The 55,686-nt window shown below is 71.7% G+C and carries 54 protein-coding genes, 1 rRNA gene, 1 pseudogene and 1 riboswitch; of the genes and pseudogenes, 34 read left to right on the forward strand and 22 right to left on the reverse strand.

Annotated elements, in window-relative coordinates; genetic code table 11:
- The 11 genes from rrf to ACZ69I_RS10985 all read left to right on the forward strand — a co-directional run.
- Positions 1-94, forward strand: a 5S ribosomal RNA gene (gene rrf, locus ACZ69I_RS10935); the annotation flags it as partial.
- Positions 95-248: 154 nt separating this feature from the next.
- Positions 249-857 carry a CDP-alcohol phosphatidyltransferase family protein gene (locus ACZ69I_RS10940; RefSeq protein WP_470831605.1) on the forward strand — a complete coding sequence of 203 codons (609 nt, stop codon included), beginning with the start codon at positions 249-251 and terminating at the stop codon, positions 855-857.
- A 112-nt stretch (positions 858-969) separates the two neighbouring features.
- A complete protein-coding gene (locus ACZ69I_RS10945) occupies positions 970-3,465 on the forward strand; it encodes a sugar phosphate nucleotidyltransferase (protein WP_470831606.1) in 2,496 nt (831 codons plus the stop codon).
- An 88-nt stretch (positions 3,466-3,553) separates the two neighbouring features.
- The gene (locus tag ACZ69I_RS10950; RefSeq protein ID WP_470831607.1) at positions 3,554-4,453 is read left to right on the forward strand and encodes a DUF881 domain-containing protein; all 900 of its coding nucleotides are present in this window, start codon (positions 3,554-3,556) and stop codon (positions 4,451-4,453) included.
- Positions 4,450-4,782: a small basic family protein gene (locus ACZ69I_RS10955; RefSeq protein WP_003988855.1), complete on the forward strand. Its 333-nt coding sequence runs from the start codon at positions 4,450-4,452 to the stop codon at positions 4,780-4,782. Before ACZ69I_RS10950 ends, ACZ69I_RS10955 begins: the two co-directional genes overlap by 4 nt.
- Positions 4,783-4,787: 5 nt before the next feature.
- Entirely contained in the window at positions 4,788-5,618 is an 831-nt protein-coding gene (locus ACZ69I_RS10960) for a DUF881 domain-containing protein (RefSeq protein ID WP_470831609.1), read from the forward strand.
- Positions 5,619-5,700: 82 nt separating this feature from the next.
- Positions 5,701-6,669 (forward strand): FHA domain-containing protein, encoded by a 969-nt coding sequence (locus tag ACZ69I_RS10965; RefSeq protein WP_389722348.1) that lies wholly within the window; start codon positions 5,701-5,703, stop codon positions 6,667-6,669.
- A gap of 47 nt (positions 6,670-6,716) precedes the next feature.
- Positions 6,717-7,460 carry a transcriptional regulator FtsR gene (gene ftsR, locus ACZ69I_RS10970; RefSeq protein ID WP_470831611.1) on the forward strand — a complete coding sequence of 248 codons (744 nt, stop codon included), beginning with the start codon at positions 6,717-6,719 and terminating at the stop codon, positions 7,458-7,460.
- 75 nt (positions 7,461-7,535) lie between these two features.
- A complete protein-coding gene (locus tag ACZ69I_RS10975; RefSeq protein WP_063795355.1) occupies positions 7,536-8,009 on the forward strand; it encodes a bifunctional nuclease family protein in 474 nt (157 codons plus the stop codon).
- 168 nt (positions 8,010-8,177) lie between these two features.
- Positions 8,178-8,792 (forward strand): MerR family transcriptional regulator, encoded by a 615-nt coding sequence (locus ACZ69I_RS10980; protein WP_467676417.1) that lies wholly within the window; start codon positions 8,178-8,180, stop codon positions 8,790-8,792.
- A gap of 69 nt (positions 8,793-8,861) precedes the next feature.
- Positions 8,862-10,373 carry a DNA polymerase IV gene (locus tag ACZ69I_RS10985; protein WP_470831612.1) on the forward strand — a complete coding sequence of 504 codons (1,512 nt, stop codon included), beginning with the start codon at positions 8,862-8,864 and terminating at the stop codon, positions 10,371-10,373.
- A gap of 31 nt (positions 10,374-10,404) precedes the next feature.
- Here ACZ69I_RS10985 and ACZ69I_RS10990 read toward each other — a convergent pair whose 3' ends face one another.
- Positions 10,405-10,782, reverse strand: a complete 378-nt coding sequence (locus ACZ69I_RS10990; RefSeq protein WP_467676412.1) for a PRC-barrel domain-containing protein — start codon at positions 10,780-10,782, stop codon at positions 10,405-10,407.
- Positions 10,783-10,926: 144 nt separating this feature from the next.
- Positions 10,927-11,026, forward strand: a riboswitch (glycine riboswitch).
- A 187-nt stretch (positions 11,027-11,213) separates the two neighbouring features.
- Here ACZ69I_RS10990 and gcvP point away from each other — a divergent pair.
- Positions 11,214-14,102 (forward strand): aminomethyl-transferring glycine dehydrogenase, encoded by a 2,889-nt coding sequence (gcvP, locus tag ACZ69I_RS10995; RefSeq protein ID WP_470831613.1) that lies wholly within the window; start codon positions 11,214-11,216, stop codon positions 14,100-14,102.
- Between the two features lie 110 nt (positions 14,103-14,212).
- Here gcvP and ACZ69I_RS11000 read toward each other — a convergent pair whose 3' ends face one another.
- Positions 14,213-14,419 (reverse strand): DUF5999 family protein, encoded by a 207-nt coding sequence (locus ACZ69I_RS11000; protein WP_361733549.1) that lies wholly within the window; start codon positions 14,417-14,419, stop codon positions 14,213-14,215.
- A 305-nt stretch (positions 14,420-14,724) separates the two neighbouring features.
- Positions 14,725-15,309 (reverse strand): hypothetical protein, encoded by a 585-nt coding sequence (locus ACZ69I_RS11005; protein ID WP_467676408.1) that lies wholly within the window; start codon positions 15,307-15,309, stop codon positions 14,725-14,727.
- A 483-nt stretch (positions 15,310-15,792) separates the two neighbouring features.
- Here ACZ69I_RS11005 and ACZ69I_RS11010 point away from each other — a divergent pair, with 483 nt between their 5' ends.
- Positions 15,793-17,313, forward strand: a complete 1,521-nt coding sequence (locus ACZ69I_RS11010) for a glutamate-cysteine ligase family protein (RefSeq protein ID WP_470831614.1) — start codon at positions 15,793-15,795, stop codon at positions 17,311-17,313.
- 23 nt (positions 17,314-17,336) lie between these two features.
- Here ACZ69I_RS11010 and ACZ69I_RS11015 read toward each other — a convergent pair whose 3' ends face one another.
- A complete protein-coding gene (locus tag ACZ69I_RS11015) occupies positions 17,337-19,112 on the reverse strand; it encodes a substrate-binding and VWA domain-containing protein (RefSeq protein ID WP_470831616.1) in 1,776 nt (591 codons plus the stop codon).
- 168 nt (positions 19,113-19,280) lie between these two features.
- Here ACZ69I_RS11015 and ACZ69I_RS11020 point away from each other — a divergent pair, with 168 nt between their 5' ends.
- Complete coding sequence (locus ACZ69I_RS11020) at positions 19,281-20,084, forward strand: CPBP family intramembrane glutamic endopeptidase (RefSeq protein WP_470831618.1); 804 nt, start codon at positions 19,281-19,283, stop codon at positions 20,082-20,084.
- A 115-nt stretch (positions 20,085-20,199) separates the two neighbouring features.
- Here the strand turns inward: ACZ69I_RS11020 and ACZ69I_RS11025 are convergent, their stop codons facing one another.
- Entirely contained in the window at positions 20,200-21,021 is an 822-nt protein-coding gene (locus tag ACZ69I_RS11025) for a PhzF family phenazine biosynthesis protein (protein WP_470831619.1), read from the reverse strand.
- Between the two features lie 296 nt (positions 21,022-21,317).
- Here ACZ69I_RS11025 and ACZ69I_RS11030 point away from each other — a divergent pair, with 296 nt between their 5' ends.
- Positions 21,318-21,992 carry a PadR family transcriptional regulator gene (locus ACZ69I_RS11030; protein ID WP_470831620.1) on the forward strand — a complete coding sequence of 225 codons (675 nt, stop codon included), beginning with the start codon at positions 21,318-21,320 and terminating at the stop codon, positions 21,990-21,992.
- A gap of 135 nt (positions 21,993-22,127) precedes the next feature.
- Here ACZ69I_RS11030 and ACZ69I_RS11035 read toward each other — a convergent pair whose 3' ends face one another.
- Positions 22,128-22,559, reverse strand: a complete 432-nt coding sequence (locus ACZ69I_RS11035) for a type II toxin-antitoxin system Rv0910 family toxin (RefSeq protein ID WP_470831622.1) — start codon at positions 22,557-22,559, stop codon at positions 22,128-22,130.
- Positions 22,560-22,711: 152 nt separating this feature from the next.
- A complete protein-coding gene (locus ACZ69I_RS11040; RefSeq protein ID WP_467676393.1) occupies positions 22,712-22,882 on the reverse strand; it encodes a hypothetical protein in 171 nt (56 codons plus the stop codon).
- Positions 22,883-23,095: 213 nt separating this feature from the next.
- On the opposite strand from ACZ69I_RS11040, the gene ACZ69I_RS11045 reads away from it, so the two are divergent.
- The 4 genes from ACZ69I_RS11045 to ACZ69I_RS11060 all read left to right on the forward strand — a co-directional run bounded on the left by ACZ69I_RS11045 (position 23,096) and on the right by ACZ69I_RS11060 (position 27,366).
- Entirely contained in the window at positions 23,096-23,692 is a 597-nt protein-coding gene (locus tag ACZ69I_RS11045) for a peptidase (RefSeq protein WP_467676391.1), read from the forward strand.
- 266 nt (positions 23,693-23,958) lie between these two features.
- A complete protein-coding gene (locus ACZ69I_RS11050; RefSeq protein ID WP_470832032.1) occupies positions 23,959-24,921 on the forward strand; it encodes an EamA family transporter in 963 nt (320 codons plus the stop codon).
- Between the two features lie 180 nt (positions 24,922-25,101).
- Complete coding sequence (locus ACZ69I_RS11055) at positions 25,102-26,157, forward strand: DMT family transporter (RefSeq protein ID WP_470831623.1); 1,056 nt, start codon at positions 25,102-25,104, stop codon at positions 26,155-26,157.
- Between the two features lie 252 nt (positions 26,158-26,409).
- Positions 26,410-27,366, forward strand: coding sequence for an SDR family NAD(P)-dependent oxidoreductase (locus ACZ69I_RS11060; protein ID WP_470832033.1), 957 nt, complete (start codon positions 26,410-26,412; stop codon positions 27,364-27,366).
- 53 nt (positions 27,367-27,419) lie between these two features.
- Here the strand turns inward: ACZ69I_RS11060 and ACZ69I_RS11065 are convergent, their stop codons facing one another.
- Positions 27,420-28,148 (reverse strand): pyridoxamine 5'-phosphate oxidase family protein, encoded by a 729-nt coding sequence (locus ACZ69I_RS11065; RefSeq protein WP_470831625.1) that lies wholly within the window; start codon positions 28,146-28,148, stop codon positions 27,420-27,422.
- A 61-nt stretch (positions 28,149-28,209) separates the two neighbouring features.
- On the opposite strand from ACZ69I_RS11065, the gene ACZ69I_RS11070 reads away from it, so the two are divergent.
- Entirely contained in the window at positions 28,210-29,541 is a 1,332-nt protein-coding gene (locus ACZ69I_RS11070) for an aminotransferase class I/II-fold pyridoxal phosphate-dependent enzyme (RefSeq protein WP_470831626.1), read from the forward strand.
- Here ACZ69I_RS11070 and ACZ69I_RS11075 read toward each other — a convergent pair.
- Positions 29,532-30,590 carry a DMT family transporter gene (locus tag ACZ69I_RS11075; RefSeq protein ID WP_470831627.1) on the reverse strand — a complete coding sequence of 353 codons (1,059 nt, stop codon included), beginning with the start codon at positions 30,588-30,590 and terminating at the stop codon, positions 29,532-29,534. The two genes, ACZ69I_RS11070 and ACZ69I_RS11075, sit on opposite strands and share 10 nt — an antisense overlap.
- A 75-nt stretch (positions 30,591-30,665) precedes the next feature.
- On the opposite strand from ACZ69I_RS11075, the gene ACZ69I_RS11080 reads away from it, so the two are divergent.
- Positions 30,666-31,568 (forward strand): LysR family transcriptional regulator, encoded by a 903-nt coding sequence (locus ACZ69I_RS11080; protein WP_470831629.1) that lies wholly within the window; start codon positions 30,666-30,668, stop codon positions 31,566-31,568.
- A gap of 132 nt (positions 31,569-31,700) precedes the next feature.
- On the opposite strand, the pseudogene ACZ69I_RS11085 reads toward ACZ69I_RS11080, so the two are convergent.
- Positions 31,701-32,162, reverse strand: a pseudogene (locus ACZ69I_RS11085) (pyridoxamine 5'-phosphate oxidase family protein); the annotation flags it as partial.
- A 232-nt stretch (positions 32,163-32,394) separates the two neighbouring features.
- Between ACZ69I_RS11085 and ACZ69I_RS11090 the strand changes: the two are divergent.
- Positions 32,395-33,039 (forward strand): cysteine hydrolase family protein, encoded by a 645-nt coding sequence (locus tag ACZ69I_RS11090; protein ID WP_470831630.1) that lies wholly within the window; start codon positions 32,395-32,397, stop codon positions 33,037-33,039.
- A 20-nt stretch (positions 33,040-33,059) separates the two neighbouring features.
- On the opposite strand, the gene ACZ69I_RS11095 is transcribed toward ACZ69I_RS11090, so the two are convergent.
- Complete coding sequence (locus ACZ69I_RS11095) at positions 33,060-33,500, reverse strand: Rieske (2Fe-2S) protein (RefSeq protein WP_467676377.1); 441 nt, start codon at positions 33,498-33,500, stop codon at positions 33,060-33,062.
- A gap of 58 nt (positions 33,501-33,558) precedes the next feature.
- Entirely contained in the window at positions 33,559-35,736 is a 2,178-nt protein-coding gene (locus ACZ69I_RS11100; RefSeq protein WP_470831633.1) for a S9 family peptidase, read from the reverse strand.
- A 64-nt stretch (positions 35,737-35,800) separates the two neighbouring features.
- Between ACZ69I_RS11100 and ACZ69I_RS11105 the strand changes: the two genes are divergently transcribed.
- The 7 genes from ACZ69I_RS11105 to ACZ69I_RS11135 all read left to right on the forward strand — a co-directional run bounded on the left by ACZ69I_RS11105 (position 35,801) and on the right by ACZ69I_RS11135 (position 41,882).
- Positions 35,801-36,589 (forward strand): HipA family kinase, encoded by a 789-nt coding sequence (locus tag ACZ69I_RS11105; protein ID WP_467676373.1) that lies wholly within the window; start codon positions 35,801-35,803, stop codon positions 36,587-36,589.
- Positions 36,586-36,969 carry a DUF3037 domain-containing protein gene (locus tag ACZ69I_RS11110; protein ID WP_470831635.1) on the forward strand — a complete coding sequence of 128 codons (384 nt, stop codon included), beginning with the start codon at positions 36,586-36,588 and terminating at the stop codon, positions 36,967-36,969. Before ACZ69I_RS11105 ends, ACZ69I_RS11110 begins: the two co-directional genes overlap by 4 nt.
- Positions 36,970-37,141: 172 nt before the next feature.
- Positions 37,142-37,903, forward strand: a complete 762-nt coding sequence (gene fabG, locus ACZ69I_RS11115) for a 3-oxoacyl-ACP reductase FabG (RefSeq protein WP_467676369.1) — start codon at positions 37,142-37,144, stop codon at positions 37,901-37,903.
- A 26-nt stretch (positions 37,904-37,929) separates the two neighbouring features.
- Positions 37,930-38,685 (forward strand): SDR family oxidoreductase, encoded by a 756-nt coding sequence (locus ACZ69I_RS11120; protein WP_467676367.1) that lies wholly within the window; start codon positions 37,930-37,932, stop codon positions 38,683-38,685.
- Positions 38,686-38,822: 137 nt separating this feature from the next.
- Positions 38,823-40,430: an ABC transporter substrate-binding protein gene (locus tag ACZ69I_RS11125; RefSeq protein ID WP_470831637.1), complete on the forward strand. Its 1,608-nt coding sequence runs from the start codon at positions 38,823-38,825 to the stop codon at positions 40,428-40,430.
- An 82-nt stretch (positions 40,431-40,512) separates the two neighbouring features.
- Positions 40,513-41,196 carry a uracil-DNA glycosylase gene (ung, locus tag ACZ69I_RS11130; RefSeq protein ID WP_470831638.1) on the forward strand — a complete coding sequence of 228 codons (684 nt, stop codon included), beginning with the start codon at positions 40,513-40,515 and terminating at the stop codon, positions 41,194-41,196.
- Positions 41,197-41,393: 197 nt separating this feature from the next.
- Positions 41,394-41,882, forward strand: a complete 489-nt coding sequence (locus ACZ69I_RS11135) for a hypothetical protein (RefSeq protein WP_467676360.1) — start codon at positions 41,394-41,396, stop codon at positions 41,880-41,882.
- A gap of 29 nt (positions 41,883-41,911) precedes the next feature.
- Here the strand turns inward: ACZ69I_RS11135 and ACZ69I_RS11140 are convergent, their stop codons facing one another.
- Positions 41,912-42,403: a hypothetical protein gene (locus ACZ69I_RS11140; RefSeq protein WP_470831640.1), complete on the reverse strand. Its 492-nt coding sequence runs from the start codon at positions 42,401-42,403 to the stop codon at positions 41,912-41,914.
- 135 nt (positions 42,404-42,538) lie between these two features.
- Positions 42,539-43,132 carry a TetR/AcrR family transcriptional regulator gene (locus ACZ69I_RS11145; protein ID WP_470831641.1) on the reverse strand — a complete coding sequence of 198 codons (594 nt, stop codon included), beginning with the start codon at positions 43,130-43,132 and terminating at the stop codon, positions 42,539-42,541.
- 122 nt (positions 43,133-43,254) lie between these two features.
- Between ACZ69I_RS11145 and ACZ69I_RS11150 the strand changes: the two genes are divergently transcribed.
- Both ACZ69I_RS11150 and ACZ69I_RS11155 read left to right on the forward strand, forming a co-directional pair.
- Positions 43,255-44,448 (forward strand): FAD-dependent monooxygenase, encoded by a 1,194-nt coding sequence (locus ACZ69I_RS11150; RefSeq protein WP_470831643.1) that lies wholly within the window; start codon positions 43,255-43,257, stop codon positions 44,446-44,448.
- Positions 44,449-44,588: 140 nt separating this feature from the next.
- Positions 44,589-45,986, forward strand: a complete 1,398-nt coding sequence (locus ACZ69I_RS11155) for a hydrolase (protein ID WP_470831644.1) — start codon at positions 44,589-44,591, stop codon at positions 45,984-45,986.
- Between the two features lie 27 nt (positions 45,987-46,013).
- Here the strand turns inward: ACZ69I_RS11155 and ACZ69I_RS11160 are convergent, their stop codons facing one another.
- The 3 genes from ACZ69I_RS11160 to ACZ69I_RS11170 all read right to left on the reverse strand — a co-directional run bounded on the left by ACZ69I_RS11160 (position 46,014) and on the right by ACZ69I_RS11170 (position 48,539).
- Positions 46,014-46,664: a Pvc16 family protein gene (locus tag ACZ69I_RS11160; RefSeq protein WP_470831646.1), complete on the reverse strand. Its 651-nt coding sequence runs from the start codon at positions 46,662-46,664 to the stop codon at positions 46,014-46,016.
- A 151-nt stretch (positions 46,665-46,815) separates the two neighbouring features.
- Positions 46,816-47,439: a helix-turn-helix transcriptional regulator gene (locus ACZ69I_RS11165; protein WP_470832034.1), complete on the reverse strand. Its 624-nt coding sequence runs from the start codon at positions 47,437-47,439 to the stop codon at positions 46,816-46,818.
- A 362-nt stretch (positions 47,440-47,801) separates the two neighbouring features.
- Positions 47,802-48,539, reverse strand: a complete 738-nt coding sequence (locus ACZ69I_RS11170; RefSeq protein ID WP_470831648.1) for an FG-GAP repeat domain-containing protein — start codon at positions 48,537-48,539, stop codon at positions 47,802-47,804.
- A 379-nt stretch (positions 48,540-48,918) separates the two neighbouring features.
- Between ACZ69I_RS11170 and ACZ69I_RS11175 the strand changes: the two genes are divergently transcribed.
- Positions 48,919-49,824 (forward strand): Gfo/Idh/MocA family protein, encoded by a 906-nt coding sequence (locus tag ACZ69I_RS11175; RefSeq protein WP_470832035.1) that lies wholly within the window; start codon positions 48,919-48,921, stop codon positions 49,822-49,824.
- Here the strand turns inward: ACZ69I_RS11175 and lnt are convergent.
- The 3 genes from lnt to ACZ69I_RS11190 form a co-directional block, all read right to left on the reverse strand.
- Positions 49,748-51,523, reverse strand: a complete 1,776-nt coding sequence (gene lnt / locus ACZ69I_RS11180) for an apolipoprotein N-acyltransferase (RefSeq protein ID WP_470831649.1) — start codon at positions 51,521-51,523, stop codon at positions 49,748-49,750. The two genes, ACZ69I_RS11175 and lnt, sit on opposite strands and share 77 nt — an antisense overlap.
- A gap of 134 nt (positions 51,524-51,657) precedes the next feature.
- Entirely contained in the window at positions 51,658-52,164 is a 507-nt protein-coding gene (locus tag ACZ69I_RS11185) for a nuclear transport factor 2 family protein (protein ID WP_467676346.1), read from the reverse strand.
- Between the two features lie 44 nt (positions 52,165-52,208).
- Positions 52,209-52,358 (reverse strand): hypothetical protein, encoded by a 150-nt coding sequence (locus ACZ69I_RS11190; RefSeq protein WP_389722311.1) that lies wholly within the window; start codon positions 52,356-52,358, stop codon positions 52,209-52,211.
- Between the two features lie 186 nt (positions 52,359-52,544).
- Between ACZ69I_RS11190 and ACZ69I_RS11195 the strand changes: the two genes are divergently transcribed.
- Positions 52,545-52,622, forward strand: a complete 78-nt coding sequence (locus ACZ69I_RS11195; protein WP_466231358.1) for a 50S ribosomal protein bL37 — start codon at positions 52,545-52,547, stop codon at positions 52,620-52,622.
- Between the two features lie 55 nt (positions 52,623-52,677).
- On the opposite strand, the gene ACZ69I_RS11200 is transcribed toward ACZ69I_RS11195, so the two are convergent.
- Both ACZ69I_RS11200 and ACZ69I_RS11205 read right to left on the reverse strand, forming a co-directional pair.
- Positions 52,678-53,550 carry an undecaprenyl-diphosphate phosphatase gene (locus tag ACZ69I_RS11200; protein WP_470831650.1) on the reverse strand — a complete coding sequence of 291 codons (873 nt, stop codon included), beginning with the start codon at positions 53,548-53,550 and terminating at the stop codon, positions 52,678-52,680.
- Positions 53,551-53,859: 309 nt separating this feature from the next.
- The gene (locus ACZ69I_RS11205) at positions 53,860-54,618 is read right to left on the reverse strand and encodes a TVP38/TMEM64 family protein (protein WP_470831651.1); all 759 of its coding nucleotides are present in this window, start codon (positions 54,616-54,618) and stop codon (positions 53,860-53,862) included.
- Between the two features lie 49 nt (positions 54,619-54,667).
- On the opposite strand from ACZ69I_RS11205, the gene ACZ69I_RS11210 reads away from it, so the two are divergent.
- Positions 54,668-55,378, forward strand: a complete 711-nt coding sequence (locus ACZ69I_RS11210; protein ID WP_470831653.1) for a DNA alkylation repair protein — start codon at positions 54,668-54,670, stop codon at positions 55,376-55,378.
- Positions 55,379-55,686: the final 308 nt, after the last annotated feature.

The following is a 55,686-nucleotide window of genomic DNA, read 5'->3' on the forward strand; positions in this document are numbered from 1 at the left end:
AACGCCCGGTTACATTCCGAACCCGGAAGCTAAGCCTCACAGCGCCGATGGTACTGCAGGGGGGACCCTGTGGGAGAGTAGGACGCCGCCGAACTTCTTTTAAAGCCGCGGCCCCTGGATTCAATTCCAGGGGCCGCGGCTTTTTTGTTTTGTGCCTGCTGCCCGGCTACCCCTCTGCATGGACGTACGGCAACTGAGGGTAAGGTCAGGGGGCATCATTGACTCTTTCCCTCACAGGAGGCCCCCGGGTGGAGGTCCAGGAGACTCGCGTCCAGACGGACCGGGTCCTCACCATCCCGAACATCCTCAGCATGGCGCGCCTCGCCGGCGTGCCCCTCTTCCTGTGGTTGATCCTCAGGCCGGAGTTCGGGGGGCCCAACAGCGACGGCTGGGCGCTGCTCGTCCTGGCGTTCAGCGGGGTCAGTGACTACCTCGACGGCAAGCTCGCGCGTCGTTGGAACCAGATCAGCAAGCTGGGCCGGCTGCTCGACCCCGCGGCCGACCGGCTCTATATCCTCTCGACGCTGGTCGGTCTGACCTGGCGGGAGATTCTTCCGCTTTGGGTGACCGGGGCGCTGCTGCTGCGTGAACTGGTCCTGCTGGTGATGGTCGGGATCCTCAGGCGTCACGGCTATCCGCCGCCGCAGGTGAACTTTCTGGGCAAGGCCGCGACCTTCAACCTGATGTACGCCTTTCCACTACTGCTCCTCAGTGATGGAAGTGGCTGGATCGCCACACCCGCTGCTATTTTCGGATGGGCGTTCGCCGGATGGGGTACAACCCTGTACTGGTGGGCAGGGATCCTCTATGTGGTCCAGGTCCGCAGACTTGTCAATGCGGACAGTACGGCCGATTGAGCTTGCCGATTCGGCGGTTGTAGAGGCTGAAGGCCCGCGCCGGACATATGCGGGTCATCCTCGGTGAGCTGAGTCGGCCGGTCCGTCGTCTATTGAGGAGGACGTTTCCGACATGAAGGCCGTCGTGATGGCCGGTGGTGAGGGCACGCGCCTTCGCCCCATGACCTCGAGCATGCCCAAGCCGCTCCTTCCTGTGGCCAATCGGCCGATCATGGAGCATGTGCTGCGCCTGCTGAAGAGGCACGGGCTCACCGAGACCGTAGTGACAGTGCAGTTCTTGGCGTCACTCGTCAAGAACTACTTCGGCGACGGCGAAGAGCTTGGGATGGAGCTCACCTATGCCAATGAGGAGAAACCGCTCGGCACTGCCGGCAGCGTGAAGAACGCCGAGGAAGCGCTGAAGGACGATGCCTTTCTCGTGATCTCCGGTGACGCGCTGACGGACTTCGACCTCAGCGATCTGATTGCCTTCCACAAGGAAAAGGGCGCGCTTGTCACCGTCTGCCTGACGCGCGTACCCAACCCGCTGGAATTCGGCATCACCATCGTCGACGAAGAAGGAAAGGTCGAGCGCTTCCTCGAGAAGCCGACCTGGGGGCAGGTCTTCTCCGACACGGTGAACACGGGCATCTACGTGATGGAGCCGGAGGTCTTCGACTACGTCGACGCCGACGTGCCGGTGGACTGGTCCGGGGACGTTTTCCCGCAGCTCATGAAGGAGGGCAAGCCCGTCTACGGCTATGTCGCCGAGGGCTACTGGGAGGACGTCGGCACGCACGAGAGCTACGTCAAGGCGCAGGCCGACGTGCTGGAGGGCAAGGTCGATGTCGAGCTCGACGGCTTCGAGATCTCGCCCGGCGTGTGGGTCGCCGAGGGGGCCGAGGTGCACCCCGACGCCGTCCTGCGCGGACCGCTGTACATCGGTGACTACGCCAAGATCGAGGCGAACGTCGAGATCCGTGAGCACACCGTCATCGGGTCGAACGTCGTGGTGAAGGACGGCGCGTTCCTGCACAAGGCCGTCGTACACGACAACGTGTACATCGGGCAGCACAGCAATCTGCGTGGCTGTGTCGTCGGCAAGAACACCGACATCATGCGCGCCGCGCGGATCGAGGACGGCGCGGTCATCGGTGACGAGTGCCTCGTCGGTGAAGAATCGATCGTGCAGGGCAACGTACGGGTCTACCCGTTCAAGACGGTCGAGGCAGGTGCCTTCGTCAACACGTCGGTCATCTGGGAGTCCCGTGGCCAGGCGCACCTCTTCGGGGCGCGTGGGGTGTCCGGGATCCTGAACGTGGAGATCACACCGGAGCTCGCCGTGCGCCTGGCGGGTGCGTATGCGACGACCCTGAAGAAGGGTTCCACCGTGACCACCGCGCGTGACCACTCGCGTGGTGCGCGTGCGCTGAAGAGAGCGGTCATCTCGGCGCTGCAGGCCAGTGCCATGGACGTACGGGACCTGGAGAACGTACCGCTGCCCGTCGCGCGGCAGCAGACCGCGCGAGGCAGCGCCGGCGGGATCATGATCCGGACGACGCCCGGGGTGCCGGACTCCGTCGACATCATGTTCTTCGACGGGCAGGGCGCGGACCTCTCGCAGGGGAGCCAGCGCAAGCTGGACCGGGTCTACGCGCGCCAGGAGTACCGGCGAGCCTTCCCCGGGGAGATCGGTGATCTGCACTTCCCGTCCAGCGTCTTCGACTCCTACACGGGCTCCCTGCTGCGGAACGTGGACACCACGGGCGTCGCCGAGGCGGGCCTCAAGGTCGTCGTCGACGCGTCCAACGGAAGCGCCGGCCTCGTACTCCCGAGCCTCCTCGGGAAGCTCGGAGTGGACGCGCTGACCATCAACCCCGGGCTCGACGAGTCGCGGCCCACGGAGACCGCGGACGGCCGCCGGTCCGGGCTCGTGCGGCTCGGGGAGATCGTGGCGTCGGCACGGGCCGCCTTCGGGGTGCGGTTCGACCCCGTCGGTGAACGGCTGTCACTCGTGGACGAGAAGGGGCGGATCGTCGAGGACGACCGCGCCCTGCTCGTGATGCTCGATCTCGTCGCCGCCGAGCGGCGGAGCGGGCGGGTGGCGCTGCCGGTGACGACGACGCGCATCGCCGAGCAGGTCGCGGCGTACCACGGCACTCAGGTGGACTGGACGACCACGTCGCCGGACGATCTGACGAGGGTGGGCCGCGAGGACTCGACCATCTTCGGCGGTGACGGGCGGGGCGGGTTCATCATTCCCGAGTTCAGCGGCGTCTTCGACGGAACGGCCGCATTCGTACGGCTGATCGGTCTGGTCGCGCGTACCCAGCTCACCCTGAGCCAGATCGACGCGCGCATTCCGCGCGCGCACGTACTGCGGCGTGATCTCGCGACTCCGTGGGCCGTCAAGGGCCTGGTGATGCGGCGTGTGGTGGAAGCGGCCGGGGAGCGGTCCGTGGACACGACCGACGGAGTGCGGGTCGTGGAGTCGGACGGGCGCTGGGTGCTCGTGCTGCCCGACCCCGCCGAGGCCGTCACTCATCTGTGGGCCGAAGGACCCGACGACGCGTCCGCGCAGGCGCTGCTCGACGAGTGGTCCACGGTGGTGGACAGCGCAGGTCGCTGACCTGTTCCGGCGCCGGACAGCACCCGTAACAGGTGCTGTCCGGCGCGCCGGTGGGGCCATTCGGAGGTAGCGCCCGCGACGTGCGACGATGTGCGGCATGCCGCAGCAGCCCCCCGTTCGGAGCACCCTCTCGCGCCCTCGGCGTCCGGACGCGTCCATGTCGCTGCTCACCACCGTCATGGACCACAGCCTGGACGAGGGATACGCGGAGGCGGCGGCCCGGAAGAAGGCCAGCGGGGGCAGTGGTGTCCCGCGTCCGCTGCGGGCCAAACTGGGGCTCGCGGCCGGTCTCGTACTCGCCGCCCTCGTGGTCACCGTGGGTGCCGCGCAGGCGCGGATAGAAGCTCCGGTGGTGGCCAAGGAGCGCGAGGAGCTCATCGACCGCGTCGAGGACGCGACCGCCGGGGCCGACAAGCTCGAGGACGACGTGGACGAGCTCCGCGACGACGTGGGCGACCGGCAGCAGGCCGCGCTGAAGGAGCACGGCGGCAGCCAGGGCGAGTTGATGGGGCTCCTGTCCGGGGCGACGGAAGTGCACGGGCCCGGCGTCAAGCTCGTGGTGGACGACAAGAAGCAAGCCGAGCAGGGCGGCGGCGGGCCGCGCGAGAGCGCCGGTTTCTCCGACACCGGGCGGGTGCGCGACCGCGACATGCAGCGCGTCGTCAACGGCCTGTGGCAGTCGGGCGCCGAAGCGATCTCCATCAACGACCAGCGACTCACCGCACTGTCGGCGATCAGGGCCGCGGGTGACGCGATACTGGTCGACAACAGACCGCTGGTGCCGCCGTATACGGTGCTCGCGGTCGGGGACGCGAAGCGCTTGAGCACCCGGTTCCAGAACAGCCGCGACGGTCAGTACCTGCACGCTCTGCAGGAGAATTTCGGCATCAGGACCAGCATCTCCGTGTCGGACGAGCTCAGGCTGCCGGCAGCGCCGAGCGTGACCGTACGTACAGCAGAGCCGAAGGCAGGAAAGGGCACATCGTGATCGCCGTACTGGGCCTCGTCGTGGGAGTCGTGGCCGGATTGTTGGTTCGGCCCGAGGTTCCGGCGGTGGTCGAGCCGTACCTTCCGATTGCCGTCGTGGCGGCTCTCGACGCCGTGTTCGGCGGGCTGCGGGCCATGCTCGACGGCATCTTCGACGACAAGGTGTTCGTCGTGTCGTTCCTGTCGAACGTGGTGGTGGCCGCACTGATCGTGTTCCTGGGCGACAAGCTGGGCGTGGGAGCGCAGTTGTCCACCGGCGTCGTCGTGGTCCTCGGTATCCGGATCTTCTCCAACGCCGCCGCGATCCGTCGGCATGTCTTCAGGGCGTGACGCCGATGAGTTCCGACGAGAGGCCCGAGTACGACCGGCACAGGGAGCTCCCGCCGGAGGCCCCCAGAGTGCCCGAGACGCCCGCGCCGACGGAGCCCGGAAAGAAGCCGCAGCTCACCGGACGCCAGCGGCTGGCGAAGGGGTTGTGGCCGCCGCGGGTGACCCGCCCCCAACTCATCGTCGCCCTGCTGCTGTTCGTGCTCGGCCTCGGCCTGGCCATTCAGGTGCGGTCCAACAACGACAGCAGCGCACTGCGCGGAGCGAGACAAGAAGATCTCGTACGCATCCTCGATGAACTGGATGACCGAACTCAGCGTCTGGAAGAAGAGAAGCGACGCCTCGAGGACCAGAGGACCGGGCTGGAGAACAGCTCGGACCAGGCCGAAGAGGCTCGCAAGCAGACGGTCGAGCGGGAGAGGCAACTCGGCATCCTGGCAGGCACGGTGGCGGCCCAGGGGCCCGGCATCACCCTGACCATCGAGGACAAGAAGGGGGCGGTCGAGGCGGACATGCTGCTCGACGCCATTCAGGAGCTGCGCGCCGCCGGCGCCGAGGCGATCCAGATCAATGACGTACGCGTCGTGGCCAACACCTACCTGGCGGACGCCGGTGGCGGTGGCGTGCGGGTGGACGGCCACAAGGTCGGTGAGCCGTACCTCTTCAAGGTGATCGGCAAGCCGCAGGATCTCGAACCTGCGCTGAACATCCCGGGAGGTGTGGTGCAGACTCTGGAGAAGGAGCAGGCCACGGTGACCGTGGAACGCTCGGAGAAGATCATTGTGAACGCCTTGCGACCTGCGAAGCGGCCTGACTACGCTCGGTCGTCCTCCGAGTGAGGGGCGGACGCATGGGGGCCGCGAGGCGAGGGCATGAGGTTGCGGGGGGTCGGCGCACCGGAAGCGTGGTGCGTGGTGGAAACTGTTTGGTGGCCACGGACGTTGTGAGGATGTCTGGCTCACCGATGAATGCCGGTGTGTGCAATCAGGGTTCGTCCTGCCCCACGGGCGGGTCTGTTTCGGTCAAGGGGAATCGCCCGTGAAGTTGTTTGCGAAGTTGTTCGGCAAGAGCGCACGAGAGGACAGCGGCAATCCAGCCACTGCCCGTCACCGTGCCCCACGCCATGGAGATGCCGAGGAGCAGGGCGCGGGGCGCCCGATGTTCCGCGATCAGGTCGCTGGTCCAGGTGGTGACATTTCGGGCGGACAGGGCGCGTCATCTGTTGACCCTGCCGGTCCCGGCCGCATAGGTTTCGGGGAACCTTCAACCTCAGGTACGGGTGGAGGGTTCACCTCCGGCCCGTACGCATCGAATGCCCCCGCGGGGCAGCCACGGCAGGAGGACCCGTCCATGGCCCTGGTGTGTACGAGGTGCGGGAACCGCAACGCCGAGGCGAGCCGGTTCTGCTCCAACTGCGGTGCGCCGCTGCGGGCCGGAGCCGCGCCGGAGCGTCCGTCCGAGACCACCTCGACGATCTCCATCTCGGGCCTGGAGGCCTACGACGCCGAGACGACGGGGCAGACCCAGTCTCCCGCGCTGTCTCCGGAGGCCCAGGCGGCGGTGGACGCGCTGCCGCTCGGTTCCGCGCTGCTCGTCGTGCGCCGGGGTCCGAACTCGGGCAGTCGTTTCCTGCTCGACGGCGAGCTGACCACGGCGGGGCGGCACCCGCAGAGCGACATCTTCCTGGACGACGTGACGGTGTCGCGTCGTCACGTGGAGTTCCGTCGGGTCCAGGACGGTTCCTTCACCGTCGCGGACGTGGGCAGCCTCAACGGCACGTACGTCAACCGTGAGCGCATCGATTCGGTCGCGCTTTCGAACGGCGACGAGGTGCAGATCGGCAAGTACCGCCTGGTCTTCTACGCGAGCCAGCGGGCCGTCGGCCTCTGAGCCCTCCCCCAGGCGCCGTCCGGGGGGACAACCCCCAGGGAAGGTCCATGCTTCAAACACCGAGGGGCGGTGCCGACATCGGCACCGCCGTCGCGGACCGTCGGCTGATGAGCATCGGCACGGTGCTGAACGAGCTGCGTGACGAATTTCCCGAGGTCACGATCTCCAAGATCCGCTTTCTGGAGTCCGAGGGGCTCATCGAGCCGCAGCGGACCCCGTCCGGGTACCGGAAGTTCAGCCCGCCGGACGTCGAGCGGCTCGCTCAGGTCCTGCGGATGCAGCGGGACCACTATCTGCCGCTCAAGGTCATCCGGGAGCACCTCGACGCGCTGGAGCGCGGTGAGCGGCCCCCGATGCCGTCTCTGGGGCGTCAGCGGGACGGTGGGGACGCGCAGGGCCAGGACGAGGCCGAGGGGCCGACGGCGGCCCGCGTGGGCCGTGCCGAGCTCCTGGCCGCCGCGGAGATCGACGAGGTGCAGCTCGGCGAGTGGGAATCGTACGGGCTGGTCGCGCCGCTGCCGGACGGCGGATACGACGCGGAGGCCGTCACGGTCGCCACGCTCGTCGTCGAACTCGGTCGATTCGGTATCGAGCCACGCCATCTGCGGGCCATGAAGGCCGCCGCCGAGCGGGAGGCCGGGCTCGTCGACCAGGTGGTCGCACCACTGCGACGGCACCGCAATCCGCAGACCAGGGCCCATGCCGAGGCCCGGACCAAGGAGCTCGCCGGGCTCACCGGCAGGCTCCATTCGGCGCTCGTGCAGACGGCGCTCGGCGTCAGACTGCCCTGACTCGGAGCATGCCCGACCGCTACTCGGCGGGTGCCCGACTACCCAAACCTGCCAGCCACGTCCTAGGGTTGCTGTGTGAACGAGCTCGACGTCGTAGGTGTCCGGGTCGAAATGCCCTCCAACCAGCCGATCGTGCTCCTGCGTGAAGTGGGAGGCGACCGGTACCTCCCCATCTGGATCGGACCAGGTGAGGCAACAGCCATCGCCTTCGCGCAGCAGGGCATGGCACCCGCACGGCCGCTGACCCACGACCTGTTCAAGGACGTGCTGGAAGCGGTGGGCCAGGAGCTCTCCGAAGTGCGCATCACCGACCTGCGGGAAGGGGTCTTCTACGCGGAGCTGGTGTTCGCCAGTGGTGTCGAGGTGAGCGCGCGGCCGTCCGACGCCATAGCGCTGGCGCTGCGCACCGGGACGCCGATCTTCGGCAGCGACGGTGTCCTCGACGACGCCGGCATCGCGATCCCGGACGAGCAGGAGGACGAGGTGGAGAAGTTCCGCGAGTTCCTCGATCAGATCTCGCCCGAGGACTTCGGTACCAACAGCCAGTGAGCCGCTTCCAGCGGCCCGCGTCGGACCATTCGGCTAGCCTTTCCCCGCGGTGCGATACGGGAAACCACTCTCAGGGTGATATCACTCGGCGTGCCGAGTGTGGCGATCGTTGACGAGCCCCTGGCGACTGCCTACCGTCGAGAAGGCAGGTCAAGGAGGGAGGTCGGCGTGAGAAGCAGCGGCGACGGTACGGCGGTGGACGGTGGTTACCCGCTCCACGGCGGTGCCTCCGATCACTCTCCGAATCGACCGATGGCGGTCCAGGGGAGCGGGGACGCGACGTCCGGACACGAGCAGATCGGCTACCGCGGTCCCACCGCGTGCGCGGCCGCGGGCATCACCTACCGACAGCTCGACTACTGGGCCCGTACCGGTCTGGTCGAGCCCAGTGTGCGCGCCGCGGGCGGCTCGGGGACACAGCGGCTGTACAGCTTCCGCGACGTGGTCGTCCTGAAGATCGTGAAGCGGTTCCTCGACACCGGTGTGTCGCTGCAGAACATCCGGACGACGGTCCAGCACCTGCGGGAGCGCGGGTTCCGGGACCTGGAGCGGATGACGCTGATGAGCGACGGGGCGACCGTCTACGAATGCACGTCGTCCAGCGAGGTCCACGACCTGCTCCAGGGCGGTCAGGGGGTCTTCGGGATCGCCGTGGGCGTCGTCTGGCGCGATGTCGAGGCCGCGCTGTCCCAGCTGCACGGGGAGCGTGTCGACACCGGCGAGACCCTCATCGGGCACAACCCGGCCGACGAACTGGCCAGGCGCCGCAACAAGGCCGTCTGAGCACGTCCCGCACCGGCTCCAGGGCCCTGCGACGCCGCGTTGTCAGTGGCATAGGGCAGCATCAGAGCTGTGAGAAGCGCGCCGACGATCCTGCATCTGGACATGGATGCCTTCTACGCGTCCGCGGAGCAGGCCGCGAAGCCGAGTCTGCGCGGAAAAGCCGTGGTGGTGGGCGGTCTGGGGCCGCGGGGTGTGGTCGCCACCGCTTCGTATGAGGCGCGTCGTTTCGGCGTGCACTCGGCGATGCCCATGGGGCAGGCGCGGCGGCTCGCGCCGAACGCCGCCTATCTCGTGCCGCGCTTCGGGCTGTATCGCGAGGTCAGCGAGCAGGTGATGGGGCTGCTGCGGCAGCTGTCGCCGCTCGTGGAGCCGCTCAGCCTGGATGAGGCCTTCGTGGATCTGGAGGCCGGCGGCGTCGCCGACGACGCGGAGACGGCGCGTGCGGTGGGGGAGCGGCTGCGGGCGGACATCAGGGCGGTGACCGGTCTTACCGGGTCGGTGGGGCTCGCCGTCTCCAAGATGCTGGCCAAGATCGCCTCCGAGGAGGCCAAGCCGGACGGACTCAGGCTGATAGCACCGGGGTCGGAGCGGGCGCTGCTCGGGCCCATGTCGGTGCGCATCCTGCCCGGGGTGGGGCCGGCCACGGGTGATCATCTGCGGCGGGCCGGCATCACCACGGTGGAGGAACTCGCCGAGGCGGGCGAGGACGAGCTCGTACGGCTCCTCGGGAAGGCGCACGGGGGCTCGCTGTACGGGATGGCGCTCGCGCACGACGAGCGGCCCGTGGTCGCCGAGCGGGACACGAAGTCGGTCAGTGTCGAGGACACGTACGACGTGGACATCCACGACCGGGTACGGGTGCGGGGCGAGGTCGCGCGGCTCGCCGAGCGGTGTGTGCAGCGGTTGCGGGCGGCGGGGCACTCGGGGCGGACCATCGTGCTGAAGGTGCGGCGGTTCGACTTCTCGACGCTGACGCGGTCCGAGACGCTGCGCGGACCCACGGACGACCCCGGGGTGGTGCGGGAGGCCGCCGCGCGGCTGCTTGAGTCGGTGGACACCACGGGCGGGGTACGGCTCCTCGGCGTGGGCGTATCGGGCCTCACGGACTACACGCAGGAGGACCTCTTCGCGCAGGCGCAGGCCCAGGCCGCCGAGGTCGAGGCGGAGGCGGCGTCGGCGGCGGCCGGGAGCGTCACGGAGGCGGAGCCCGAGGGCGCCGGGAGCGGGGACGGCGTGCCGGGGGAGCCGGTGCCGGGCGAGCAGGCGGGGGAGAGCGCCGAGGAGCCGGTGGCGCCGGCCGAGCGGCGGTGGTCGGCCGGTCACGACGTGCGCCATGCCGAGTACGGGCACGGGTGGGTGCAGGGGAGCGGTCTCGGGCGGGTGACGGTGCGCTTCGAGACGCCGTACTCGCCGCCTGGGCGGGTGCGGACGTTCCGGACGGAGGACCCGGACCTGGTGCCCGCCGAGCCGTTGCCGCTGGTCGCCGCGGAGGCACCGGAGGAGGCCGGGGAGGCGGGAACTGAGGCGGGGCTCGAGGAGGTGTCCAGAACGGCTCGCGCGCAGGTGGGGAATCAGGGCTGAGACGGGCCGGCCCGAAAGGGGCGGCGCCGGGTCAGGGGGAGTCCGTGCCAGCGATGCGGCCGAAGTCCTGGTCGGGTGGTGGGGACTGTGGTGGTGTCGTGTCCAGGCCGTAGTGGTGGTAGAGCTGGAGTTCCTGCTCGGGCGAGAGGTGGCGGCCGACTCCGAAGTCGGGGGCGTCCCTGATGAGGGCGCGGTCGAAGGGAATGCGCAGGGTGCCGTCCCCGACCAGCTCGCTCGGCTCCAGGGGCACGAAGGCGTCGCGGCTGAACAGGCCGGTGCGTATGGCCGCCCATTCCGGGGCGCCGGTGGCGTCGTCGAGGTACACCTCGTCGATGGTGCCGATCTTGGTCCCGTTTCGGTCGAACGCCTTGCGGCCGATCAGGTTGCGCGGATCGATGTCGGTCTGCACGGGCCCTCCAGCTGGTCGCGGCCTGACGAAATCGGGTGCAACTCATCCTTATTCGTTCGTAGTCACTACGAAAGAGCACTTCGGGGCAGGTGGCCACTCGAGGGATCGGCCATGGTCCTCGCTGGTAGGCTGGCTTCTGGCCGCTGACCCCGTGCGGGAGAGCTCTCCGGAACACACTTTCCGGGGGCGCCGAAGGAGCAAATCCTCCCCGGAATCTCTCAGGCACCCGTACCGCACGGACGAGGTCACTCTGGAAAGCAGGGCGGGCGTCGGGCGGGCACGTTCCGAACCCTTCCTCACCGACGGTGAAAGCAGCTCTGTCGAGAGACGGGACTGTGAAGCTCTCAGGTTGAGATGACAGAGGGGGAGGCCGTCCGGGTACCCGCGCCGTGGTACCCCTCGCAGGTCGTGCTGACCAGGAGGCCTCCGCAATGACTGCCACCAATCGCATCCCGCTCTCCGAGCTCGAGCAGGGCATCCCCTTCGAGCAGCGGCACATAGGGCCCGATGCGGAAGCGCGGGCCAAAATGCTCGCCCAGGTCGGGTACGGCTCGCTCGACGAGCTGACGGCCGCCGCGGTGCCGGATGTGATCAAGAACGCCGAGGCGCTGAACCTGCCCGGCGCCCGTTCCGAGGCCGAGGTGCTCGCCGAGCTGCGCTCGCTGGCCGACCGGAACCAGGTCCTCGACTCCATGATCGGGCTCGGGTACTACGGGACCTTCACCCCGCCGGTCATCCTGCGGAACGTGATGGAGAACCCCTCCTGGTACACCGCCTACACGCCGTACCAGCCCGAGATCTCGCAGGGGCGGCTCGAGGCGCTGCTCAACTTCCAGACCATGGTCGCCGAGCTGACGGGCCTGCCCACCTCCGGGGCCTCGCTCCTGGACGAGGGCACCGCCGCCGCTGAGGCCATGGCCCTCTCGCGCCGCATGGGCAAGGTCAAGAACGGCGCCTTCGTCGTCGACGCCGACACGCTGCCGCAGACCATCGCCGTGATCCGAACCCGTGCCGAGCCCACCGGCGTGGAGGTGGTCGTCGCCGATCTGAGCGAGGGCATTCCCGCCGAGGTGGCCGAGCGCGGCGTCGTCGGCGTCCTGGTGCAGTACCCGGGCGCCTCCGGTGCCGTACGCGACATCAAGCCGCTCATCGACCAGGCGCACGAGATCGGCGCCGTCGTCACCGTCGCCGCCGACCTGCTCGCCCTGACGCTGCTCACCTCGCCCGGCGAGCTCGGCGCCGACATCGCCGTCGGCACGACCCAGCGCTTCGGCGTGCCGATGGGCTTCGGCGGCCCGCACGCCGGTTACATGGCGGTCCGCGAGAAGTTCGCCCGCAGCCTGCCCGGACGGCTCGTCGGCGTCTCCGTCGACGCCGACGGCAACAAGGCCTACCGCCTCGCGCTGCAGACCCGTGAGCAGCACATCCGCCGCGAGAAGGCCACCAGCAACATCTGTACCGCTCAGGTGCTGCTCGCGGTCATGGCCGGAATGTACGCCGTCTACCACGGGCCCGACGGCCTGAAGTCGATCGCGCGGCGCACCCACCGGTACGCGACGCTGCTCGCGGCGGGCCTGACGGCCGGTGGCGTCGAGGTCGTCCACGGCGCGTACTTCGACACCCTGACCGTGCGCGTCGAGGGCAGGGCCGAGGAGCTCGTCCGTGCCGCCCGCGAGGGTGGCGTGAACATCCACCTGGTCGACGCCGACCACGTCTCCCTCGCCTGCGACGAGACCACCACGCGGGCACAACTGGCCGCCGTGTGGGGAGCGTTCGGGGTCGAGGCCGATGTCGAGGTGCTCGACGCCGACGTCGCGGACACGCTGCCCGCGGGCCTGCTGCGCCAGGACGACTACCTCGCCCACCCGGTCTTCCACCAGCACCGCTCGGAGACGGCGATGCTGCGCTACCTGCGCAAGCTCGCCGACCGTGACTACGCGCTCGACCGCGGCATGATCCCGCTGGGCTCCTGCACCATGAAGCTCAACGCGACCACCGAGATGGAGCCGGTCACCTGGCCCGAGTTCGGCTCGCTGCACCCCTTCGCCCCCGCCCAGCAGGCGCAGGGCTACCTCACGCTCATCCGTGAGCTCGAGGAGCGGCTCGCCGAGGTCACCGGGTACGACAAGGTCTCCCTGCAGCCCAACGCGGGTTCGCAGGGCGAGCTGGCCGGCCTGCTCGCCGTGCGCGGGTACCACCGCGCCAACGGCGACGAGCAGCGCACCGTCTGCCTCATCCCGTCGTCCGCGCACGGCACGAACGCCGCGAGCGCCGTCATGGCGGGCATGAAGGTCGTGGTCGTCAAGACCGCCGACGACGGCGAGATCGACGTCGAGGACCTGCGCGCCAAGATCGAGAAGCACCGTGACGAGCTGGCGGTGCTGATGATCACCTACCCCTCGACGCACGGCGTCTTCGAGGAGCACGTCGCCGACATCTGTGCCCAGGTGCACGAGGCGGGCGGCCAGGTGTACGTCGACGGCGCCAACCTCAACGCCCTGGTGGGCCTGGCCAAGCCGGGCCACTTCGGCGGCGACGTCTCGCACCTCAACCTGCACAAGACCTTCTGCATCCCGCACGGCGGCGGTGGCCCCGGCGTCGGTCCGGTCGGTGTGCGCGAGCACCTCGCGCCGTACCTGCCCAACCACCCGCTGCAGCCCGCCGCGGGGCCCGAGACCGGGGTCGGCCCGATCTCCGCGGCGCCCTGGGGCTCCGCCGGCATCCTGCCGATCTCCTGGTCGTACGTGCGCCTCATGGGCGGCGAGGGCCTCAAGCGGGCCACCCAGGTCGCGGTGCTCTCCGCCAACTACATCGCCAAGCGCCTCGAGCCGCACTTCCCGGTGCTCTACACCGGTCCCGGCGACCTCGTCGCGCACGAGTGCATCATCGATCTGCGGCCGCTCTCCAAGGAGACCGGCGTCAGCGTCGACGACATCGCCAAGCGGCTCATCGACTACGGCTTCCACGCGCCGACCATGTCCTTCCCGGTCGCCGGGACGCTGATGATCGAGCCGACGGAGAGTGAGGACCTGGGCGAGATCGACCGGTTCTGCGAGGCGATGACCGCCATCCGCCGGGAGATCGAGAAGGTCGGCTCCGGCGAGTGGGCCGCCGACGACAACCCGCTGCGGAACGCCCCGCACACCGCCGCCGCGCTGAGCGGTGAGTGGGAGCACGGGTACAGCCGCGAGGAGGCCGTCTTCCCGGCCGGTGTGGTGGCGTCGGACAAGTACTGGCCGCCGGTGCGCCGCATCGACCAGGCGTACGGCGACCGGAACCTGGTCTGCTCCTGCCCGCCGCTGGATGCGTACGAGGACTGATCACCGCGCTCGCACGGCGCGGGCATGCGGCGGGGCCGGTTCGGAGAGTTCTCTCCGGGCCGGCCCCTCGTCTTCTCCGTGGTGCGCTCGTGCGGCTGTGCCAGCGGTGCTCAGGCGGCCGTCATGACGTGATCGGTGCCCAGCGGTCGATGTGGGGCGATGATCTGGCCGTCCGGCAGCAGCTCACCGGTGTCCTCGAAGAGCAGGACGCCGTTGCACAGCAGGCTCCAGCCCTGTTCCGGGTGGCTCGCCATGAGGAGCGCGGCTTCCCGGTCGGCGGAGTCGGCTGTCGGGCACGGTGGTTGGTGCTGGCACATGGAAGGGTTCTTTCGCTGCGATGAGATGGCTGTGACGTCGGTCCTGTGGCTCGATGCGGTGTTCATAACCGCCCCCCGTTGTAGTCGGTCCGATCCCAGTGTTGCCCTCCGCGCGTCAATCCGCAGGGAATTTGCCGCAGCGGCTCCTACTGCTTAATGACGTATCACCCGCGCGGACGGTTCAGCCCAACTTGGCGCACTCTTCGGGTGGTTCGGGGTGGCCTGAGTGGGCTAGTCCACTCGGGTGGGCAGCGCTGTGCCCCGCTGCCGGGGGCGGCGGGGCACGGGAAGCGGACGGGGCGCTGTCAGGCGCGTGAGGTCAGCAGGGGTGCCGGTGTCAGGCGGTGGTTGAGCATCGGAAGGAGTTCGGCGACGCGGTGCGGGCGGTGGGCCGCGATGCCGGGTGGGGCGGGCGCCAGCGGAACGAGCAGGTCGGTGGCGGCCAGCGCGCCCTCGGCGCCGTCGTCCGTGCAGTCGCGGTGCAGCCAGAGAGTGAGCATGTAGAGCTCGGGCACGGAGAGCAGCCGGGGCTGGTACGGCATCGGCATCGCCTCGGCGTGCCGCAGGGCGCGTTCCGTGGAGGCGATGTACGGGCCCTCGAAGAAGTGCGAGAACGCCCACCCGTCCGGAGTCAGCATCGTCTCGGCCGCGGCGACGGCGCGCTCGCCGCAGCGGATGAGGAAGCGCCAGCCGGCGAGGCGGGTGGGCGAGGTGCCCTCGGGAGTGATGCGGTCCAACACGTGGACCGGCAGCGGGAGTTCCGGGCTCGCGGGCCCTTGTGCCGCACGGAGGGACGGGGTGCGGGCCTCGCGTACGGCGGTGGGGGAACCGAGTGCCGCGAGGACGCTGCGCAGGGCGGGCGCGGGAGCCGGGGGGACATGCAGCGGCATGGTGGGTCGCCTCTCTCATTCGACAGGCACGGTGGAACGGGGGCAGGTGCGTGACGGCGCTGTCAGCTCTGGGTCAGAGGGGCGGGGGCTGGGAACCGCGAGCGCCAACTCTCTGCCTAGATTGCGGAGTTTATACGAGGTGTGTTCGAGCGGTGTTTCAGCTAGAGGCACCGGATATTATTGGCAAGGCGTTAACGCGCCGTCCTTGTGAGACGTTTATCCCGATTTTTCGCGGGGCCTGCCTTCATGACCTCGGATTTCCCGCGGTACGCGGTCGGCCGATTCCTGTCGGTGCTTTTGACCAGGTGGTTCGGAACGGAATCTTCACTGTGCCGCATGCCTGGTGAATGTGCCGGACAGCAACCCCGCCGAGCCTAGCGGTCGGTGGCCCCGCGCGGGACGTTATCGATCACATTGCCTGGGCATCATCCCCCGTACACAGCGGCCGGACCCTTGGCTGCCCGTTCTAGGAGGGACGCTTCGATGGGGGAGAAGGTCGTGGCGGGCACGTTCGACCTGGCCGATCGGAACCACTACCGAGGCAAGCTCCGAGAGTGTCTCGCGGGACTGGAGCGATTGTTGGAGGAGGGGCGATTCGACCGGCCCAAGAATCTGATGGGCATGGAGATCGAGTTGAATCTCGCCGGCCCTGACGGGCTGCCGAGGATGTTGAATGCGCAGGTTCTCGAGCGCATCGCGAGCCGGGATTTCCAGACGGAACTCGGAATGTTCAACCTCGAAGTGAACATTGCTCCGCACCGGCTCGGCGGACGCGTACTCGACCGGCTCGCCGAAGAGCTGCGCACGGGTCTCAACTACGCCCACAGGAAAGCGAACGAGCTCGCCGCCGGCATTGTCATGATCGGAATTCTGCCGACGCTGAACCGTGCCGACCTGGTGTCCGCGAACCTCTCCGACGTCGACCGCTACACCCTCCTCAACGACCAGATCGTGGCGGCGCGCGGCGAGGACTTCGCCCTTGACATCCAGGGCGTGGAGCGGCTGACCTGCACCTCGGCGTCGATCGCGCCGGAAGCGGCGTGCACCTCCGTGCAGTTGCACCTGCAGGTCACGCCGGGCCGTTTCGCCGATGTGTGGAACGCGGCGCAGGCCGTCGCCGCGGCGCAGGTGGCCGTGGGGGCCAACGCGCCGTTCCTGTTCGGCCGTGAACTGTGGCGCGAGTCGCGGCCGCCGCTGTTCCTGCAGTCCACCGACACGCGCTCGCCCGAGCTGCAGGCGCAGGGCGTGCGGCCGCGCACCTGGTTCGGGGAGCGGTGGATCACCGGGCCGCTTGAGCTCTTCGAGGAGAACCTCCGGTACTTCCCCGCGCTGCTGCCGCTGATGGAGGAGGAGGACCCGCTCGGCGTCCTCGACGCGGGCGGCGTGCCGCGCCTCGGGGAACTCGTCCTGCACAACGGCACCGTGTACCGCTGGAACCGCCCGGTGTACGGCATCGCCGACGGCGTCCCGCACCTGCGGGTGGAGAACCGCGTACTGCCCGCGGGGCCCACCGTCACCGACGTCATCGCCAATGCGGCCTTCTACTACGGCCTGGTGCGGGCGCTCGCCGAGGAGTCGCGGCCGGTGTGGTCCCGGCTCCCCTTCGAGGCCGCCGCGCGCAACTTCGACGTCGCGTGCCGCCAGGGCATCGACGCCACGCTGCAGTGGCCGCGGCGCGGCAGGCTCGGCGGTGTCGCCGAGGTGCCGGCCGTCCAGCTCGTACGCGAGGAGCTGCTGCCGCTCGCGGCCGCGGGCCTGGACGCGTGGGGTGTGGAGGCCGCCGACCGGGACCTGTACCTCGGGGTGATCGAGGAGCGGTGCCGGCGGCGGGTCAACGGGGCTTCGTGGCAGGCGTCGACGTACCACCGGGCCCGCGAGAGCGGCCTTGCGAGGGAAGAGGCGCTGGCCGCGACCACCCGGCGGTACTGCGAGCTGATGCATGCCGGGGAGCCCGTCCACACCTGGCCCGTGGAGCTGCCGGAACCCGCGGTGCCGACGGGCTGAGGCTCCCGGCCGGGCGCCTCGGCTCAGCCCTGGTTGCTGCCCGCCTGCATGATGGCCTTGAGGATGACCGCGTGGATCTGCGCCGGGTCGTCGACCTGGTGGCCGGAGCCGCCGGTCGCCTCGGCGATCTGCTGGACCTCGTCCTTGTCCGCGTCCGGGCCGACGGCGATGGCGATGATCGGCACCGGCTTCTCGGGGTCGGAGAGGTCCTCCAGCTGCGAGATGAGGGAGCCGCGGGAGATGCTGTCCGGGTCCTGGTTGGCGCCGTCGGTCAGGATCACGAGGGCGTTGAACTTGCCGCGCGCGTACGTCGACCGCGCCTCCTTGTAGGCGGCGAGCGTGGTGTCGTACAGGCCGGTGGCGCCGCCCGGCACGGGCTGCAGATCGCCGAAGGCGCCCGCCATCTCGTCGCGGTGGGTGCCGTCGCCCTTGCGGTCGCCGAGGCGCTCGGTCGGCTCCAGCACGCGGTAGTCGCGGGCGCCGTCCAGCCGGGTGGCGAACTCCCAGAGGCCGATCTCGTCCTCGTCCGTGAAGCCCGCGAGGGCTTGGAGCAGCGAGGACCTGGTGACCTCCATACGGGACTGGCCGCGGCCGGGGACCAACTGCCGCATGGACTCGGAGGCGTCGACGACGGTGCTGAGCCGCGCGCTCTGCACGGTGATCGTCCACATGCCCAGGGTCTCCTGGAGCTGTTTGTCGGAGGGCGGATCGGTGGCCTCGGCCGCGTAGGGCTGCGGGGTGCGGCCTCCCGCGGCGGTGACCAGTTTGTCGGAGGGCTGGTCGGGGTCGGTACGGAAACCGTGCTCCGTCAGGATCCGCTGCCCCTCCTCGTCGCTGAACATCGTCATGAAGCGCAGCGCCGCGCGGCTCATGTCGGTGGACATCTCGTCGTCCTCGACGAGGGTGTACGGGTAGTCGAGCCGGGGCGAGCCGTCCTTGGGATAGAACAGGTCGAGGCGGTTCTCCTCGTCCGCCGACGCGTTGTGGGCGTACGCGGCCTGTTCGGAGAGGATCAGGGCCTGGTTGCGGCGGGGGTTGTCCCGCTCGGTGCCGGAGTCGTCGCGGGCGAGGGTGTCCAGGAGCTGGCCGTCGCTGTCCGAGGTGCGGGACGACAGGGCTTTCGCCAGGGCGGCGGCCCGGGTGTCGCCGTCCTTGCCGCCCCGCTTCTTCGCCGACGCGCCCAGCTGGGCGAGGGCGAGCAGGCCGGTCGCGCTGCGCGCCGGATCGGCGGCGCCCAGGCGGAGTGTGTCGCCCTTCATGGCGGCCGAGGTCAGCGTCGGCCAGTCGTACGTCTTCTTCGGCCAGCCCAGCGACTCGGCGGCGGACGGGACCATCCCGATGCCGACCGGCGACGAGGCGATGTTGCCCGCGGGCGAGATCTTGGTCTGCTTGGAGCCGAGTCCCACCTGCCGGACCCAGGAACCGGAGTCCGGCACCCACACGTCGTACTCCGGATCGCGCTTGCCCGCGCGGAGTTCGGCGGCGACCTTGTACGAGTCGCGGGCGCTCACCCGTACGTCGATGCAGTGTCCGTCCGAGGTGACCTCCTCCTCGCGGGCGTTGTCGGCCGCCTCGCGCAGGGCGGGGGCCACCGCGGGGGCGGCGACGACGTCGAGGCGTACCGCCTCGTCGCCGCAGGAGCCGCCGAAGGAGAGCAGACCGCTGCGGACCGCCGCCGCGGTGGAGCCCGCGATCACGAGGACGAGCGCCGTGGCGATGGCGACCGCACGGCCGCGCGCGCGGGGCCGGGGGCCGGGCGCTGCCGTCCCGCGCTCATCGGGCAAGCTGTGACGTCCCATGCCGGTGGTGCCCCTCCCTTGAGTGATGGAGCAAGGAATGAGGGGGCCGTACGCCCGGAACCGGTGTCCGTCCCCCTCGGCCTGTCGCGCACGATCTTCGTAACTTCATTCGAGACCCTAGTGGGGCGGGGATGGGGATGAGGCGGGATTATTCAACTGGAGGCGTAAGTGCAAGCGGAGCCGGGGCCGATGGCCGGTTCTTTTCGAGAGGACGGGTCATCACGACGGATCCTCCGGGACGAGACATTGCTCGTCCTGGCTCTCTCGCTCGGGGCGAGCGGTGTGTCCGCGCTGATCAGCTTTGTCGGGTCGGTCACCAGGCCGGGCGGTCTGAAGGACCAGGCCGCGACGATGAACACATCGGCGGCGCCGGGGCGGCCATGGCTTGATCTCGCGTGGCAGTTGTTCGGTATCGCCACGGCGTTGGTGCCGGTCGCGCTGGTCGCGCACTTCCTGCTGCGGGAGCGCGCGGGGCTGCGGACGCTCGGGTTCGACCGGACGCGGCCGTGGCCGGACCTGGGACGCGGCACCGCGATCGCGGCGGTGATCGGCAGTACCGGCATCGCCTTCTACCTGGCGGCCCGCGGCCTGGGCTTCAACCTCACCGTGGTGCCCGAGGCGTTGCCCGAGGTGTGGTGGAAGTATCCCGTCCTCGTGCTGTCCGCGGTGCAGAACGCGGTCCTGGAGGAAGTGATCGTCGTCGGTTATCTGCTGCGCAGGCTCGGGCAGTTGGGGTGGACGCCGATGGCCGCGCTGGTGGGCAGCTCGGTGCTGCGGGGCTCGTACCACCTGTACCAGGGCATCGGCGGGTTCCTCGGGAACGTCGCGATGGGCGTGGTCTTCGTGCTGCTCTACCGCAGGTGGGGCCGGGTCGGGCCGCTGGTCGTGGCCCATTCCCTGCTGGATGTCGGGGCGTTCGTCGGCTACGCCCTGCTCGCCGGGAAGGTGGGGTGGCTGCCGACGCCAGCGTGAGGCGGGTGCCGGTCGGGGGCGCGGCGGTGGGGACGTACGAGTGGTTCGTACGTCCCCACAGTGCTGTACGGGCCGCTGCTCTCCGTGCCGTACGCGCGCTGCGCGCGGGCCGCCGTCAGGCGAGGAGCTCGCCCTCGATGACCGTGACCGCCCGGCCCGTCAGGACGGTGCGGTCGCCGTCCAGCCGGGTGTGGACCAGGCCCGTGCGGGGTGAGGCCTGCAGGCCGGTGAGTTCGGTGCGGCCGAGGCGCTCGGACCAGAAGGGGGCGAGGGCGGTGTGCGCGCTGCCGGTCACCGGGTCCTCGTCGATGCCGAGGCGTGGGAAGAAGGAGCGCGAGACGAAGTCGTAGCCGCCGGACGGGTCCTCGGCGCGGGCCGTGGCGATGATGCCGCGCTCGGAGTGCCGCACGAGCGCCTTGTGGTCGGGGGAGAGCGACCTGACCGTCTTCTCGTCGGCGAGCTCGACCAGCAGGTCGCCGACCTGCGGGCCCGTGTCGTACGCGGTGAGCGGCTCGGCGCCGAGGGCCTCGGCGATGCCGTCCGGGACGTCGGCGGCGGTGAGCGGTGCGGTCGGGAAGTCGAGGGTGAGGGCGCCGTCGTCGTGCGCGGTCGCCGTGAGGACGCCGCTGCGGGTGGCGAACCGGACGGGGCCCGCCGCGGCGCCCGTGGTGTGCAGGACGTGCGCCGTGGCCAAAGTGGCATGGCCGCAGAGGTCGACCTCGGCGGCGGGCGTGAACCAGCGCAGTGCCCAGTCGGCGTCGCCGCCCGCGGGGAGCCGGTGGGCGAAGGCGGTTTCCGCGTGGTTGACCTCCTTGGCCACGTCCTGCAGCCAGGTGTCGTCGGGAAAGGCGTCGAGGAGCAGGACCCCGGCCGGGTTGCCGGCGAAGGGGCGGTCCGTGAAGGCGTCGACGACGCGGATGCGGTGGGAAGTCGGCATGCGATGACGGTAGAGGGCCGCGGAGCGCCAGGGGTAAGGCCAATTCTGGGTTACTGGACTGAGTTCGGGAGGCGATTGGCTTGTGGGGGCGGGTCAGGGGAGTGGATGTCGCTGCGCGTTAGGGCATCCGCCCAGGTCGGACGCGGGGTTGTCGTACGAGCTGTTCCGATATATCGTTGACGCATCGCGACAGGGTTGCGACTGATCAAAGATCGGAGTTCCCGATCGATCCACGACGCGGAGTCCGCGACGCGAGTCGTCGACGCCGCCTCGATGAACATCAAGGAGTGATCGCTATGCGTTCCCACGGTTTTGAACACGAGCACGGACGCGGCCATGGACGCGGCCGCCGCGGCGGCCCCGAGGGCCGGGAAGGCCTCGGCCGCGAAGGATTCGGCGGATTCGGCGGCTTCGAGGGGCGGCGCGGCGCGTTCGGTCCCTTCGGCCCCGGCTTCGGCGGACCGGGCGGCCCCGGTGGACCGGGTGGTGGTCCCTGGGGTGGCCGCGGCGGGCGCGGCGGACCGCGCGGCAGGGCGCGGCGCGGCGACGTGCGCGCGTCGATCCTGGCCCTTCTGAAGGACCGGCCCATGCACGGCTACGAGATGATCCAGGAGATCGCCGAGCGCAGCGGCGGGGCGTGGAAGCCCAGCCCCGGCTCGGTCTACCCGACCCTCCAGCTCCTGGAGGACGAGGGCCTGATCAGCAGTGCGAGCGAGGGCGGCAAGAAGCTCTTCTCGCTCACCGAGGCCGGGCGCACGTCGGCCGGGGAAGGCCCCGAGGCGCCCTGGGAAGAGGCCGGGCGCGGGGTCGACTGGGACACGCTGAACGAGATCCGGCAGGCCGGTTTCGGTCTGATGGAGGCGTTCGGCCAGGTCTGGAAGACCGGCAGCAAGGAGCAGCGCGAGAAGGCGGTCACCGTCATCAACGACGCCCGCAAGAAGCTGTACCTGATCCTCGCCGATGAGGACTGAGCTGGTGGAGGCCGACGGCTCCCCGCCACGGACGAGGCGCCCCGCACGCATGGTGTGGGGCGCCTCGTTCTCTCTGTGGCGGCCGTTCTTCTACGGGGGCGGGGCGGGGCGGTTCCTCTCCGGGGGCCGGGCGGGTCAGACCGTCACCAGTCCGTCCAGCTTGCGCAGCGACTCGTTGAGGGCGGCGGTCGCCGAGTCCTTGAGCTTGCCCGCCATGAGGGAGACGGCGGCGCCGGTGAACTCCCCCTCGATGCGGACCAGCGTGCCGGAGCCCTCGGGGGAGAGGGAGTAGCGCGTGCCGACGTTCACGCCCATGGGCCCCTTGCCCGCGATGGCCAGGACGCGGGCGGGCTCCAGCTCCTGGATCGTCCAGTTGACCTCGGCGGGGAAGCCCATCAGCTTCATGTTCTCCACGAAGGTGCCGCCCGGCTCCAGGGCGGCGGGGCCGCCCTGGGGGAAGCTCGTGTGCGTGGAGTTCCACTCGCCGTACGAGGGGAAGTCGGTGAGCCGGGCCCAGACCTTCTCGGCGGGCGCCTCGATGCGTGCTTCCGCGCTGACTTCGGCCATGCGGCCACCCCTTCCCGTCGGACGCTGCGACGGCCGCAGCTACGGTGTCGCGGAACGTAGCCGGAGGGCCTGGAACATTCAATACTGATGAACTGTCAGATTCGGTGCCGGTGCGGGCTCGAGCCGCCGGACCGGACCGCTGCGGGCGACGCTCAACCGACCCGCCGTATCACCGCCGCGTCGAAGAGGTCCGACGCTCTCGGGAACGGGCCCTCGTCGTGACAGTGCCACGCCTCCCAGAACAGGTCGGCGGGCCGCGCGTCGTCGGGTGCGTACACGCGGTAGACGTACTGCCTGCCGTCGAGCGCCGGCAGGGTGACCATCCAGCACCTTTCCCTCATGCATGTCTCAGACGTGTGCTGCCGCGGCGCGGTTGCGTGCCCGCTCGCGACGCGATGGCACACCCGGAGGAGGCGCTCCGGTGGATCTCATCCGTAAGGAGGACAACCAACGCACCCGTGCCCAACCTGTGTCGGACGCGAAAATGCTTCCCGCCGCCGATGCATATGCCCCCAGGGGTTGATGTGGTGGGAGATGTGCAAAGCCGTACCCCGCCCGGAGCCGAACCCGGCCCGACCCGAGCAGAACTCGACTCCCGAGCAGAACTCGACCCCAGGCTCAGCCCCGAGCTGGCGTCCGTGGTGGCCGGCGCGCGCCGTCGCGCCCTGCGGGACGGGGACCGGCAGATCGACACCGCGCACCTGCTGCACGCGCTCCTCGAGACCGACCCCGAGGTGCGCGCCGTCTTCGAGAACGGCGCGCAGGCGGTCCGCGTCCTCGGCTACCTCGTGCAGCGCAGCATCGGCTACGGCCTGCGCTGGCAGGGCACCGTCGAGGACTCCGGTGCCGTGCCGGTGGTGACGGCCGCCCCCGAGACGGGCTGGTCACCGGCCGCCTCCGCCGCGATGGACGCGGCGCTCGAACGCGCCGAGCTGCGCGGAGAACCGCGCGCCCTCGGCATGGACCTGCTCGCCGGACTCGTCACCGACCCGGACTGCCGCGCCGTCGAGGTCCTCGCGCGGGCCCGGGTCGAGGTGCCGGCGCTGCTGCGGCGCATAGAGGCGGGCTGCCGGCGGTACGCGTCCGGGGGCGGCGGCCACGGGTACAGCGGAGGCACTGGCTCCGGCTGTTGATCGCGGCGTGGGAGACCCGCTGGTGAACGGCGTGGGAGACGCGCTGGTGAACGGCGTGGGGCACCCGCCGGTGAGCGACGGGGCGTCCGCCGATTGAGACAGGGGTCAAAAGGAGTGAAGCTCCTGACGTCGCCTGCCATGATGTGCCGGTGCGAGCGTCGGACGAGGTGCAGGGGAGCCGGGCGAGCCGGGGAAATCCGGCCGACCCGGGAGGTCGGGGCGGCCAGGGCGGCCGGGGCGAGGGCGGCAGGGGAGTCGGCCTCGGCCTGGCCCTCGTGTCGGCGGTCGCCTTCGGCGGCTCGGGGGTCGCGGCGAAGCCACTGATCGAAGCGGGACTCGACCCGCTGCACGTGGTGTGGCTGCGAGTGGCGGGCGCCGCCCTGGTGATGCTGCCCGTGGCCTGGCGCCACCGAGGCCTGCTGCGCAGCAGGCCCGCGCTGCTCGCCGGGTTCGGTCTCCTCGCCGTCGCGGGCGTCCAGGCCTGCTACTTCGCCGCGCTCTCGCGCATCCCCGTCGGGGTCGCGCTGCTGATCGAGTACCTCGCGCCCGCGCTCGTCCTCGGCTGGGTGCGCTTCGTGCAGCGGCGGCCCGTCACGCGGGCGGCCGCGCTCGGGGTGGTGCTCGCCGTCGGCGGGCTCGCCTGCGTCGTCGAGGTGTGGGCCGGGCTGAGCTTCGACGCCGTGGGACTGCTGCTCGCGCTCGGTGCCGCCTGCTGCCAGGTCGGCTACTTCGTCCTGTCCGACCAGGGCAGCGACGCGGGCGACGACGCCCCGGACCCGCTCGGCGTCATCGCGTACGGCCTGCTGGTCGGAACCGCCGTGCTGACCGTCGTCGCGCGCCCGTGGGGCATGGACTGGTCGGTGCTCGCGGGCGACGCGGACCTGGACGGCTCGGCCGTACCGGCCTGGGCCCTGCTGGCCTGGATCGTGCTCATCGCCACGGTCGTCGCGTACGTCACCGGCGTCCTGTCCGTGCGCAGGCTCTCGCCCCAGGTCGCCGGTGTCGTGGCCTGCCTCGAAGCCGTCATCGCGACCGCCCTGGCCTGGGTCGTCCTGGGCGAACACCTCTCGGCGCCGCAGGTCGTCGGGGGCGCGGTGGTGCTCGTGGGGGCGTTCATCGCCCAGTCGTCGGCGCCTGCCGCCGGGCCCGCGGGAGAGGGCGGTGACGGCGTCGACGGCGGTGTCCCGGCATCCGAAACGGGATTGTCGCGCGTCGGCGGCGCGCCCTAGTGTGCTGATCATGCACGCACGAGCGCTCGTTCTTCCGCCCCCCGCCGCCTAGCGCGGGGCGCCCACGGATCTTGCCCGGCCCGATGGCCGGGCGGAACGGTGCTGCCCGCAGACGGAGCCAGACGTCCCTCTCTGCTGCGGAGAACTCACGTGTCACACCTGTCCAGCACGTCGTCCGACGTGTCCCCTTCCTCTTACGAGGCGTCCCTTTCCTCTCGTGCGGCTGCCGCGCACGGCGCTGCCCCGAACGCCGCCGCCCTCGGGCTTCCCGTCGGGCGGGGCCTCCTCTATCTGATCGTCGCCGGAACCGCGTGGGGCACCGCCGGAGCCGCGGCCGCGCTGGTCTTCGAGACCGGTGACATGGGTCCGGTCAGCCTCTCCTTCTGGCGGTGCGCGGGCGGGTTCGTCCTGCTGCTCGCCGCTCGCGCGACCACGTGGCTGACGCGTCGACGCCGGGCCGCCCCGCACGTCGCCCCCCGCGTCGCGTCCGCCGGGCCGCTGGACCGCAGGGTGCGCCGGGTCGTCGCGACGGGCGTGGCCCTCGCGGTGTTCCAGACCGCGTACTTCGCGTCCGTGGAGGCGACCGGCCTCGCGGTCGGCACCGTCGTCACCATGGGTTCGGGTCCCGTCCTCATCGCACTCGGCGCACGCCCGACGCTGGGGGAGCGGCTCGGACGCGGCGGTGCCGTCGCCGTCGCGGGCGCCCTCACCGGCCTCGTCGTACTCGTCCTCGGGGACGGTGAGGGCGCTGCCGCGACCGTGCGGCCGACCGGGGTGGTCTGGGGGCTCGTCTCGGCGGCCGCGTACGCCGCCATGACACTGCTCACGCGGCGGTGGGGACGGGACGGCGGAGCCGACTCGTCCGGAACGACCGTCTGGGCGTTCGCCGTCGTCTCGGTCTTCCTGCTGCCGTTCGCCCTGGCCGAGGGGCTGCTGCCGCACACCGCCGAACCCGTGCGGATGGGCCTCTACTTGCTGTACATCGCCGCCGTGCCGACGGCGGTCGCGTACGCGCTGTACTTCGCCGGGGCCGCCGTCGTGCGCTCCGCGACCGTCTCCGTGATCATGCTTCTGGAGCCGGTGGGCGCGGCGGTCATCGCGGTGGCGCTGCTCGGCGAGACGCTGACGGCGGCGACCGTCGCGGGCACGGCCCTGATGCTGGCCGCGGTGACAGGGCTCGCCGTCGCGGAGGCGCGGGGCGTCGCGGCGGGGCGGCGGGGAGCGGTGTCGGGGTAGGGCGGGTGGTCGCGGAGGGTGGCTGCGGAGCCGGGGGGGGGAGGGGAGCAGCCGGGATCTGTCGGAAGTGGGCGTGATCTGTCGGCGGTATGTCGGTGGGGGGTGGGAGCTTGAGCGGGTGGTCGGGGCGCGGGGCTCGGGAGCTCATCCCGTGAGCCCGTCCCGCGAGTCCGCCCCATGCGCCTGCCTCGTGTGCCCCCCGCATGAATCCGTCGCATGAGCCATCCGCCCGAGTACGAGGAGCCCGTCACCATGTCTTCCCCGCCCAAGCCCGCGCCCCGGCCGTGGGACGTTCACCGGCTGCCGTCCGCCGAAGGCAGGGTCTTCCTGGTCACCGGGGGCAACGCCGGGATCGGCTACTTCGCCGCGGAGCAACTCGCCGCCACCGGTGCCGAGGTCGTCCTCGGCAGCCGGGACGCGGCGAAGGCCGACACGGCCATGGCCTCGATCCGCTCGCGCGTCCCCGGCGCCCGCCTGGCGCACCTGCAACTGGACCTCGCCGACCTGTCGTCCCTCAAGACCGCCGTGGACAGGCTGGACCTCGGCCATCTCGACGCCGTGGTCCACAACGCGGGGGTCGCGCTCGACGATCCGCCGCGCCGGGAGACCCGGGACGGCCACGAGTTGATGTTCGGCACCAACCACCTCGGCCACTTCGTGCTCACGCGGTGGCTGGCGTCTCTGCTGTCCGCCGCTCCCGCGGGCCGCGTCGTGACGGTGGGCAGTTTCGCGGCGCGGTCCGAGCGACTGGATGTGGACGACCTGCAGTCGGCGCGTGACTACCGGCCCAAGCGCACCTACGGCCGGTCGAAGCTGGCGCAGATGTACTTCGGCCTCGAACTCGACCGCCGTCTGCGGGCCACCGGCAGCACGGTGCTCAGTGTGGTGGCCCACCCGGGTGGCGCACTGGACTCGCTGACGCCCTCCCGTGCCCCCGTGCACGTGACCACCCCCGGCGAGCGGCTGCGCGCCCTGCCCGCCGGGCTGTTGGTGCAGGGCAAGGAGGCCGGAGCGTGGCCCGTCGTCCGTGCCGTCCTCGACCCGGAGGTCCGGGGCGGGCAGGTGTGGGGGCCGAGGGTCTTCGGTCTGCGGGGCGCGCCGCGGCGGGAGCCCGTCCCCGCGCACCTGGCGGACCGGGCCGCCGCCGCCCGGCTGTGGGCCACCAGCAGTGAGCTGACCGGCACCGATCCGGAGCTCGGCTTCCGATAGGCGCGGACTCCTCGCCCGGCCCTCTGCGGGCCGCCTTCCGCGCGGTTACCGGATCACAGCGCGGACAAGTAGCCGGGCACCTCGATGCCCGGCGCGAGGTCCGCCGCGGGGATCAGGTCGTCGTAGGTCCTGCGCAGCGGGACCACGCCCGTCCAGTAGGGCAGGTCCATGTCCTCGGCGTCGTCGTTCGGACCGCCGGTGCGCGCCTTCGCCGACACCTCGTCGAGGTCGAGCCGGAGGACGGCGGTCGCGGCGAGTTCCTTGGCGTTGGCGGGGCGCGAGTCGGCGGCGCGGCCGGGTACGACGTGGTCGACCAGTGCGTCCAGCGCGGTCCGCTTCTCCTCGGGGTCCGTGACCGGGTGGGCGGTGCCGTGGACCACCACGGAGCGGTAGTTGATGGAGTGGTGGAACGCCGAGCGGGCCAGGACCAGTCCATCGACGTGGGTGACGGTCAGGCACACCTGAAGGCCCGGGTCCTGTTCCTGTCCCTCGTCCTGCCCCCGCGAGGCGGCGGCGTCCGCCATGCGCAGCGGCCTGGACCCCGTCGAGCCGTGCACGTACAGGCGGTCGCCCACCCGGCCGTACAGCGTAGGCAGCACCACGGGGGCGCCGTCGCGCACGAAGCCGAGATGGCAGACGTAGGCCTCGTCGAGTATCGCGTGCACCGTTTCGCGGTCGTACGAAGCGCGCTCCCGCGAGCGGGTGGGGATCGTCCGGTCGGTCGGTGTGTAGGCGGCGCTCTCCGGCGAGGCGGTGTCGGTGCTGCTCGGCGTCGTCTGCATGGCTCTCCCTGTACTGCTGACCCAGTTGCGACAGATATTGCACTAGTGCATAATCTGCTTTGTGCTAGGAGAGTATCGGATCGAAGGCCGGCGCGCAGCCGAGATCGCCGCCAGCGTGGAGCGGGCGGTGGGTGACGGCTGCCTCGAGCCGGGTCAAGTGCTGCCACCCATGCGGGAGTTGGCGACGCGTCTCGGCGTGAATCCCAATACCGTGGCGGCCGCCTACCGCACCCTGCGCGAACGCGGGGTCATCGAGACGGCCGGGCGGCGCGGCAGTCGCGTCCGGGCGAAGCCCGCCACCACCACGCGGGAGCTCATCCGGGTGGACGCGCCGCCCGGGGTGTGCGACGTCTCCCAGGGCAACCCGGACCCGAAGCTGCTGCCCCTGCTCGGCGCGGCCTTCGCGGCGGCCGCGGCGGAGAGCGACCGGCGACCCGTCCTCTACGGAGAGGGCGCCGTGGACCCGGAGCTCGAACACCAGGCGCGGCTGGCCTTCGACGCGGACGGCGTCCCGCACGCCCCCCTGGCCGTCACCTCCGGATCGCTCGACGCCATCGAGCGGGTGCTCGCCGCCCACCTCAGGCCCGGCGACGGGGTGGCCCTGGAGGATCCGGGCTGGGGAAGCCTGCTCGACCTCGTCTCCGCCCTGGGGCTTCGCGCGGTTCCGGTGGGCGTGGACGACGACGGACCGCTGCCCGCCGACGTGGAGCGGGCGCTGGCGTCAGGTGCCCGCGCCGCCGTCGTGACGGACCGCGCGCAGAACCCCACGGGCGCCGCCGTCACCGCCGCACGCGCGCGTGCCCTGCGGAAGGTCTTCGCCGCGCACGAGGACGTGCTGCTCATCGAGGACGACCACGGTCACGGGATCGTCGACCTGCCGCTGCACCCGCTGGCGGGGGCGACCCGCGCCTGGGCCCTCACCCGCTCGACCGCCAAGGCGTACGGCCCCGATCTGCGGCTCGCGGTGCTCACGGGCGACGCCGTCACCATCGACCGGGTGCGCGGGCGCCAGAGGCTCGGGCCCGGCTGGGTGAGCCGGCTGCAGCAGCGCGCCGTCGCCCGGCTCTGGGCCGACGGCGCGGTCGACGCACGCGTGGTGGCCGCGTCCTACGGGCGGCGGCGGGAGGCGCTGATCTCGGCGCTCGCCGAGCGCGGCGTCCTCGCGTACGGGCGCAGTGGCATGAACGTCTGGGTGCCGGTGCCCGACGAGACCGGGGCGGTCGCGCGGCTGCTGCACGCGGGCTGGGCGGTGGCTCCGGGGGCGCGGTTCCGGCTGGGGACGCCGCCCGGGGTGCGGATCACCGTGGCGGCGCTCGGCGACGGGGACATCGTGGCGGTGGCGGACGCCGTCGCCGCGGCCACGGGGCCCGCGCCCGCGCGCCGTTACGACTGACGGGGCGGCCGTCCCCCGGTGGCCGTGGTGGCGCGTGGCCCCGACCCGGCGACGACCCTCGTCCCGCGCGGCCTGGACTGGGTGAGGGCGGCGCCCGCCAGGACGATGACCGCGCCGACCGGTGTCGACCAGCTCAGGGACTCGCCGAGCACCGCGACGCCCGCGGCGGTGGCGATGACCGGGACGAAGTACGTGACCATCTGTGCGGTGGTCGGGCCGACTTCGGAGACCAGCGCGTACTGCAGCAGGAAGGCGACGCCGGTGCCGAGGGCGCCGAGCGCCACGACCGCCAGCAGCGGCACGACGGGGAAGTGCGTCGGCATGGAGGTGAACAGCGGCGTCACCACGGCCAGTTCGACGGACGCGATCAGCAGCTGGCCGCCGGACAGGGAGAGGTTCGAGTGCCCGGATCCGGCCAGCGTGCGGCGCACGTAGATCCAGCCGACCGGGTAGCTGAGCGAGGCGAGCAGCGCCATGGTCATGCCGCCGAGGTCCAGTCCGCTGAAGCCCTGCCACGCGCCGAGCACCGTGAGCACCCCGAAGAAACCGAGGCCGAGGCCCGCGACGCGACGGCGGGTCGGCCGGTCCTCGGAGAGCGCGACGAGGGAGAGTGCCATGCCCCACAGGGGCGACATCGCGTTGCATATCCCGGCGAGCGTCGATGGGATGGTCAGCTCCGCATACGCGAAGAGCGAGAACGGCAGGGCGTTGAGCAGGAACGCCGCCACCGTCAGATGCAGCCAGGTCCGCACCCCGCGCGGCAGCCGCTCCCGCTTCACCACGAGCACGGCGGCGATCACGAGGGTGCCGAACACCAGCCTGCCCAGGGTGACCTGGAACGGCGCGTACCCCTCGGTGCCCACCTTGATCAGCAGGAAGCTGAAGCCCCAGATCAGGGAGAGCACACCGAATCGGATGCGCCAGTCGAGGGCGGGGCGGCCGGACGCGTCGCCCTCGGTCCGCGCGCTGGTGGGGGTGGGGGACGCGGGCGCGGGGGAGCCGGTGGCCGGTGTGGCGGCTGACCGGGGTGGCGGGGTCACGGTGCTCATGCGTCTCACGATGGACCCTGGCGATCTCGTAGCACAAGCGAGTTTTCGTGCGGGGTATCGCGTAGCATCACTTACATGTTGAACCTGGAGCGCCTGCGTACCCTCGACGCCCTGGCCCGGCACGGCTCGGTCAGCGGCGCGGCCGCCGGCCTGCACGTCACGACGTCGGCGGTCTCGCAGCAGATGACGAAGCTGGAGCGCGAGGTGGGCCAGCAGCTCCTGGCCAAGAACGGCCGGGGCGTGCGCCTGACCGACGCGGGGCGGCTGCTCGCCGAGCACGCCGCGCGGATCCTCTCGCAGGTCGAGCTCGCCCAGGCGGACCTGGAGGAGCAGCGCGGCAAGGCGGTCGGTGAGCTGCGGATCTCCGCCTTCCCCACGGCCGCGCGGGGCCTGATGCCCGCCACGCTGTCCGCGCTGCGCGCCGACCACCCCGGACTGCGGGTGAGCTGCCAGGAGATGGAGCCGGTGCCTGCGGTCGCGGCCGTGGTGCGCGGCGACCTCGACATGGCAATCGTCCTGGACTGGTACAACAAGCCGATGCCCATCCCGGAGGGCCTGGTCAAGGCGCCGCTGCTCGACGACCCCGCGGACGTCGCGATGCCCGCGGCGCACCCCCTCGCCGACCGTGCCGAAGTGGACCTGGAGGAGTTCGCGGACGACGAGTGGATCACCTGGGCGGAGGGCGAGTTCTGCCACGAGTGGCTGATGTTCACGCTGCGCGGCAAGGGCATCGAGCCGCGCATCGCGCACCGCGCGGAGGAACACCACACCCAACTGGCGCTGGTCGCCGCCGGTCTGGGCGTGTGCGTGGCACCGCAGCTGGGCCGCGACCCGATGCCCGCGGGCGTGCGCACGGTGCCGGTCCGCCACCGGGTGCGGCGGCACGTGTACGTGGTGTGGCGCGTGGACGCGGACCGCCGCCCCTCGATCAGGGCGGCGGCGGAGGCGCTCAGGGCGGCGGGGGCAGGGCTGCGGTAGGCCTCAGCCGGTTTCGCGCGGGCCCGTGCCGGTTTCCTGCGGGCCCGCGCCAGGTTCCCGCGGACTCGTGCCGGTCTCCCGCGGGCTCGCGCCGGTTTCCCGCGGGCTCGCGCCGGTTTCCCGACCGCCGATGGTGGCCAGTTTCCGGAAGTCCCACGACGCGACCGCGTCCGGTGTCAGACGGGCCCAGGCGTGGCGGCCGTCGTGCGGCATCTCGTCCAGACCGAAGATCTTGCGGGCGAACAGCCGCTCCGGGGCGTCGAGTTCGGGGCATGGCTCGCCGGTGCGCGGCACCTCGCCGACGAAGGTGACCGAACCCGAGAGCTCCACGCCGCGCAGCTCGCCGTACTCCTCACCGGCGTCGACCACCACCGCGACCCGCGGGTCCTTGCGCAGGTCGGCCCAGCGCTTGCTGCGGGTGATCGAGTACAGCCACATCGAGGTGCCGTCCCAGGCGAACCAGAGCGTGCTGACGTGCGGGGCCCCGTCCGGGGACACGGTCGCCACCCGGCACGTGCGTTCCGCGGTGAGGAATGCGTCGAGCTCGTCCGGCGTCATCATGATCCTGCGGCCCCGGCGCTGGGTGACGGCCATGGGTGTCCCTTCCGAATGTCCGAATGTCCGAATGCCCGAATGGCGATCCGGCCGTACGGTCCGTCGTACGTCCGGTCCGACAGTCCTGACTGTGCGTCAGGAACCGTGTGCCTGGAAAGGATGAGGGCTCTTCCTTCGTGGCGCAATGGCCGTTAGCCTCGCGCGGACTCCGGGCCAGGGAGGGCGCCCGCCCGCCGACCGGCGTCCCGGACGCCCGCGACAAGGGGGAGCCATGCCTTCGTACGAACAGCTCAGGGAACTCCTCGACCCGGCCACCACCGCCCTGTTGACCGTCGAGTGCCAGCAGGGCGTCGTCGGCACGGAGAGCGCCCTGCCCGAACTCGCGGCGGCGGCACGGACGTCGGGCGCGCTCGGCAATGTCGCCCGGCTGGTCGACGCGGCCCACCGGAGCGGTGTCCAGGTCCTGCACGCGGTCGCCGAGCGGCGGCCCGACGGCCGCGGGGCCAACCGCAACGCCCGGCTCTTCCGCGCCGCCGAGCGGCTGCCCGTACAGCAGCTCCCGGGCACCGCGGCCGTGCGGATCGCGCCGCCGATCGAGGTCCGCGACGAGGACTTCGTCGTACGCCGCCTGCACGGCCTCTCGCCCGTGGCGGGCACCGACGTCGACCCGCTGCTGCGCAACCTCGGCTGCCGCACCCTGCTGATCACCGGCGTCTCGGCCAACGTCGCGATCCCGAATGCCGTGTTCGACGCCGTGAACCTCGGCTACACCGCCGTCGTACCCGCCGACGCCATCGCGGGAGTCCCCGCCGACTACACGCCCGAGATGGTCCGCAACACCCTCGCCCTCGTCGCCACCGTCACCACCACGGACGAGGTGCTCGGGGCCTGGAAGCGGCCGGGCCGCGCCGGTTGACCGGGCTGTTCGGCCAGGTCTCAGGCCAGCTCGATGGAGTCGCCCGTCACGGTGATCTCGGCCGTCGGCAGCGGTTTCGGCGCGGGGCCGCCCTTGACGCTGCCGTCGGCGACGTCGAACTTGCTGCCGTGGCACGGGCAGTTGATGGTGCCGCCCGCGACGCTCGACATCGCGCACTGTTTGTGGGTGCAGCGGTTGGCGAACGCCTTGAACGTGCCCGCGGTCGGCTGGGTGACCACCACGCCCGCGTCCTCGAAGATCTTGCCGCCGCCCACCGGGATGTCCGACGTGTTGGCGAGGGCGGTGCCTGCGGCGCCCGCGGGTTCGGAGGAGTCCCTCTCGTCGCTGCCGCCGCAGGCGGTGAGAGCGGCGGCGCACCCCGCGGCGCCGAGCGTGGCCATGACGGTACGGCGGCTGGGCCCGGCGGCGGGCCCGGAGGCGGTCTCTTCGGAAGTCGTCATGGCCACTGGTACGCGGCCGGGGGCCGAGGTGTTCAAACCCCCGGGGTCTTACGCCCGGCTACGGCGACGTCACCTGAGCCCGCGCCGATGACGGTACCGGTGCCTGCGCCGGACCGGCCGACGGGGACAGGTGCTTGCTCAGGAAGTCCAGTTCGAACCGCAGCAGGTTCGCCGCCTGGTCCTCCTGGCTCACCAGATGGCTCGCGCCGGACAGCGGCAGCACGGTGTGCGGGCGGCCCGCGGCGAGGAGCGCCGAGGAGAGGCGCAGCAGGTGGACGGGGAGCACGTTGTCGTCGGACATGCCGTGCACCAGCATCAGAGGGCGCCTCAGCCGGTGGGCGTGCGCGACCAGCGAGCAGTTCTCGTACGCGGCCGGTCGCACGTCGGGGTGTCCCAGATAGCGCTCCTTCCAGTGCGTGTCGTAGAGGCGCAGGTCGGAGGGGGCCGCGCCCGCCACCGCCGCGTGGAAGACGTCGGGCCGGTGCAGCGCGGCGCCCACCGTCAGATACCCGCCGAACGACCAGCCGCGGATGCCGACCCGCTCCAGGTCGAGGTCGGGGAAACGCTCCGCGGCCGCGTGCAGCGCGTCCACCTGGTCGTCGAGCACGGGCGTCAGCTGGTCCCCGTGGACGGCCCTGAGCCAGTCGTCGCCGCGGCCGGGCGTCCCGCGCCCGTCCGTGATCAGCACCGCGTAGCCCTGCTCGGCGAACCACTGGGCCACGACCGTCCACCACCCGCGCGTGTGGACCACGAGTTGGATTCCCGGACCCGCGTACGGGCAGAGCAGCACCGGCAGCTTCCCGGCACCCGGCTCGTGCCAGGACGGCAGGAACAGCGCGCTGCGCAACTCCCGCTTCCCGACCGTGAGATGGCGGGGGCGCGGGGACACGACCGGCTCCTCGGCGTGCACGGCGATCCGCCCGGTGGGTATGCCGCCGCGCAGCACGGTCACGGTCTGCCCGTCGGGGGTCCTGCTGTCCAGGACCACGGTGTCGCCCCCGACGGCCGCCGTGTGCACGCCGGGGCCCTCGCTGAGCTGCCGCAGGGCGCCGGTCCCGCCGTCCGCGTGCTCGAACGACCAGACGTGGACCTCCGTCGGCTCGGTCGACGCGGTGAACCACACGCGCTCGCCCGCGGCGGCGAGCACCTCGCGCACCTGGAGGCCGCGCGGCGTGCCCGCGTCGCCCACGCGCAGGCCGCGCGTGCGGCCCGGCGCCTCCTCGAGCCGCACGAGGCGGCCGCTGTCCAGACGCAGCGGCGTGCCCGGCAGGAGCTCCAGCCAGGCGGGGTCGTGCAGGTGGTCGACCACGCGGGTCCCGCCGGTCCGCGGGTCGACCTCCAGGACGTGGACCGAGCGCTGATCGCGGGTCTGCAGCGTGATGAGTGGACCGTGGGCGTCCCAGCGCACCGTGGGGACGTAGTCGAAGGCGTCGTCCGTCCACTCCCCGACGGCGTGGTGCTGCGACGCGCGCTCCGGAGTGATCACGGGGGTCCTGGTGCCGTCGACGCGCAGGATGTGCAGGGACGTCACGGCGTTCGCGGTGCCCGCCGCCGGATAGCGGACGGCGCGCGGCGCCTGCTCCGGGCGGGCCGGGTCCGAGAGCCACCAGACCTGCACGGGGGAGGTGTCCACGCGCGCGACGAGCAGCGCGTCGCTCCGGGGAGACCACCAGAAGCCGCGCTGCCTGCCCATCGACTCGGCGGCCACGTGATCCGCGAGGCCGTATGTGACCTCCGGGTCCTCGGGCTCCGCGAGCGCCCTGTCGCCGCTGCCGTCGGCGCCGACCACGCGCAGGGCGCCGCCACAGACGTACGCGACGAGGGTGCCGTCCGGCGACAGGCGCGGGTCGACGGCCGGACCCGCCGTGCGGATGCGGCGCGGCGGGCCGCCGTCGGTCTCCACCAGCCAGAGCGCGCCGGCCAGCGTGAAGGCGGCCACGCGCGCGTGGTGGTCGGTCGCGAAAGCGACCACTCCTTGTGACGCCTCCCGCGCGCGCTCCCTGCGGACCCGCTCCGCCTCGGGCACCGGCCCCGAGTCGCCCAGTGCCACCGGGTCGGCCAGCATCCGCTCGGCGCCGTCCTCGTACAGCCACAGCCTGCCCACCGGGTCGTCGCCCGCGGTCGACCGCACGAACAGCACCCGCTCGCCGTCCGGGGAGACCGTGAAGCCGCGCGGCACGCCCAGCGAGAACCGGCGCGTGCGGGCGAACTGCCGAGGAAGATCAAGTGAGTCCATGCCGCGCACTCTAGGCAGCGGGGCACGTGATCGAACAGCGCGCGACCGGCAGTAATCTGGGGCGATGCTCAGCGAAGTCACCGCGGTCCGCTACGTCACGCCCCTGCGGGAGGGCGGCTCGCTGCCCGGGGTCGTCGAAGCCGACGACGACGGCAGGTACGGCACGTACGTCATCAAGTTCACCGGCGCGGGACAGGGCCGCAAGACGCTTGTCGCCGAGGTGATCTGCGGTGAACTGGCCCGCAGGCTCGGCCTGCGGGTGCCGCGGCTCGTGGGGATCCGGCTCGACCCGGTCCTGGGCCTCGGCGAGCCCGACGAGCGGGTGCAGCAGCTGCTCAAGGCGAGCGGCGGGCTCAACCTCGGCATGGACTTCCTCTCCGGAGCCCTCGGCTTCGACCCGCTCGCCTACGAGGTCGACCCGGCCGAGGCCGGGCGCATCGTCTGGTTCGACGCCCTGATCAACAACGTGGACCGGTCCTGGCGCAACCCCAACCTGCTCCGCCTGCACGGCGACCTCTGGCTCATCGACCACGGCGCGAGCATGATCTGGCACCACAACTGGCGCACCGCAGAGGCCTCGGCCGCCAAGCCGTACGACGCGTCCGACCACGTCCTCGCCCCCTACGGCCCCGACATCGCGGCGGCCGCCGCCGAGCTCGCCCCCCTCGTCACCGAGGAGCTGCTCACCGAGGTCGTGGCCGAGGTGCCCGGGGAGTGGCTGGCCGACGAGCCCGGCTTCGACGGCGCGGACGAGGTGCGCCGGGCCTACGTGACGGCCCTGCTGCCGCGCGCGGCGACCATCCACGAACGGATCGCGCTGGGCGAGCCGCAGCCGAAGGGGGCCGTCAAGTGAGCGAGCGGGACGTCTTCGAGTACGCGCTGGTGCGCGTCGTGCCGCGGGTGGAGCGCGGCGAGCAGTTCAACGCGGGCGTGGTGGTCTACTGCCGCGCCAAGTCCTTCGTGGCCGCCCGCACGCACCTGGACGAGGCCAAGCTCCTCGCCCTTGACCCCGCGGCCGACGTGCCCGGCATCCGGGCCGCGCTCGGCGCCGTCGAGCGGATCTGCGCGGGCGGGGCCGCCGCGGGCCAGGCGGAGCGGGACGACGCGGGACGGCGCTTCCGGTGGCTGATCGCGCCGCGCTCCACGGTGGTCCAGCCGGGGCCGGTGCACACCGGTCTGACGGCCGATCCCGAGGCCGAGGTGGAGCGCCTCCTTGACCTGCTGGTGCGGTGAGGGGCCACGCCTTCCGGACCACCTCCGCGTCACACCTTCCGGTGGGCCGTTGACACCCGGTGCCAGGGCTTCTAGCGTCTCGTCCAGCTGAAGGTACTAAGCGGTCGCTCACCATCGGGGCGTACCGTGGGCCGCACCCCAAGAGCCGTATCCAAGGGCGAGGAGAACCAGCATGTCCACCACTGAGCAGCGCGTCGCTGTCGTGACAGGCGCAGCGCGAGGCATCGGCGCGGCGACCGCAGTACGGCTCGCCGCCGAGGGTCGCGCCGTGGCCGTCATCGACCTCGACGAGGCCGCCTGCAAGGACACCGTCGCGCAGATCACCGCGGCCGGTGGCAAGGCGATCGCCGTCGGCTGCGACGTGTCCGACGAGGCCCAGGTCGAGGCCGCCGTCGCCCGTATCGCCGAGGAGCTCGGCGCGCCGACGATCCTCGTCAACAACGCCGGCGTGCTCCGCGACAACCTCCTCTTCAAGATGAGCGCGACCGACTGGGACACGGTCATGAACGTGCACCTGCGCGGCGCCTTCCTGATGTCGAAGGCCTGCCAGAAGCACATGGTGGACGCCAAGTTCGGCCGCATCGTGAACCTCTCCTCGTCCTCCGCCCTCGGCAACCGCGGCCAGGCCAACTACGCCGCCGCCAAGGCCGGCCTGCAGGGCTTCACCAAGACGCTCGCCAAGGAGCTCGGCAAGTTCGGTGTCACCGCCAACTCCGTCGCCCCCGGCTTCATCGTCACCGAGATGACGAAGGCCACCGCGGAGCGCGTCGGCATGGGCTTCGAGGACTTCCAGGCCGCGGCCGCCACCCAGATCCCGGTGCAGCGCGTCGGCCGCCCCGAGGACATCGCCAACGCCATCGCCTTCTTCACGGGCGAGGCGGCCGGGTTCGTCTCCGGACAGGTCATGTACGTGGCCGGTGGCCCGCTCAACTGACCCGGAAGACCTGGGAGGCAGAGGACATGGCTGTGCAGGACAGTGGGAGGGCCGCGCTCGTCACGGGCGCGAGCCGCGGCATCGGATACGGCATCGCGGAGGCGCTGGTCGCCCGAGGTGACCGCGTCTGCATCACCGGACGCAACGAGGACGCCCTCAAGGAGGCCGTCGAGAAGCTCGGCTCCGACCGGGTCATCGGCGTCGCGGGCAAGGCCCACGACGAGGCGCACCAGGCGGCCGCCGTCGAGCGCGCGATGGCGGCGTTCGGCCGGGTCGACTTCCTGATCAACAACGCGGGCACCAACCCGGTCTTCGGCCCGATGGCCGAGCTCGACCTCAACGTGGCCCGCAAGGTGTACGAGACCAACGTCATCTCGGCGCTCGGCTTCGCCCAGCAGACCTGGAAGGCCTGGCAGAGCGAGCACGGCGGCGCGATCGTGAACATCGCCTCCGTGGCCGGCGTCTCCGCCTCGCCCTTCATCGGGGCCTACGGGATGAGCAAGGCCGCCATGGTCAACCTCACCCTGCAGCTGGCGCACGAGTTCGCGCCGAAGGTGCGGGTGAACGCCATCGCGCCCGCGGTCGTCAAGACCAAGTTCGCCCAGGCGCTGTACGAGGGCCGCGAGGAGGAGGCGGCCGCCTCCTACCCGCTCGGCAGGCTCGGCGTGCCGGAGGACATCGGGGGCGCCGCCGCGTTCCTCACGTCCGGCCAGTCCGACTGGATCACGGGCCAGACACTCGTGGTCGATGGCGGCATCTTCCTCAATGCGGGCGTCGGCTGACGAAGGCCGCGTACCCACCGAGTGCGCCGCTTTCGGTGACGTACACCCACATCAAGTGCCCTGTCGGCGTTCCGAGTTGGACCGGCAGGGCACTGCGATATTGTCTCCCGATTCCATGGCATGGCCGATCGAGGAGCGTGCGCGTGTTCAGTGAAGTTCCCCCAGCCAAGCGGACCAGGGGTCTGCGACCGGTGGCGGCGATCGCGTCCATATCCCTGCTCGCCGGCTGCGGGGTGCTCTCCTCCGAGGGGTCGGACGACGAGGACCGGGTCACCGTCGGCACGATGAGCGCGCCGAGCACCCTGGACCCGGCGAAGGCCTGGGACAGCTCGTGGGAGCTGTACAGGAACGTCTTCCAGACGCTGCTCAGCTTCCCCTCGGGAGCCACCGAACCCGAGCCGGACGCGGCCCGGTCCTGCGAGTTCAGCGACGCCTCCAACACGGTCTTCACCTGTGAGCTGCGGGAGGGCCTGACGTTCTCGGACGGGGACGCGCTGGACGCGGCGGCCGTGAAGTACTCCTTCGACCGCATACGGACCATCGGGGCCAAGAGCGGTCCGGCCGGTCTGCTCGGCTCGCTCGACAAGGTGGAGACGAAGGGCGAGCGCACCGTCGTCTTCCGGCTCAAGAAGGCGGACGCGACGTTCCCGTTCGTGCTCGCGACGCCCGCCATGTCGATCGTCGACCCCGCCGAGTATCCGGCGGACAAGCTCCGCGAGGGCAACGCGATCACCGGCTCGGGGCCGTACACCCTCGACGCGTACGCCGCGAACGAGAAGGCCGAGCTGGTCAGGAACGACAAGTACGAGGGCGCCGCCGACGTCAAGAACGACGCTGTCACCATCCGCTACTTCAAGAAGTCGTCGGCCATGATCGACGCCCTCAAGAACAAGCAGATCGACGTGACCTTCCGGGGTCTGGCCTCCCAGGACATCGTCGAGATGCAGGGCAGGGGCAGGCGCGAACAGGACATCGAGCTCGTCGAGGGCTCGGGCACCGAGATCCGCTACCTGGTCTTCAACACCAAGGACCCGTGGGCGCGGAAACTGCCCGTGCGCCGGGCCTTCGCGCAGATCGTCGACCGCGGGGCCATCGCCCACAAGATCTACAAGGACACCGTCGAGCCGCTGTACTCGATGGTCCCGCGAGGGCTCACGGGCCACGCCACCGGGTTCTTCGACGACTACGGAGACCCCAGCACGGCCAAGGCCAGGAAGATCCTCGCCGACGCGGGCATCCACGCACCGGTCCCGCTCACCCTCTGGTACACCACCGACCGCTACGGCTCGGCGACCGAGTCGGAGTTCGCCGAGATCAAGCGGCAGCTGGAGAGCTCGGGGCTGTTCAGGATCACGCTCAAGAGCCGGCCCTGGACCGAGTTCCAGGAGGGCTACAGCAACGGCGAGTACCCCGTGTTCGGACGCGGCTGGTTCCCCGACTTCCCCGACGCGGACAACTTCATCGCGCCGTTCGTGGGCCCCAAGAACGTCCTCAACACGCCGTACCCGTCGAAGGAGATCACCGACGAGATCCTGCCGCGCGAGCGCAGGGAGGCGGACCGGGGCGCGGTCATCGACCAGTTCGAGCGGGCCCAGAAGATCCTCGTCGACGACGTCAGGCTGCTGCCGCTGTGGCAGGGCAAGCAGTACATCCTGTCCAGCGAGGAGATCGCGGGCGGCGAACGCGCCCTCGACCCCTCGGCGATCATGATGATGTGGGAGCTGCAGCGCAAGACCAGCTGGTAGCGGGCCGGGCGGCCGGTCCGGTTGTCAGTGGGCGCCGGTAGGTTCTGGGGTGAGAAGTGACCGCACACCGGAGGTTGTTGACGTGACCGACATCGCCATGCTGCCCGCGTCCTGGCGCGGAGTCCTCGGCGAGGAGCTGCAGAAGCCCTACTTCAAGGAGCTCACCGAGTTCGTCGAGGAGGAGCGGGCGAAGGGGCCTGTCTATCCGCCGCGCGACGAGGTCTTCGCCGCCCTCGACGCGACGCCGTACGACGGGGTGAAGGTCCTGGTCCTCGGCCAGGACCCGTACCACGGCGAGGGCCAGGGCCACGGCCTCTGCTTCTCCGTGCGCCCGGGCGTGAAGACCCCGCCCTCGCTGCGGAACATCTACAAGGAGATGAAGGAGGAGCTAGGGCACCCCGTGCCCGACAACGGCTATCTGATGCCGTGGGCCCAGCAGGGCGTCCTCCTGCTGAACGCGGTGCTCACCGTCCGCGCGGGCGAGGCCAACTCCCACAAGGGCAAGGGCTGGGAGAAGTTCACGGACGCGGTGATCCGGGCGGTGGCCGACCGCCCCGACCCGGCCGTCTTCGTCCTGTGGGGGAACTACGCCCAGAAGAAGCTCCCGCTCATCGACGAGGAGCGGCACGTCGTGGTGAAGGGCGCGCACCCCTCGCCGCTGTCCGCGAAGAGGTTCTTCGGCTCGCGCCCCTTCACGCAGATCGACGCCGCGGTCGCGGCGCAGGGCCACGAGCCGATCGACTGGCGGATCCCGGACATCGGCTGAGGTCTTCGGTCCGAGGCCTCCGGTCCGAGGTCTCCGGGCTGGGTTCTCCCGGCCGAGGAGGCCGGGAGCGTCACCGGCCTGGCCCAGCGCCGGAGGCGAGCGCCCCGCCCCGCGAACGTGCCTGACCGTGATTGTCGGTGGTGGCCGCTAGCGTCGTGAGGGATGGGGGCGACGGCCGCACGACCACGGAGGACCCGGTGACGGAGCAGCAGGAGCAGACGGCGGAGGACGCGATGATGACCCGCATCGGGCAGGCGGTCATGCTGCACCACGGCGGCGACCGCGAGGAGGCGCAGGACCGCTTTCTCGGCCTGTGGGGGGAGATCGGCGAGGACGGCGACCCGCTGCACCGCTGCACGCTCGCGCACTACATGGCGGACACGCAGGTGGACCCCTCGGACGAACTGGCCTGGGACCTGCGGGCGTTGTCGGCGGCCGACGAGCTCACGGACGAGCGGCTGAACGAACACCACCAGTCGCTCGCCGTGCGCGGCTTCTACCCCTCCCTGCACCTCAACCTCGCCGCGGACTACGCGAAGCTCGGCCGCCCGGAAGCGGCCCGCAGCCACCTGCGCCGGGCCCGCGGCGCGGTGGGCGCCCTGGAGGACGACGGCTACGGCAACGGCATCAAGCAGGCCATCGCGAGGCTGGCGGCCGAGGTGGGGGAGGGGAGCGAGGAGGAGTAGGCGGCGGGACCCGAGGGCTCGCCGAACGCTCAACGGCCGTATGTATGGCGGCAGATGACCGCTTCCGGGCTGTCCGGGCGCCACTTGCCGTACGCCTCGCCGAGTGCGCACACATCCGTGCCGGAGGCGGCGGGGGCCGTCCTCGGGGCGGGGCGGGTGGCCCCCGCGTCGGGCCGTGGTGGCGGAGGCCTGCGGGCCGGGGCCGCCGGTGGGGGCGCCGGGTGGGTGGAGCCGGGCGGGGGTGCCTGCGGCCCGGTCCCGGGGCGGGTCCCGGCGGCCGCGTCGGCGTCGGCGTCGGCCCGGCGGGAGGCCGGGGGGCGGGGCGGGTCCATGCGTTCCAGCGCCTCACGGGCCGGGGCCTGCACGGCCCGCGGCCGGTCCGTCCCCGCGGTGCGGGGCGTGGGCGGTGCCGCGGTGGCCGCGGCGGGCCCGGCGGGCCGCTCGACGCTCACGCACCCGGAGACGGCGGCCGAGACGGCCACGGAGACAAGGAGCGCGGCGGTGGCGGACGATCGTTGCACCCGCACAACTCTGCTGCGCCCGAAGTCCGTTGGCGGGCCAACTCCGGGCGTGTGCCCCGCACGGGTGACGTGGGGGCCGGGGCGGCCGGGAGCGGCGAGGGGCGTGCGCGCGTGAGCGTCCGCTGTCTTCCCCCTTCAGGCGTCCAGCATCCCCCGCAGCAGTTCCCCCACACCCCTTCGAAGCTCATCCAGGGTCGGCACCGTGGCGTGGTAGGAGCCCGCCACGCACGAGAACATCAGGCCGTCGCACCACGCCACCAGGGAGAGCGTGTGGAGCTCGGGGGTGGGGGAGCCCGCCGCGCGGAGCAGGGCCTCCAGGGGTTCTCTGAACTGGGCGCCCGCCGCGTCGTAGTAGGCGCGCAGCTCCGGCCTGCGGGTCGCTTCCAGGGCCAACTCGTAGCGCGACACGAGGAGTTTGCGGTTGTCTCCGGTCAGGTAGCGGTGCAGGGCGAGGGCCAGACCGGCGACCAGCTGATCGCGGCCGCCCGCCGGGTCCGGCAGCTCGGCGGGGTTGAGCACGGCCGCCTCGCGCTCGGCCTGCCGCCGTACCGCCGCCTCCAGCAGGGCCAGCCGGGTGCGCGCGTGGTTGGACGTGGAGCCCTGTGGCAGCCCCGCCGTCTCGTCGACGGCCCGGTGGGTGAGGCCGCGCATGCCGCGCTCCGCGAGCAGGGCGAGGGCGGCGTCGGCGATGACTTCGGTGCGGGGAGCCCCCGCGCTGCGTACGGACATGGCGGAGACCTTACCGTGCTCACTACATATGTAGTACGGTCTTCCCATCGCTCACTACACATGTAGTAACGGGTGGGCGGCACGCTCGCGGCGGCCGCGTGCGGCGTCCCGGAGGAGGAGCCATGAACCAGCAGCCTCACGCAGTCGTCATCGGCGGTGGCATCGGCGGACTCGCCGCCGCCATCGGCCTGTGCGCATCCGGGTGGAGCGTCACGGTCCTCGAACGTGCCGCCTCCCTGGAGCCCGTGGGCGCCGGCATCGGGCTCGCCCCCAACAGCCAGCGCGCCCTGGACGTCCTCGGCCTCGGCGACCGGGTCCGCGCCCTGGCCGCCTGGCAGGGCGACGGCGGCGTACGAGCCCGCGACGGCCGCTGGCTGGTGCGCACCAACGCCGCCGAGACGCAGGCGGCGTACGGCGGAACCCTGGTGATGCTGCACCGCGCGACCCTCGTCGACCTGCTGGTCGCCGCGCTGCCCGAGGGGGCGCTCCACACCGGCACCCGGGCCCGCCTCACCGACCCGGGCTCCGACACCCGCCGCGCCGTCGTCACCACCGGCGAAGGTGACATCGAGGCAGACCTCGTCGTTGCCGCCGACGGCATCAACTCCGCCGTGCGCACCGCTCTTTTCCCGGACCACCCCGGGCCCGTGTACGCGGGCTTCACCGCCTGGCGGCTCGTCGTCCCGGCCCCCGAGGGGACCTTCGCGCCGCACGAGACCTGGGGCCGCGGCGGCGTATGGGGCACGCAGCCGCTCAAGGACGGCAGGGTGTACGCGTACGCCACCGCACGCCTCCCGGAGGGCGGCAGGGCGCCCGACGGCGAGAAGGCCGAGCTGGAGCGCCGGTTCCGTGACTGGCACGACCCGATCCCGCGGCTGATCGCCGCCGCCGACGACCAGGGCATCCTGCGCAACGACGTCCGCCACCTGGCCACACCCCTGACCCACTACCACCGCGGCCGCGTCGCGCTCCTCGGCGACGCCGCGCACGCCATGACGCCGAGCCTCGGTCAGGGCGGCAACCAGGCGATCGAGGACGCCGTCGTCCTCGCCCACCACGCGGTGCCGGGCGCCGGCCTCACCACGCGCCTGGCCGGATACAGCGCGGCGCGCGTCCCGCGGACCACGGAGATCGTCCGCCGCGCCGCGCGGGCCTCACGCCTCACGCACCTGACCGCCGCCCCGGCCGTCGCCGCGCGCGACGCCCTCGTAGCGACCGTGACGAGGCTCGCCCCGAACTCCGTCCTGCGCAGCTTGTCCGCCGTCACCGACTGGCGTCCGCCGCAGCTCCCGTCGGCGGCCCATGGTCACGTGTGACGGAGAACATGGGCTTCAAGGGCGCCCTTCCGCAACCGCGGGCGGCGGGGAACCGGAGGGCAGCGCCGCCGCCCCTGTGGGCAACCGGGTCTGCCCGGCGGTCTCCTGACCGACTGCGCGGGATCTCCTAGCGTCGTGGCGTGAGCCTTTGGACCTCCTTGGAACCCGCCTCCGCGACCGTCGACCCCGGCAGCAGCACCACGGTGCGACTGCGGGTGCGCAACACCGGTGACATCGTCGACGAGTACCGCTTCGAACCGGTCGGCGATCTCGCCCCCTGGACCACGGCGGAGCCGGCGGTACTGCGGCTCTATCCCGGGACGACCGGCACGGTGGAGCTGACGTTCGCGCCGCCCCGTACGCCCGACGCGCTCGCCGGCCCGCACCCGTACGCGGTGCGGATCACCCCCGCGGAGCACCGGGGCGCCGTCGTCGTCGCCGAGGGGCACCTCAGCGTCACGCCCTTCACCGAGGTGCGCGCCGAGCTGGTGCCGCCGACGGTGAAGGGCTGGTTCCGCGGGCGGCCGCAGCTCGCGGTGGACAACCTGGGCAACACCCAGGTCACCGCGTCGCTCAGCGGCAACGACACCGGCGACCAGCTGTCGTACGACCTGGAGCCCGGCAACGTCCAGATCGCGCCGGGCCGGGCCGCGTTCGTGAAGGCGACGCTGCGGCCCCGGCAGATCACCTGGTTCGGGTCCAAGAAGGAGCAGCCCTACGCGCTGGCCGTGCGGCGCTCCGGCACCGAACCGGTCAACGTGGACGGCGTCTTCGTGCAGCGTGGCGTCTTCCCGGGCTGGCTGACCGCGGTGCTCGGTGTGGTCATCGCGCTGACCATCGCGTTCGTGGCGATCTGGATGTCGAACCAGCCGCAGATGCGGACGCAGGCGCGGGACAAGCTGGAGCAGGGCGGCCAACTCAAGCCCGACAGCCCGCCCCCGCCCGCGAAGAGCGCGCCGCCCGAGCCCGAGAAGTCCGAGGAGGCTCCCAAGGACTCCGGCGGGGGCGGCGAGAAGGAGGACAAGGGCGGAGGCGGCGGTGGCGGCGGTGGTGGTGAGGAGGAGCCCGAGGAGAAGACGGCGGCCGACGCGGTGCGCGAGCTCGCCGGGAGCAGCGAGGGCCGCCACATCTGCTACCGCGCGTTCGTCGAGGGCGACGGCTGGCAGGACGCAGTCTGCGACGGCGCGGAGGCGGGCGCGGCCGGCCGGGACACGCCCATCAAGTCCCTCAACATCGCGGTGAGCGGCACCCAGGGCGTCACCGGCACCGGCGCCTTCGTGGGCGAGGGCTGGCGCAAGGGAATCCCGTGGTCGGCCGAGGACGACGGCACGGACATGTACTTCGGCAGCACCGAGGAGGCCGACCCGGCTCTGCAGGGCTTCACGTACAAGGTCAACGACGGCTCCGTGTGCAGCGACGCCTTCGTGACGGACAGGGAGTGGCTGGGCGAGGTCTGCACCGACCCCGGCCAGTGGAAGTACCACGGGAGCCCGATGGAACTGAACCTCCCGCTCCAGGCGGTCCGCTTCACCGTGTGAGGAAGGGCCCGATCCAGACGGAAAACTCTAGCCCCGCTGCTCCGGGCGGCGGGCCGCCACGTGGTGGGGCCGGTGGGCGCGCTCCTCGATCCGGGGCGCGCCGCTGTCGACGTCGCCCACCCGGACCGTCGCGCCCTCGGTGACCGGTGGCCCGGCGTCGTAGTCGGGGTAGGAGGGGAAGGGCACGGTCACCGTGACGTCCAGGGAGGGCTTGAGTTCGCCGCCCAGCGCGGACCAGATGTCGGCGAGGGAGCGGGCCTGTGACGGGGGGCCCGCGACCGTCATCAGGACCGAGAGCCCCAGCCGTCGCAGCGAGCGCGGAAGGTCCTCCGCGGCGAGGAGTTCGTGCGGCAGCAGCGTCGCCAGGACGGCGGACAGCAGCCGGTGTTCGTCCTGCGGGGTCCTGGTCCAGGCCGTCACCAGGTAGGAGAGCTGGAACCAGCGAGGGGGACGGCGGCGGCGCACGACGATGTCCCGCTCGTCGCGCACCGCGGAGTGGCCGCGCTGCCGCAGGGAGACGTCCTCCCGGATGTCGTACAAGTAGGCGTTGATCACGGGTGCGTTGCGCCGGGCCGCCCAGTCCCGGGTGGGAACGTCGAAGGAGACGTCGATGCCGGACCCGCTCAGCGCGCCGCCGCAGATCAGGCCCTTGAGAACGTCGTCCACCTCATGGATCACCCTCGTGCTCCCACCTGCCGTGTGTCTCCGTGCCGACTGTCGCGGCCCTGTCACCGATCGTGCTCCTCCTGCCGTCCGGTGGCGCAGGCACGGCGGGGACGACGGCGGGGCACCGCTGCTGCCTCATCGGGCCGCCCGCGGGCCCGGCCGGTCAGATGTAGCCCTCACGCAGGGCGTACGCCACCACGTGGGCCCGGTTGCGCAGGTGCAGGCGCGTGGTGAGGCCGTGCATCACGTTCTTGACGGTGCGTTCGGAGTACGAGAGCTTCGTGGCGATCTCCGAGGTGTCGTACCCCTCGGCCACCAGCCGCACCACGTCCACCTCGCGCTTGGTGAAGCTCAGGAAGTACCCGGGCTGGTCGTCGCCGCCCCGGTGCAGGCGCCGCACCTGGCCGATGAGCTGGCCCAGCAGGTCCGAGGGGAGCTCGCCGTCGCCCTTGGCCGCGGTAAGCACCGCGTGCACCAGGCGCTGGGCGGTCGCCTCGCGGCGCCAGACGATGGCGCCGACGCCGCACTCTATGACGTCGAGGAGTTCGTGCTCGCGGACCGTACCGGCGACGAGCACCGCACGCGCGCCCTCGCTGCGCACGGTGCGCCGCAGCCGGGTGAGCGCCGCCTCGTCGAGGTTGTCCTCGATGATCAGGGCGACCGTGGCCGGGCCGGCGTCCCCGACGAGTTCGACCTCGGGGTGCCGGCGGAGCTGGCTGAGGACGCCCTCGCGGCTGATGGGGTCCGGGGCGGTGACCGTGACGCGGACCCGGTTGGCCCTGGGCAGGACGGGCGCGGAGCGTGTGGAGACGGACGGTGCCGGGGTGGTGGCGAGGGCTACGAGGGCCGGGGGCGAGCTGGACACGCGATCTTCCTCTGGTCTCTGAGAGCCTGTCTTTGAACCCCCGTCGTCCGCGCGGAGCGCGGGCGCAGCGGCGGTCGGTGCGTGCGATCGGTGTGCGGAGTCCGAGGTCATGTGGCGGAGCCACCTGTCCTTGGACTCCGTGCGCCGAGCGTGCGTGCCGGGCGTCGGGGCGCAGGCGGGGGTTCAAAGACAGGCTCTGACGGTGGATCGTGCGGTGGCGGTTCCGCCGCGGGGGCCGGGCGCCGCGGTCCGGTGCGGACCGGCGGCGCCCGGTGGAGGTCAGGTCAGGAGCAGGACTTGAAGAAGTGCTTCCAGCCGCCGGTGGGCATGGCCGGCGGCTCGGCCGGGGTGCCGCTCGCGCCGTAGCGCTGGTCGTGGGCGGCCTTGTAGGCGCCGGGTCCGGTGCTCGCCTTGGTCAGGCGCACGCTCCGCTCCCACACCCCGTCACCGGCGTTGACCAGGGTCGAGAGGTCCGGGTAGGCGTCGCCGCCGTAGTCGGCGATCCGCAGCTGCTTGACCTCGCGGGCGTCGCCGATGTCCAGGTGGCGGGCGTGGGCCGAGCCGAGGTTCGCGCGCTTGAGCGGGCCGGGACGGTACTCGGCGACGCGCGAGTCGGCGGGGTCGTCCACACCGGAGGGGGTGACGAGGTTGACGACCATGTCCAGCTTGCCGTCCTTCTGGAAGTCGGCGACCGCGGCGGTCGCGACCTCGCCCGGCTTGGCGCCGAGCAGCTTGCCGACGGCGTGCTTGGTGCCGAACGAGCCGCTCGCGGTGCCCCACTGAACGGTCATCCTGGTGCCGGTGTGCCCGGGGTTGATGATCTTGTCAGGTCGGCCGTCGCCGTCGAGGTCGCCGAGCAGCGTCGTGGCGCCGGACAGGCACGGGCCTGCCGCCCGGGCGGACCGTCCCGCGCTGTCGGAGCCCGCCGATCCGGCGGCGCTGGCCTGGTGGCCGGCGACCGTCAGGGTCAGGGCGACAGCCGCGATCGGTGCGGCGATCAGACGTGAGCGCTTGCGAAGCATGTAACGAACTCCCCATGTGGTGGCTGCTGAGCCGAGCGTGTGGTGGCTGCTGAGCTGTGCCGGAGTACCGGAATGACCCCCGCACCCCGTACGGGGGTGTGGTGACAACGAGGTGCGGGGGATGCCCGGATGAGCACGACTCGAGCTTGTGGGGAGCGCTGCCCCAACGGCCAGGAATGCCGGTCGATTGGGGACACTGGAATGCCAGAACGGCCTCTGACCAGGCGAAACATGAGCCGCCTGGAACGCGGAACTGGGACGCGCCCCGTCCCGCCCCCGCGACGGGGCGCCGCGCCCGCATGGGAGAGTTTCGCGAGAAGACTCTGCTCACCCCACGAATAACGAGGTCAAAGCGGTGGATACCAGCGCAAGCCGGGACTTGAAGATCGGCTGTATCGGACTCGGCGACATCGCGCAGAAGGCGTATCTGCCCGTGCTCACCACCCAGCCCGGGGTGGAGCTGCACCTGCAGACGCGCACCCCGGCGACCCTCGCCCGGGTCGCGGCCACCCACCACATCCCGGACTCGCGCTGCCACACCGACCTGGACGCGCTCCTCGCCCAGGGCCTCGACGCCGCCTTCGTGCACGCGCCGACCGCCGTGCACCCCGACATCGTCACCCGGCTCGTCGAGGCGGGCGTGCCCACCTATGTCGACAAACCGGTCGCGTACGAACTCGCCGACTCCGAGCGCCTCGTGCGGCTCGCGGAGGACCGCGGCGTCAGTCTCGCCGTCGGCTTCAACCGCCGCCACGCGCCCGGCTACGCCCAGTGCGCCGAGCACCCGCGCGAGCTGATCCTCCTCCAGAAGAACCGCGTCGGCCTCCCCGAGGACCCGCGCACGCTGGTCCTCGACGACTTCATCCACGTCGTCGACACCCTGCGCTTCCTGGTCCCGGGACCGATCGACCACGTCGGCGTGCGGGCCCGCGTCGTGGACGGCCTCATGGAACACGTCGTACTGCAGCTCGCCGGTGCCGGGTTCACCGCGATCGGCATGATGAACCGGCTCAGCGGCTCGGCCGAGGAGATCCTCGAGGTCTCCGGCCAGGACGCCAAACGGCAGGTGATCAACCTGGCCGAGATCGTCGACCACAAGGGTCAGCCCACCGTCCGGCGGCGCGGTGACTGGGTGCCGGTGGCACGCCAGCGCGGCATCGAGCAGGTGGTGCTCGCGTTCCTCGACGCCGTGCGCGTCGGCGAGGTGCTCAGCGCCCGGGACGCACTGGCGACCCATGAGCTGTGTGAGCGCGTGGTCCTGGCCGCTCGGGAGCAGGCCGCCTGAGAGCCCGTGCCCCCTCGGCCGCGCACATGGCCACCAGGACGACGATGGCGCCGTGCACGGCCCAGTCGCCCCACCTGACGTACGCCGTGACGCCCGTGCCCAGCGGCACGTCGTACACCGCGGCCGTGTTCGCCGAGGTGCCCAGCGGGGAGCCGACCCGCGAACCGTCCGGCCCGTAGACCGCCGAGACGCCCGTCAGCGTGGCGTGCACCATGGGGCGGCCCGTCTCGGCGGCCCGCACCGCCGCCAGCGAGGCGTGCTGCCGGGGCGCCCAGCTGGACTGGAACGACGAGGTCGCCGACTGCGCGAGCAGCACCTGCGCGCCGTCCTGGGTGAGCCGGCGGCTCATGTCGGGGAACGCCGACTCGAAACAGACCAGCGGCCCGATCCGCAGGTCGCGCCCGACGTCCATCACCACCTGCCGGTCACCGCGCCTGCGGTCCTCGCCCGCCGCCTTGCCGACCGACGTCGCCCAGCCGAGCAGGGAGCGGGCCGGGACGTACTCCCCGAAGGGCACGAGCCGCATCTTGTCGTAGCGGTCGCCGGTCGGCCCGTCCGGACCCACCAGGACGGAGCTCTTGAAGATGCCGGGCCGGTCGGAGCGGCGCGCGTCGACGTTCACCAGGATGTCCGCGCCGACCTCGCGGGAGAGCGCGGTGATCCGGCGCGCGACGTCCGGCCGGTCGGCCAGGTCGAAGCCGACGCTGCTCTCGCCCCACACGACGAGGTCGGGGGCTTGCCCCCGCAGCGTGCGGGTCAGCTCCTCCTCGCGGGCCAGCCGGCGTTCGGCGCTCGCGGCGCCCTCGATGACGCCCGGCTGGACGACGGCGACCCGGACGCGTCCGGCGGGCTCGGGGCGCGGCGCCCATGCCCAGGCGGCGGTGGCGGCGGCGGCCACGGCGAGGATGCCCGCCACGGCGGGGACGGCCGCGGTGGCGGGGGTGACGGCGGGAGCGACGGGGGAGAGGAGCCGGGGCCCGAAGGTTCCGGTCGTGGCCCGGGGCACGGGCCGGATCGACGAGCGCGGGCCCGTGATCCAGGGCGTCGTCCGCACGGATATTCGCGACGTCGACGTACGCAGGGACGTCCGCGAAGCCGTGGCACGCACCGCTACGACCAGCAGTACGACAGCCGTGTTCAAGGCCACCACCAGCGCGCTGACCAGCCACACCCCGCCCACCGAGGCGAGCCGGAGCGCGGGCGTCACCTGCCACTGGCTGGAGCCGAGCAGGCCCCACGGCCCGCCCAACCCCTCCCAGGACCTGACCAGTTCGACCATCAGCCAGCCCGAAGGCAGCACCACCAGCGCGGCCGCGGCCCGCCCGGCCGTCGGCGCGCCGCCCAGGTACCGGCGCACGAGGCGGCCCCAGGGCGCCCACAGCAGGCCGAGCAGGGCGGCGATGACGACCGTGAAGACGTGCAGGCTCGGCAGCAGCCAGTGGTGCACGGCCACCATGAAACCGAGGCCGCCGAGCCAGCCGTCGAGCATGGCCCGCCGGCCGGTCGGGGCCGACGCGGCGAGCAGCATCCAGGGCACGAGGGCGACGTACGCGAACCACCACAGCGAGGGCGCGGGGAACGCCAGGGCGGGCAGCGCCCCGGCCGCCACGGCGACGGCGCCGCGCCACCGGGGCGAGGCGAGCATGCGCGCGGCGCGCCGCCTGTGCGGCTCCCACCGGTCGTCGCCGAACACATCCATGCAGCGCCTCCCTCGGCCCCGACGCCCGTCGTGTCACCAGTGTGCGTGCCACAGACGATCTAGGACAGTGGGCGGAACCCGCTGTTCACCGGAGGCCGCCGTGTGCTTCGACACGCACTCCGTCCCGCACTCCGTCACGTATCGGAGGTTGCCTCTCGCTGCTGCCGCTCGCCGGACAGCTGACGCCACTTCTCCGTGACGACCACGCGGCGCAGCCGCCAGCCGCCGTGCGTGCGCAGAAGGGTGAAGGAGTAGCGGCCGCCGCAGACGAAGTCCGGCGCGGTGGACCGCTCCGGCGCCGCACCGGGCCGGTCGGCGAACCGCATCGGGTTCACGTAGTCGGCCTGCACGTGCGCGGTGTCACCGGTGTCCTGGTCGAGCGTGCCGAACTCCAGCCTGCGGTTGGTGACCAGGTGCTGGCGCATGGGGAAGAGCCGCATCGTCTCCGCCAGCCAGGCGGCGATCTCCTCGGCTCCCCCTTCGATGCCGCCCGCGGAGCGGTAGTCGGCGCGCCCTCCCGGGGCGAAGAGCTGTCGGTAGGCGTCCCAGTCGCCGTCGTCGACGGCCACCGCGTACTCGGTGATGAGGGCGTCGATGGCCAACCGGTCCATCACGGCGGCGAGTTCCACACGCTGCGTCATCGGCTCAGTGTTGGGCACGCGGGGTGCCGAGCCAAGGGGCGTGCCTACGCGGCTTTCACCATCTCCTCGCGGACCGCGGCGGCCCACTCCGTCACCAGCTGCGCGTACTCACGGCGCTGTTCGGTGCTGAGTCTGCTGCCGGTGCGCAGCCACAGGTCGCGGATCCGCTCGTTCAGTTCGGAGGAAGACCGCACGGCGCCATGAGGCGGAGGGGTTAAGGGCATGACGTCAACCCTAGGGGATGGCTACGACAATCGGAACTGTCAGCTACCGCACACCTGCGCCATGTGATCGCCCCGCCCGGGTCGCCGTCCGCAGACCCGTATGGAACGGTGGAAAACAGCAAAAATGCCTGTTTCTCCATGGAAAGGGGTGGCGAGATGTCCTCGAAGCGACGCCGCAAGAAGAAGGCCCGCCGCAAGCACGCGGCCAACCACGGAAGCCGTCCGCAGTCCTGACACCTGCCCGGACCTGCCCGGACCTGCCCGGATCTGCCCGGCTTGCAAGGGCGCCTCAGCCCGCCGATTCCCCCGCGTGCGGGCTGAGGGCGCCGGTGGCGACGAGGGCGATCAGGACGATGCCGAGCAGGATCCGGTAGTAGACGAACGGCATGAAGCTCTTCGTGGTGATGAACTTCATGAACCAGGCGATGACCGCGTAGCCGACGACGAAGGCGATGATCGTGGCGAAGATCGTCGGGCCCCACGAGACGTGTCCCTCACCCGCGTCCTTCAGCTCGAAGACGCCGGAGGCCAGGACGGCGGGGATCGCCAGCAGGAACGAGTAGCGGGCGGCGGACTCCCGGGTGTAGCCCATGAGGAGGCCGCCGCTGATGGTCGCGCCCGAGCGTGAGACGCCGGGGATCAGCGCCATCGCCTGGCAGATGCCGTAGATCAGGCCGTCCCTGACGCCGAGCTCCCTGAGGTCCTTGCGACGTCGTACGGCGCGGTGCTTGCCGCCCGTCTCGTCGCGGGCCGCCAGGCGGTCGGCGATGCCGAGGACGATGCCCATCACGATGAGCGTGGTGGCGATCAGCCGGAGGTCGCGGAAGGGGCCCTCGATCTGGTCCTTGAACGTGACGCCGAGGACGCCGATGGGGATCGAGCCCACGATGACGAGCCAGCCCATCTGCGCGTCGTGGTCCGAGCGCGGCACCTTGCCGAAGAGCGAGCCGAACCACGCCGACAGGATCCGCGCGATGTCCTTGCGGAAGTAGATCAGGACGGCCGCCTCGGTGCCGATCTGCGTGATCGCCGTGAACGCGGCCCCCGGGTCGTGCCAGCCCGCGAACGCCGCGGTCAGCCGCAGGTGCGCGCTGGAGGAGATCGGAAGGAACTCGGTCAGCCCCTGGACGAGTCCGAGGATGAAGGATTCAAGCCAAGACATGAGAACTGCGCCGTCCAAGTACTGATCATCAGGCCGCGGGTGCGGGCGTAGCGGTCATAGAGGGGCGTGGCTGAGGCGTGGCTGAGAGGCGACCGCGGTGCGTGCGGGGCGGAACGCCGGGGCGCGAGGGGTGATCACGTCCCTCGTCGTGGGGCAGCGTAGCGGGCCTGGGTTACGAGACGGTGGGAGGGCCGATCGTGGGCTGTGCCGCGGGGCCTGCCGTCGTCCATCCGGGCGCCTGCGGATACGCGGTGAGGTCGTCGTGGCGGACGAGGTCGACGAGGCCTTCGCGACGGTCCTCGAAGCGTTTCAGAGCCTGCCTTCGAGGCTCTCGCCCCGCTTCGACGGGTGGGCGGCCCCGCGCTCGCGGTCGCGGAAGTGGTGGCGCTTGAACCAGGCCACCGCCGCCCCGCCCAGACCCGTCACCGCGATGAACCCCATCGCGACCAGGAAGACCGGTGACGTGGGAGTGGAGGCGCGGGCGCCCGCGATGACGTACGCGGCCGTGTTCGGGATGGACCCCAGGCCGGTGGCGATCAGGAACGGCAGCCAGCCCATGCGGGAGACCGCCGCGCAGTAGTTGGCCGCGGCGAACGGCACACCGGGAAAGAGCCGCACCGCCAGCATCGACCGGAAACCGTGCCGACTGAGCTGACCGTCCACGGCCTTCAGCCAGCGCCCCCGCAGCAGCGGCCGCAGCGCGTCCTGGCCCAGCATCCGGCCGAGCCCGAAGGCGATCCCGGCACCGAAGACCGTGCCGGCGATCGCCGCGACCAGACCCGCCTGGGAGCCGAAGAGGGCACCCGCCGCCAGATTGAGCAGCGGCCGCGGCACGAACGCGGCGGTGCACGCCCCGTACGCCACGGCGAACAGGGCCACCGCCGTGGCTCCGCCCAGTTGCGCGGGCCAGCCGTCGGAGAGGAGCCGCTGCGGTTCGAAGAGCAGCACCGATGTGGCCGCGGCGGCCAGCAGCAGCACGAGCAGGGACAGCCGCGACCACGGCGACAGGAGCGCTCTGGCGCAGCGCACCGCGAAGCCCTGGGGACGGGTGGCAGCGGTCTCGGACATCCGGGAAGAGTATCCGGAACATGTGTCTGATCGCCGTATGGTGCGTCTCATGAGCGTCACAGTCCCGCGACGAACACCGAGCAGCGAACTGGCCGACGAGATCCTCGGACGGCTCGTCACGAGCTACTCGCAGGCGGCCGATCCGGGGCGGGCCGCGCAGATGAGGGCGTACATGAAGGACGTCGCTCCCTTCCTCGGCCTGACCTCACCGGTGCGCCGCGAACTGTCCCGCGCCGTCCTGGCCGGCACCCCGCGGCCCGACGAGAGGGACTGCGCGGCGATCGCGCTGCGCTGCTGGGAGCTGCCCGAGCGCGAGTACGCCTACTTCGCCGTCGACTACCTCCGCCGCCACGTGCGGCGCTGCTCGTCCGGCTTCCTGCCCGTCGCCCGCCGCCTCGTCACGACCCGCTCCTGGTGGGACACGGTCGACGCGCTCGCCGCACACGTCGTCGGCGGGCTGGTCGCGGCCGACCCGGAGCTGCGGACCGCCATGGACGAGTGGATCGAGGACGACGACCTGTGGGTGGCCCGCACGGCCCTTCTCCACCAGCTGCGCCACAAGTCGGCGACCGACGCGGAGCGGCTCTTCGCCTACTGCCTGCGCCGGTCCGGCCACCCCGACTTCTTCATCCGCAAGGCGATCGGCTGGTGCCTGCGGGAGTACGCCAAGACCGACCCGGAGGCGGTACGGGCCTTCGTGGCGCGGGAGCGCGACAGGCTGTCGCCGCTGTCGGTGCGGGAAGCGCTGAAGAACCTCTGACGCCGCAGGGCCACCCCCGGACAACTCCGCTCTCCGTGCGCCCGGTTCGCGCGAAAATCATTCGACGTGGGCTTTTCCTTCGGTGAGGATCAGTCCATGTTCCGGTACGCCTTCCTCGCAGCCACGCCCGCAGTCGCGGGCGCTGCGAAGGCTGCCGTCCTCGCAGCCGCCGCCTTCGACGGCACCCGAAGCTGACCCTCTCCGGATACTCCGGCGGACCCCGCAGGGGGAGGGTCGGTCCGGCCCCGGGGTCCCCGTCCCGACCGCGCGCACGCCGCGGGACCGGGAGAACGGCTTCGAGTTCCACA

It is taken from the genome of Streptomyces sp. NPDC036815, from assembly GCF_055609205.1.

Coding starts and splice junctions, on each gene's coding strand:
- ACZ69I_RS11210 (WP_470831653.1), top strand. CDS start 54,668: ATGAGCGTCACAGTCCCGCGACGAACACCGAGCAGCGAACTGGCCGAC.
- ACZ69I_RS11040 (WP_467676393.1), bottom strand. CDS start 22,882: ATGGTCACCCTGCCGGCGCTCGACGGCAGGCAGTACGTCTACCGCGTG.
- ACZ69I_RS11000 (WP_361733549.1), bottom strand. CDS start 14,419: ATGTGCCAGCACCAACCACCGTGCCCGACAGCCGACTCCGCCGACCGG.
- ACZ69I_RS11080 (WP_470831629.1), top strand. CDS start 30,666: ATGTTGAACCTGGAGCGCCTGCGTACCCTCGACGCCCTGGCCCGGCAC.
- ACZ69I_RS11150 (WP_470831643.1), top strand. CDS start 43,255: ATGAACCAGCAGCCTCACGCAGTCGTCATCGGCGGTGGCATCGGCGGA.
- ACZ69I_RS11105 (WP_467676373.1), top strand. CDS start 35,801: ATGCTCAGCGAAGTCACCGCGGTCCGCTACGTCACGCCCCTGCGGGAG.
- fabG (WP_467676369.1), top strand. CDS start 37,142: ATGTCCACCACTGAGCAGCGCGTCGCTGTCGTGACAGGCGCAGCGCGA.
- ACZ69I_RS11030 (WP_470831620.1), top strand. CDS start 21,318: ATGCGTTCCCACGGTTTTGAACACGAGCACGGACGCGGCCATGGACGC.
- ACZ69I_RS11145 (WP_470831641.1), bottom strand. CDS start 43,132: ATGTCCGTACGCAGCGCGGGGGCTCCCCGCACCGAAGTCATCGCCGAC.
- gcvP (WP_470831613.1), top strand. CDS start 11,214: ATGACTGCCACCAATCGCATCCCGCTCTCCGAGCTCGAGCAGGGCATC.
- ACZ69I_RS11035 (WP_470831622.1), bottom strand. CDS start 22,559: ATGGCCGAAGTCAGCGCGGAAGCACGCATCGAGGCGCCCGCCGAGAAG.
- lnt (WP_470831649.1), bottom strand. CDS start 51,523: ATGGATGTGTTCGGCGACGACCGGTGGGAGCCGCACAGGCGGCGCGCC.
- ftsR (WP_470831611.1), top strand. CDS start 6,717: ATGCTTCAAACACCGAGGGGCGGTGCCGACATCGGCACCGCCGTCGCG.
- ACZ69I_RS11195 (WP_466231358.1), top strand. CDS start 52,545: ATGTCCTCGAAGCGACGCCGCAAGAAGAAGGCCCGCCGCAAGCACGCG.
- ACZ69I_RS11005 (WP_467676408.1), bottom strand. CDS start 15,309: ATGCCGCTGCATGTCCCCCCGGCTCCCGCGCCCGCCCTGCGCAGCGTC.
- ACZ69I_RS11015 (WP_470831616.1), bottom strand. CDS start 19,112: ATGGGACGTCACAGCTTGCCCGATGAGCGCGGGACGGCAGCGCCCGGC.
- ACZ69I_RS10960 (WP_470831609.1), top strand. CDS start 4,788: ATGAGTTCCGACGAGAGGCCCGAGTACGACCGGCACAGGGAGCTCCCG.
- ACZ69I_RS10945 (WP_470831606.1), top strand. CDS start 970: ATGAAGGCCGTCGTGATGGCCGGTGGTGAGGGCACGCGCCTTCGCCCC.
- ACZ69I_RS11185 (WP_467676346.1), bottom strand. CDS start 52,164: ATGACGCAGCGTGTGGAACTCGCCGCCGTGATGGACCGGTTGGCCATC.
- ACZ69I_RS11170 (WP_470831648.1), bottom strand. CDS start 48,539: ATGCTTCGCAAGCGCTCACGTCTGATCGCCGCACCGATCGCGGCTGTC.
- ACZ69I_RS11120 (WP_467676367.1), top strand. CDS start 37,930: ATGGCTGTGCAGGACAGTGGGAGGGCCGCGCTCGTCACGGGCGCGAGC.
- ACZ69I_RS11060 (WP_470832033.1), top strand. CDS start 26,410: ATGTCTTCCCCGCCCAAGCCCGCGCCCCGGCCGTGGGACGTTCACCGG.
- ACZ69I_RS11090 (WP_470831630.1), top strand. CDS start 32,395: ATGCCTTCGTACGAACAGCTCAGGGAACTCCTCGACCCGGCCACCACC.
- ACZ69I_RS11025 (WP_470831619.1), bottom strand. CDS start 21,021: ATGCCGACTTCCCACCGCATCCGCGTCGTCGACGCCTTCACGGACCGC.
- ACZ69I_RS11075 (WP_470831627.1), bottom strand. CDS start 30,590: ATGAGCACCGTGACCCCGCCACCCCGGTCAGCCGCCACACCGGCCACC.
- ACZ69I_RS11010 (WP_470831614.1), top strand. CDS start 15,793: ATGGGGGAGAAGGTCGTGGCGGGCACGTTCGACCTGGCCGATCGGAAC.
- ACZ69I_RS11200 (WP_470831650.1), bottom strand. CDS start 53,550: ATGTCTTGGCTTGAATCCTTCATCCTCGGACTCGTCCAGGGGCTGACC.
- ACZ69I_RS10950 (WP_470831607.1), top strand. CDS start 3,554: ATGTGCGGCATGCCGCAGCAGCCCCCCGTTCGGAGCACCCTCTCGCGC.
- ACZ69I_RS11065 (WP_470831625.1), bottom strand. CDS start 28,148: ATGCAGACGACGCCGAGCAGCACCGACACCGCCTCGCCGGAGAGCGCC.
- ACZ69I_RS11095 (WP_467676377.1), bottom strand. CDS start 33,500: ATGACGACTTCCGAAGAGACCGCCTCCGGGCCCGCCGCCGGGCCCAGC.
- ACZ69I_RS11100 (WP_470831633.1), bottom strand. CDS start 35,736: ATGGACTCACTTGATCTTCCTCGGCAGTTCGCCCGCACGCGCCGGTTC.
- ACZ69I_RS11205 (WP_470831651.1), bottom strand. CDS start 54,618: ATGTCCGAGACCGCTGCCACCCGTCCCCAGGGCTTCGCGGTGCGCTGC.